At 69.2% G+C, this 41,140-nt stretch carries 32 protein-coding genes (1 of these 32 cut by a window edge); 18 read left to right on the top strand and 14 right to left on the bottom strand.

All coding sequences use genetic code 11. The features are described from left to right. Positions 1–146 precede the first annotated feature (146 nt). Together ACFTS5_RS31900 and ACFTS5_RS31895 are read right to left on the bottom strand one after the other, a co-directional pair. Complete coding sequence (locus tag ACFTS5_RS31900) at positions 147–1,076, bottom strand: TauD/TfdA dioxygenase family protein (RefSeq protein WP_378638422.1); 930 nt, start codon at positions 1,074–1,076, stop codon at positions 147–149. A 102-nt stretch (positions 1,077–1,178) separates the two neighbouring features. After that, on the bottom strand, positions 1,179–1,949 hold the full coding sequence (locus ACFTS5_RS31895; protein WP_378638420.1) for a deoxyribonuclease IV: 771 nt from the start codon (positions 1,947–1,949) through the stop codon (positions 1,179–1,181). 120 nt (positions 1,950–2,069) lie between these two features. On the opposite strand from ACFTS5_RS31895, the gene ACFTS5_RS31890 reads away from it, so the two are divergent. The 3 genes from ACFTS5_RS31890 (at position 2,070) to ACFTS5_RS31880 (ending at position 7,143) form a co-directional block, all read left to right on the top strand. Next, complete coding sequence (locus tag ACFTS5_RS31890; RefSeq protein WP_378638417.1) at positions 2,070–3,236, top strand: protein kinase; 1,167 nt, start codon at positions 2,070–2,072, stop codon at positions 3,234–3,236. 137 nt (positions 3,237–3,373) lie between these two features. Further along, positions 3,374–5,200: a serine/threonine protein kinase gene (locus tag ACFTS5_RS31885; RefSeq protein ID WP_378638415.1), complete on the top strand. Its 1,827-nt coding sequence runs from the start codon at positions 3,374–3,376 to the stop codon at positions 5,198–5,200. Then, positions 5,176–7,143 (top strand): protein kinase, encoded by a 1,968-nt coding sequence (locus ACFTS5_RS31880; protein ID WP_378638412.1) that lies wholly within the window; start codon positions 5,176–5,178, stop codon positions 7,141–7,143. The genes ACFTS5_RS31885 and ACFTS5_RS31880 overlap by 25 nt, the downstream gene beginning before the upstream one ends. Here ACFTS5_RS31880 and ACFTS5_RS31875 read toward each other — a convergent pair. Continuing rightward, a complete protein-coding gene (locus tag ACFTS5_RS31875; protein WP_378638410.1) occupies positions 7,140–7,967 on the bottom strand; it encodes a GNAT family N-acetyltransferase in 828 nt (275 codons plus the stop codon). The genes ACFTS5_RS31880 and ACFTS5_RS31875 overlap by 4 nt on opposite strands. A 53-nt stretch (positions 7,968–8,020) precedes the next feature. Next, on the bottom strand, positions 8,021–8,380 hold the full coding sequence (locus ACFTS5_RS31870; RefSeq protein WP_378638408.1) for a hypothetical protein: 360 nt from the start codon (positions 8,378–8,380) through the stop codon (positions 8,021–8,023). Positions 8,381–8,555: 175 nt separating this feature from the next. Between ACFTS5_RS31870 and ACFTS5_RS31865 the strand changes: the two genes are divergently transcribed. Further along, a complete protein-coding gene (locus ACFTS5_RS31865) occupies positions 8,556–9,185 on the top strand; it encodes a hypothetical protein (protein ID WP_378638405.1) in 630 nt (209 codons plus the stop codon). 51 nt (positions 9,186–9,236) lie between these two features. Here ACFTS5_RS31865 and ACFTS5_RS31860 read toward each other — a convergent pair whose 3' ends face one another. Further along, positions 9,237–10,364 (bottom strand): acyl-CoA dehydrogenase family protein, encoded by a 1,128-nt coding sequence (locus ACFTS5_RS31860; protein ID WP_378638404.1) that lies wholly within the window; start codon positions 10,362–10,364, stop codon positions 9,237–9,239. Between the two features lie 9 nt (positions 10,365–10,373). Next, a complete protein-coding gene (locus ACFTS5_RS31855; protein WP_378638401.1) occupies positions 10,374–11,546 on the bottom strand; it encodes an acyl-CoA dehydrogenase family protein in 1,173 nt (390 codons plus the stop codon). 198 nt (positions 11,547–11,744) lie between these two features. On the opposite strand from ACFTS5_RS31855, the gene ACFTS5_RS31850 reads away from it, so the two are divergent. Continuing rightward, on the top strand, positions 11,745–12,548 hold the full coding sequence (locus tag ACFTS5_RS31850; protein ID WP_378638399.1) for a hypothetical protein: 804 nt from the start codon (positions 11,745–11,747) through the stop codon (positions 12,546–12,548). Between the two features lie 93 nt (positions 12,549–12,641). Here ACFTS5_RS31850 and ACFTS5_RS31845 read toward each other — a convergent pair whose 3' ends face one another. Then, on the bottom strand, positions 12,642–13,505 hold the full coding sequence (locus tag ACFTS5_RS31845) for an SMP-30/gluconolactonase/LRE family protein (protein ID WP_378638396.1): 864 nt from the start codon (positions 13,503–13,505) through the stop codon (positions 12,642–12,644). A gap of 212 nt (positions 13,506–13,717) precedes the next feature. Between ACFTS5_RS31845 and ACFTS5_RS31840 the strand changes: the two genes are divergently transcribed. From ACFTS5_RS31840 to ACFTS5_RS31825, 4 genes are read left to right on the top strand one after another with little or no spacing between them, the layout of a single operon-like run. Continuing rightward, positions 13,718–14,323: an alpha/beta hydrolase gene (locus ACFTS5_RS31840; RefSeq protein ID WP_378638394.1), complete on the top strand. Its 606-nt coding sequence runs from the start codon at positions 13,718–13,720 to the stop codon at positions 14,321–14,323. Positions 14,324–14,341: 18 nt separating this feature from the next. Beyond that, positions 14,342–14,740, top strand: a complete 399-nt coding sequence (locus ACFTS5_RS31835; protein WP_378638391.1) for a hypothetical protein — start codon at positions 14,342–14,344, stop codon at positions 14,738–14,740. Further along, positions 14,733–16,088 carry a WXG100 family type VII secretion target gene (locus ACFTS5_RS31830; RefSeq protein WP_378638389.1) on the top strand — a complete coding sequence of 452 codons (1,356 nt, stop codon included), beginning with the start codon at positions 14,733–14,735 and terminating at the stop codon, positions 16,086–16,088. Before ACFTS5_RS31835 ends, ACFTS5_RS31830 begins: the two co-directional genes overlap by 8 nt. Beyond that, positions 16,070–16,789, top strand: coding sequence for an ESX secretion-associated protein EspG (locus ACFTS5_RS31825; RefSeq protein WP_378638386.1), 720 nt, complete (start codon positions 16,070–16,072; stop codon positions 16,787–16,789). The genes ACFTS5_RS31830 and ACFTS5_RS31825 overlap by 19 nt, the downstream gene beginning before the upstream one ends. A gap of 27 nt (positions 16,790–16,816) precedes the next feature. Here the strand turns inward: ACFTS5_RS31825 and ACFTS5_RS31820 are convergent, their stop codons facing one another. Then, the gene (locus ACFTS5_RS31820) at positions 16,817–20,620 is read right to left on the bottom strand and encodes an AAA domain-containing protein (protein ID WP_378638454.1); all 3,804 of its coding nucleotides are present in this window, start codon (positions 20,618–20,620) and stop codon (positions 16,817–16,819) included. 131 nt (positions 20,621–20,751) lie between these two features. Further along, positions 20,752–22,554, bottom strand: a complete 1,803-nt coding sequence (locus ACFTS5_RS31815; RefSeq protein ID WP_378638383.1) for a DEAD/DEAH box helicase — start codon at positions 22,552–22,554, stop codon at positions 20,752–20,754. A gap of 62 nt (positions 22,555–22,616) precedes the next feature. Here ACFTS5_RS31815 and ACFTS5_RS31810 point away from each other — a divergent pair, with 62 nt between their 5' ends. After that, positions 22,617–23,474, top strand: a complete 858-nt coding sequence (locus ACFTS5_RS31810) for a carbon-nitrogen hydrolase family protein (RefSeq protein WP_378638381.1) — start codon at positions 22,617–22,619, stop codon at positions 23,472–23,474. Positions 23,475–23,485: 11 nt separating this feature from the next. After that, positions 23,486–24,106: a phosphoribosyltransferase gene (locus ACFTS5_RS31805; protein ID WP_378638379.1), complete on the top strand. Its 621-nt coding sequence runs from the start codon at positions 23,486–23,488 to the stop codon at positions 24,104–24,106. Between the two features lie 14 nt (positions 24,107–24,120). On the opposite strand, the gene ACFTS5_RS31800 is transcribed toward ACFTS5_RS31805, so the two are convergent. Together ACFTS5_RS31800 and ACFTS5_RS31795 are read right to left on the bottom strand one after the other, a co-directional pair. After that, positions 24,121–25,299: an amino acid deaminase/aldolase gene (locus ACFTS5_RS31800; RefSeq protein WP_378638376.1), complete on the bottom strand. Its 1,179-nt coding sequence runs from the start codon at positions 25,297–25,299 to the stop codon at positions 24,121–24,123. Positions 25,300–25,344: 45 nt separating this feature from the next. Then, positions 25,345–25,914: a TetR family transcriptional regulator gene (locus ACFTS5_RS31795; protein WP_378638373.1), complete on the bottom strand. Its 570-nt coding sequence runs from the start codon at positions 25,912–25,914 to the stop codon at positions 25,345–25,347. A 303-nt stretch (positions 25,915–26,217) separates the two neighbouring features. Here ACFTS5_RS31795 and ACFTS5_RS31790 point away from each other — a divergent pair, with 303 nt between their 5' ends. After that, complete coding sequence (locus tag ACFTS5_RS31790) at positions 26,218–26,961, top strand: tyrosine-protein phosphatase (RefSeq protein ID WP_378638370.1); 744 nt, start codon at positions 26,218–26,220, stop codon at positions 26,959–26,961. 9 nt (positions 26,962–26,970) lie between these two features. On the opposite strand, the gene ACFTS5_RS31785 is transcribed toward ACFTS5_RS31790, so the two are convergent. After that, positions 26,971–28,215 carry a class I adenylate-forming enzyme family protein gene (locus tag ACFTS5_RS31785; RefSeq protein WP_378638367.1) on the bottom strand — a complete coding sequence of 415 codons (1,245 nt, stop codon included), beginning with the start codon at positions 28,213–28,215 and terminating at the stop codon, positions 26,971–26,973. A gap of 78 nt (positions 28,216–28,293) precedes the next feature. Then, entirely contained in the window at positions 28,294–29,088 is a 795-nt protein-coding gene (locus ACFTS5_RS31780) for an enoyl-CoA hydratase/isomerase family protein (protein WP_378638364.1), read from the bottom strand. A gap of 174 nt (positions 29,089–29,262) precedes the next feature. Between ACFTS5_RS31780 and ACFTS5_RS31775 the strand changes: the two genes are divergently transcribed. From ACFTS5_RS31775 to ACFTS5_RS31750, 6 genes are all read left to right on the top strand, one after another. Then, on the top strand, positions 29,263–29,982 hold the full coding sequence (locus ACFTS5_RS31775; protein WP_378638451.1) for a hypothetical protein: 720 nt from the start codon (positions 29,263–29,265) through the stop codon (positions 29,980–29,982). Continuing rightward, positions 29,979–30,941, top strand: a complete 963-nt coding sequence (locus ACFTS5_RS31770; RefSeq protein WP_378638361.1) for an ATP-binding cassette domain-containing protein — start codon at positions 29,979–29,981, stop codon at positions 30,939–30,941. The genes ACFTS5_RS31775 and ACFTS5_RS31770 overlap by 4 nt, the downstream gene beginning before the upstream one ends. Beyond that, the gene (locus tag ACFTS5_RS31765) at positions 30,938–31,723 is read left to right on the top strand and encodes an ABC transporter permease subunit (RefSeq protein ID WP_378638358.1); all 786 of its coding nucleotides are present in this window, start codon (positions 30,938–30,940) and stop codon (positions 31,721–31,723) included. The genes ACFTS5_RS31770 and ACFTS5_RS31765 overlap by 4 nt, the downstream gene beginning before the upstream one ends. Then, entirely contained in the window at positions 31,723–35,328 is a 3,606-nt protein-coding gene (locus ACFTS5_RS31760; RefSeq protein WP_378638356.1) for an ABC transporter ATP-binding protein, read from the top strand. Before ACFTS5_RS31765 ends, ACFTS5_RS31760 begins: the two co-directional genes overlap by 1 nt. 105 nt (positions 35,329–35,433) lie before the next feature. After that, positions 35,434–39,222, top strand: a complete 3,789-nt coding sequence (locus ACFTS5_RS31755; RefSeq protein ID WP_378638353.1) for a multifunctional oxoglutarate decarboxylase/oxoglutarate dehydrogenase thiamine pyrophosphate-binding subunit/dihydrolipoyllysine-residue succinyltransferase subunit — start codon at positions 35,434–35,436, stop codon at positions 39,220–39,222. A 285-nt stretch (positions 39,223–39,507) separates the two neighbouring features. After that, positions 39,508–40,674, top strand: a complete 1,167-nt coding sequence (locus ACFTS5_RS31750; protein ID WP_378638350.1) for a hypothetical protein — start codon at positions 39,508–39,510, stop codon at positions 40,672–40,674. Between the two features lie 11 nt (positions 40,675–40,685). Here the strand turns inward: ACFTS5_RS31750 and ACFTS5_RS31745 are convergent, their stop codons facing one another. Then, positions 40,686–41,140: the 3' portion of a hypothetical protein gene (locus tag ACFTS5_RS31745; protein WP_378638348.1), read on the bottom strand. Its footprint extends 19 nt past the window's final position; only the last 455 of its 474 coding nucleotides appear in the window; its start codon lies off the right edge, out of view; its stop codon occupies positions 40,686–40,688.

Genomic DNA, 41,140 nt, shown 5'->3' with positions numbered 1-41,140 from the left:
GTCAGGCGCCGTTGCGTACGCGACGAAGGAGCAAGCAACGGCGCCTGACCGGCGGCCCGTGGTGGCCGCGGACCCGCGCGCGCCAGCGCGCCAAAAACACAGCGTATACCGAACTGGACTACTAAACCCCAGGTCAGCACCATATTTCAGCTGGCGAGGAGCTCCACTTCCTCGATGATCGAGTAGTCCTCGGCGTTGCCCTTCAGGACGGTGCTGGTCTGTCCGTCGACGCCGACCGGGATGTCACCGGCGAGGGTGATGCGGGTGAGGCGACGCGGCTGGTCGTTGTAGTCGTCGATGGCGTAGTGCTGAGTGGCACGGTTGTCCCAGATCGCGACGTCGCCGTCGGACCAGTTCCAGCGGGTGGTGTTCTCCAGGCGGATGACCCGATCCTGGAGCAAACGGAACAGCTGGTCGGACTCGCGCGACGGAATTCCCACGAACTGCTTCACGAAATGGCCGAGCAGCAGCGCACGCTCGCCGGTCTCGGGATGCACCCGCACCACGGGGTGTTCGGTCTCGTACACATCGGACTGGAATTCCGCCGAGTACTCGACCTGGGACGGACGCACCTTGTCGACCGCTCCGGCGTAGTCGTAGAGATTGGTGTGCACCGCGCGCAGGTTCTCGGCCAGCGCCTTGAGCGGGGCGGGCAGCGAGTTGTAGGCCGCGACCGTGGACGCCCAGGTGGTCGAGCCGCCGTAGGTGGGCAGGTGCTCGGCGCGCAGGATCGACGCCTTCGGCACGCGGTCGACGAACGTCACATCGGTGTGCCAGGAGTTGGCGCGGCTGCGCTCGGAGTCGATGGCCAGGCTCTTCACCCCGGCCGACTTCACCGTGGGATGCGGGGTGGTCGGGCTCCCGAGCAACTCCGCGAACTCGTACTGGCCGTCCTCGGTGAGGTGGTTCTGACCACGGAAGAAGATCACCTTGTGCTCGTTGAGCGCGCGCCGGATCTTCGCCACGGTCGCCGCGTCCAGATCACCGCCGAGCCGGACACCATCGATCTGCGCGCCGATGTGGGCGCCGAGCTTGGTCACCGTCAGGGTGGCTGGGAGGGCGTGGTCGACCGTCATGGGGATCACCTTCACTGTCGTTCTCGATCGGTTGGTATGCATCAAGCACACCGTGAATCCCGTTCGACAGACAGGGTTTGCGTCGGAGTGATCCCAACGCCGTCAGCCGATGTGCTCCCGCAGGTAGGCCAGGTCCTCGGCGACCCCGTCGACCGGGGTTTCCAGGATGACGGGCGCACCGGCCGTGCGGCAGACCTCGGCCAGCAGTTGCGGGTCGATGGTGCCGTCGGCGAAATTGGCGTGCCGGTCGGCGCCGGAATCGAATTCGTCGCGCGAGGAGTTCAGGTGCACGAGATCGATGCGCCCGGTGATGGCCTTGATCCGCTCGACCACCCCGACCAGTTCCTCACCACCCGCCCACGCGTGACACGTGTCGAGGCAGAAGCCCGCGCCGTAGTCGCCGACCGCGTCCCACAATCGCGCGATCGAATCGAAATGCCGGGCCATCGCGTGATTGCCGCCCGCGGTGTTCTCGATCAGGATCGGCACGGCGAACCCGCCCTTGTCCTGCTGACGCTCGAACAGCTTGCGCCAGTTGTCGATTCCGGTATCGAGCTCGGCGTCGGAGCGCACGTGTCCCCCGTGCACCACCAGGCCGAACGCACCGAGGTCGGCCGCGGCCTTCGCCTGCTGGGCCACCGCGTTGCGCGAGGGCATCCGCAACCGATTGTTCAGACTCGCCACATTGATCTGATAGGACGAGTGCACGACCACATCGATCGGACTGGCCAGAATCTCGGCGGCCCTGGGATGCGGCTGGGGTTTGTCCCAGCTCTGCGGATCGACCACGAACATCTGCACGACCTCGGCACCGAGCTTCTCGCCGAAGCCGATCGGATCGCTCTCGTCGCGAACATGTGCTCCAATGCGCATAGCTGCCACCCTAATATCAGGCACCGACAACTTCGCTCGCGATGTTGCGCGGCGGTGGGTTCGGGAGATACATCGGTAGAATTTCAAACGGGTGCTCTGCCCTGGAGGGGGTGACTTCGCGTGTTGCGCAAAGGCGACGTGTTCGCCGGATACACGATCCGGCGCGTGCTGGGCCAGGGTGGAATGGGCGTGGTCTACCTGGCCAGGCACCCCCGGCTGCCCCGGCTCACCGCGCTGAAACTGCTCAGCCGTGAGCTGTCCGCCGACGAGGAGATCCGCCGCCGCTTCGAGCGCGAAGCCGATCTGGTCGCCCAGCTCGAGCACCCCAATATCGTCAACGTCTACGACCGTGGCACCGACGACGACCAGCTGTGGATCTCCATGCAGTTCGTGGCGGGCACCGATGTCGCGACCGCCGACGTGAACGTGCTGACACCCGGCCGGGCCGTGCAGATCGTCGCCGAGACCGCCACCGCGCTGGACTTCGCGCACGCGGGCGGCGTGCTGCACCGCGACGTGAAACCGGCGAACATCCTGCTCGCCAAGCCACCGATCGGGCGCCCGGAACGCGTGGTGCTCACCGACTTCGGCATCGCCGCGGTGCGCGACAGCGAAACCACGCTGTCCTCGGCGGGCACGATCACCGCCACCTTGGCCTATGCCGCGCCCGAGCATCTGGCGGGCGCGCCCCTGGATCATCGCGCCGATCAGTACTCGCTGGCCTGCACGCTGTTCTGGATGCTCACGGGCTCGGTGCCGTTCCCCGGACCCAGCCCGGGCGCGGTGATCCAGGCGCACCTGAGCAAGCCCCTTCCCCCGCTGCGCAGTCTGCGCCCCGACCTGCCCGCGACCCTGGACGCGGTGCTGGCCAGAGCCACCGCCAAGCGCGTCGAGTCCCGTTTCGCCAGCTGCGCCGAGTTCGCGCAGGCGGCCAAAGCGGCGCTGTTCGCGGTGCCGGGGCCGTGGCATCAGCAGCAGCAGTACACCGCGGCGGGTGTGGTTCTGCGCGCCCGCGAGTCCTACCCGCAGGCGCCGGGATATCCTCGGCCGCACACCCCGGCGCAGCCCTATCGCCACGCGCCCCCGCCGACCACCCCCGCGCAGCCGCACCCGCACGTGCAGCCGACCACTCCCGCGCAGCCGCATCCCCACGCGCCGCGGCCGTCGACGGGCGGTCCGGCCATCCCGCCGCGACGCGGAAGCGCACGCCCGGGCACCATCGATTTCCCTGGTGGCCGTAACCATCCCGGCTATATCGTGCCGCCTCAGCAGCGGCGTCCGCCGTGATCGTGGCAACCGTCGGCGTCGTCGCCGACTGATAAGGTTTCGTTGATTTTCCCGTGGCGGGCAACGTCGGCCGCGGCTTTTATGCTGTACGCGCGTGCGCTGGTGGGTCCCGGCGCGCGGCGGGAAGTGGAGCAGACATGCTGGCCAACGGAGATGTTTTCGCCGGCTACGTCATCGAACGGCAGCTCGGCCGCGGTGGCATGGGTTCGGTCTATCTGGCCAAGCACCCCCGCCTACCGCGGATGACGGCGCTGAAGTTGCTCAATCGCGAGATGTTCTTCGACGCCGAGGTGCGGGCACGGTTCGAGCGGGAGGCCGATCTCGTTTCGCGCCTCGATCATCCGAACATCGTCACCGTCTACGACCGCGGGCACGACGACGAACAGCTGTGGATCTCCATGCAGTTCATCGACGGCGTCGACGCGGCATCGGTGGATCCGCAGACGCTGCCGCCCGCCCGCGCGCTGCAGATCGTGAAGGAAACCGCCGACGCGCTGGACTACGCGCACGGTATGGGCGTGCTGCACCGCGACGTGAAGCCAGCCAATATCCTGCTCGCCCGCTCGGGCGCGGGCCGTGGCGAACGCGTCTACCTCACCGACTTCGGCATCGCCCGATTGCGCGACGACACCGGCCACCTCACCCAGACGGGCACCTTCACCGCGACGCTGGCCTACGCCTCCCCCGAACAGCTCACCGGCGCCGCGCTGGACCACCGGTCCGACCAGTACTCCCTTGCCTGCGCACTGTTCTGGCTGTTCACCGGTTCGGGACCGTTCGCGGCGACCAACCCGGCCGCGGTGATCCAGGGCCATCTCCAGCAGCCGCCGCCCACGCTGAGCAGCGTCCGGCCCGGCCTCTCCTACGCACTCGACGGCGTGCTCGCCAAGGCGATGGCCAAGCGGCCCGATGACCGGTTCGACTCCTGTTCGGACTTCGCCGAGGCCGCGATCGAGGCGTTGAACAGCCCGAGCGCACCCGCGTTGCCGATCGTCGGACCACGACCGGGCACCGGCGGTTCGCTGCCGATCGCCGGGCGGCCCACGACGGGCGGCGCGATTCCGCAGACCGGTCTGCCGTATCCCGTTGCCACGCAAGGCCCGATGACCGGCGGCCCGATGGGCACCGCGCAGGCCCCCATGACCGGCGGCCCGATGAGCACCGCCCAGGGCCCCATGACCGGCGGCCCGATGGGCACCGCGCAGGGCCCGATGACGGGTGGCCCGATGGGCGCCCAGCGTCCGATGAATCAGTCGCCCACCGGCGCTTCGCAGCCCTACACCCAGCAGTCGCGGCCGCAGTACCAGTCGGCGCCGCGGCCACAGGCCAGTGGTTTCGCCCAGTATCCGCAGGGGCAGCGTCCGCCGTCGAAGTCCAACACCGGGCTGATCATCGGCATCGTCGTCGCGGTGATCCTGGTGATCGTGCTGCTGATCGGCATCGGTATCGCGGCCAGCGGCGACGACGCGGGCGGCGGCGACCGCACGACCACCACGTCGGCGAGCACCTACATCACTCCGAGCGCCGACGCCATCAGCGCGGAGTTCGGCCGGATCGTGCCCGCCACGGTCGACGACTCCACCGGATACAACGGCGCCACCTGCTGGGAGACCGACAACAGCGATCCGCCCTCGCCCGCCGAAGGCGAGCCCGATTTCGGTGCCTGGGTGCACCTGTGGAGCTGCTTCGGCGGCGGCGACAGCGACGATCCGTTCTACCGGATCTATGCCTTCAACTCGGCCGCCGACGCCAAGTCGGTGCTCGACGGCCTGCCGGCCAACACCAAGTCCACCGACAGCAACGGCGGCAAGCAGTACACCAACTACAAGTTCACCGACAATGGGAACAAGATCATCACGCAGTTCACCGGCGATCCCGGCCGCGCCCAGTTCCTGATGTACACCGACGGCTACGGCACGGCCGACGAGGTGCTGCGCTGGTGGCGCTCGGCCCCGCTGAACTGACCGCGATGTATGACGAGGGCGGCGTTTTCGCCGGATACACCATCGAACGACTGCTGGGCCGCGGCGGCATGGGCTCGGTGTATCTGGCACGCCATCCGCGGCTGCCGCGGCGCACCGCGATGAAGCTGCTGAACCGGGAGTTGTTCTTCGACAACGAGATCAAGGCCAGGTTCGAACGCGAGGCCGATCTCGTGGCGCAACTCGAGCACCCGAATATCGTCACCGTGTACGACCGGGGCGTCGAGAACGACCAGCTGTGGATCTCCATGCGCTACATCGACGGCGCCGACGCGTCGTCGCTGCCCTCACCCGTCGACCCGGCGCGCGCGGTCCGAATCGTCGCCGAAACCGCCGCGGCACTGGACTTCGCGCACAGCCGCGGCGTGCTGCACCGCGACGTGAAACCCGCCAATATCCTGATCGAACCGGTCGACGGCACCGAACGTGTCTACCTCACCGACTTCGGCATCGCCCGCCTGCACGACGACAACGCCGCCAAGCTGACCCAGACCGGAACCTTCACCGCCACCCTGGCTTTCGCGTCTCCAGAACAGCTGTCCGGCATCACCCTCGACGGCCGTGCCGACCAGTATTCCCTGGCCTGCACGCTTTTCCGGCTCCTCACCGGAACCACCCCCTTCGACGCCACCAATCCCGTCGCGGTGATCCAGGGCCACCTTCAGCAACCCCCGCCCCGCGCGAGCACGCTCCGATCGGGCATCACCCCCGCACTCGACGCGGTCATCGCCCGGGGCATGGCCAAGCGCCCCGAAGAGCGCTTCGCCACCTGCGCCGAGTTCGCCGCCGCCGCGCTGCGAGCCCTCGCCGGTCACGCTCCCCCGCAGCAACTCCACGGCTCGGCGGCCACCAGAACCTACCCGCCGAACTCGCCGTATACCCCCGGCGCCGGTTATCCGATCGCCGGCCGTGCCGACCCGAATTCGCCTGGCGGACAGGCGCCGTGGCCGGGCTCGACCGGTCCCGATCAGCCGTGGGCCGTGAGCGGCCGACCCGCCGGTTCACAGTGGGCGGGCAACGCCGCCCCCGGCCTCGGTCAGCAGTGGCCGGCGGTGGGCGGCGGTTCCTCCTGGTCCGCGCAGCCGAGCCCGTCGTGGCCCAACGAATCCGCGAACCACGCGAGTGCGCCGAACGCGGGCGCGCAACGTCGCCGCGACGCCGGGAATTCCAGGGCGACGGGTAGGGGCGCGCGCCCTTCGGTCGCCGAGGAGTATCTCGGCAAGAAGCGGAAATCCCGCTGGGAGGGATCGCCGATCGGCTGGCTGGCGATGATCGCCGTCGTGATCTTCCTCGGCTGGATTCTGGTGACCACCTTCGGCGATGACGGCAACGCCGGTGCGTCGGGCGGGCAGGGTTCCGAAACCTCCGCGGTCGCTACACCGTCCGTCGACGCGACGACCTCCGCTCCCCAGCGGCTGACGTCGACCACCCCGCCGACGAGCGACCGACGGGTCATCGGCGCCAACGCGGCGAAGCTCAGCGACGAGTTCCCCCGCATGCTGCCCGCCACCTCGGCGAGCAACCTGGTCCATGCCGGTTCCGGTCTGGGGAACGCGGGCTGCTTCGCCTACGACCGCGCGACCGCCAGCCGCGATTCCGACGACGCCGATATGGGCGACTGGTCGGTGATGTGGCATTGCTTCGGCGGCGGCAACAAGGCCACCTACGAGTTCTTCCTCTACCCCTCCGCGGATCTTGCCGCGCAGGCGATCGCGGGCCTGCCCGCCAACGACGCCCGCCCCATGTCGCATACCGGCCGCACCTACACGAACTTCGTCTTGGACGGCAGCCAGCCGAAGTCGCCGCGCATGGTCACCCGCTTCGACGGCGATCAGGCCCGGGGCGCCATGCTCATGTACAGCCGCGGTTTCATCGCCGACGAGGCCCAGGTGCTGGATTGGTGGCACACCGCCCCGTTGGTCTAGTCGGCCAACGCGTAGTGCACGAAGTCGCGCACCGGCTCGAAGCCGATCCGCTGGTAGATCTTGTTCGAGGTGGGATTGGCCAGGTCGGTGAACAGGCAGGCATCGGCGCCCTCCGCGCGAATCCGGCCCGCGACCGTGGCGGTGAGCGCGCTCGCGAACCCGTTGCCCCGGAACCGCGGTGGGGTGTAGACCGGGCCGATCCTGGCCCAGCCGAGGACCGCCTCGTGCCGGGCGACCAGGGTGACGGGCTGACCGTCGTGCTCCCACAACCACGAGGATCCGGCCTCGATGCGCCTGCGCACCGCCGTCTCGTCGAGTCGATGTGGCACATCGGCTTCCACGCCGAATTCCTCGGTCATCGCGATGCAGACGGCCACGTCGTCGAGGCCGGCCTGCCGTGGTGCGCCAGGGGCATCCGGCATCTGGAGGGTGCCGAGGCGGAACAGTCGGACCGAGAACTTCTCGCGGTAGGTACCGCCGACGGCCTTCGACCAGTGCGCCGCGAACGCGACGGCGTCGGCATCGTCTCCCTCGACACTGCGCAGGGCGATGTCGTGTGCCCGAAAGGCATCGGCGACGGCCGAAATACTCTGTGCGGGCAGCGCACCGAGGTAGGCCGCGCCGTTTGTGCACTGCGCGAGGCCGACGACCGTCCCCGCGTCGTCGCGGACGCTCACGAATTGCGTGACCATCCCGCCGGACCTGCCGTTGATCCGGTTCACCAGAGCAGTCGCGATGACCGTGTGGCGCAGCGGATCGCCGTGCAGGAACGGTTGTACGTCGTCCAGGAACCGGGCCGCGTCAGCGGTGATGTCGATGCGCACCGTGTCGACGGTAAGCCGTCACACCCGCGACCGCATTCGAATTATGAGGTGTCTCAGGTTGTTTCGTGTACGTCCCGATCGGTACGCAGCTTCAATAGGATGAGACCTGCCGTACAGGCCAGGATCAGCCCGGCGACGGTGATCTCCACGTGCAGGCCCGCGATCCCGAGGCCGGCGCCGACGAGACCGCCGACGAAGAACAACCAGCCCATGATCCGCGCGACCACCGCGAGGGTGCGGTTGCCGGGCGGTGTCGACGAAAGATGCCCGACGGTGGCCGAATCAGTGTTCGCCGCCGCGGTTTCCAGCCGGGGTGTCGAGAGTGCTCCCATGAGATTCTCCTCGATGACGCCGATCAGATACTTGCGCCGCGCGACCTCGCGCGTCAGGGGTAACGTTGCCGGACGTCTCATGCGTAACTTTGCTCACACACGCTACGACTCGGCGACGTCGAACGCGCGCGACACGTCCCCACGACACGCTGAATTGATCAATCCGATATCTGGACCACTAGCGTTTAAAATGCGCTCTTTTGCCCGACCTGCACTACTGTGAGGCGATCTCGAAGCCGACGAGGAGTAACAGGCGATGGATAACAGCAGGGCCAAGTTCGTGGGTCCGGCAGTCGCTGTTGGCGCGGTATCGCTCGGACTGATCATCATCGGTGCGTGCGGTGTCGGGCAGCAGGATGTCTACGTGCCGGCACCGCCGTTGAGCGCGGATCTGGCCGCCGCCCCCGCGCGGTCGGCGGACGAGCCCACCTCGACCACGGTGCACATCCCGATCCCGCCGTCGCCCAGTTGGCGGATCGCACCGTACATGTCGCCGCGGAAACCGTTCAGCCTCAGTTCCACCGAGACCTCGCCGTCGGAGACGCCACCGCCCGAGGGGGAACCGGCGCCCGAATCCCGCCCGGCCGAGGCGACGACCGAATCCCGGCCCGCCGAGACGACGACGCGCCCGCCGGAGACCACCGAAGACGAGCCGACGACCACCCGGCCGCAGATCCCCACCCGGCAGAACCCGACCCGCACCGTCACCCCGCCCCGCGTGGGCGATGACGAAGCGTCCGAGGACTATCCGCCGACCCACGCCTTCGACCGCGCGACTCCGACCACTGTCGTCCCGGCCGACACCGGCGCCACACCGACCACGGTGACGACCACCGAGGCAGCCACGACCACCGAAACCCCGGCCCCCACTACCGCCGAGGGCTGACACGACGATGGTGCGCACCCGAACTCCGGGCACGCACCACCGTCGAAGAAGCTACAGCTCGACCAGGTCGTACTCGCCGATCCGATCGGCCAGCTCCCGCCGATGTTCCAGCGCCCCACCGAGTGTCTGCCCGATCGCGGTCAACCGGGCGACATAGTGGCTCACCGGGTACTCCGCGGTGACGCCGATGCCACCGTGCATCTGGATCGCCTCCTGGCCGATGTGCTCGGCCGACTTGCCCACCTGCAACCGCGCCCGTGACCCGACCACCGGATCGTTGCCGCCGTCGGCCAGCGCCGCCGTCGCGTACAGGCTCATGCTGCGGGCCAGTTCCAGCGAGACGTAGCAGTCCGCCGCGCGCTGGGTGAGCACCTGGAACTTCGACAGCGTGACCCCGAACTGCTTGCGGGTCTTGAGGTATTCGGTGGTGAGCGTGAGCGCCACCTCCATCGCCCCGACCGACTCCGCGCACAGCGCCGCCTGCGCGTAGCCCTGGGTCAGGGCGATCTGTTCGGCGGCGTCGACGGCGTCACCGAGCAGTTCGCCCGCCGCGTTGTCGAAGTCGAACTGGGCGGCGCGACGACCGTCGAAAGTGCGGTACGACCGTCGTTGCACGCCATCCTGATTCGGGTCGACCAGGAACAGCCCGGTCCCGCCGCCGGGCAGCAGCGCGCTGACGATCACCTCGTCGGCCACATCACCGCGCAGCACCGGATTCTTCACACCGGTCAGCGCGTATTTGCCGCCCTGCGCCACCGCGGTGGTGGTGAGCTCCGTCGACGGCCACCGCAGGCCGGGTTCGGTATGCGCGAAGGCGAGCAGGGTGGTTCCCTCGGCCAGCGCGGGCAGGAGCCGCTGACGCTGCTCGGCACTGCCTACCAGCCGCAGCAGTTCGGCCGGGATCACCACCGAATCGAGCACCGGCTCCGGGGCCAGCGCGCGACCGAGCTCCTCCTGCACCAGCATCGCCTCGACCGGGCCCGCGCCGACGCCACCGTCCTCCTCGGGAATGGTCAGCCCGAGCACCCCGAGGTCGGCGAGCTGCTTCCAGACCGTGCGATTCCAGCCGGGGTCGGTGTCGCCGCTCTTGGTAAGGGCCTCGCCGTCGTAGAACCGGTGCAGCAGTTCGCGCACGGTGTCACGCAGCATCGTCTGTTCTTCGGTCAGTGCGAGTTCCATGTCAGCGCCTCACAATCCGAGGATCGTGGAGGAAATGATCGAGCGCTGGACCTCGCTCGAGCCTCCGTAGATGGTCACCTTGCGGTAGTTCAGATAGCCGGGGCCGGTGTGCTGGGCCCACGCGGGCGAGGCGATGTCGTCGGCGTCGACCGGCAGCGCGTCGGCGCCCGCGACCTCCAGCAGCAGTTCGGTGGCGGCCTGCTGCAAATCCGTGCCCTTGAGTTTCAGCACCGACGACGCCGGATTCGGCTTGCCCTCGACAGAATTGGAGACCACTCGCAGCTGGGTCAGTTCCAGGGCGAGCAGTTCGTTCTCCAGCTCGGCCAGCCGCGCCGCGAACACCGGGTCGTCGAGCAGCGTGCCACGCCCGGTCCTGGTCGCGCGGGCGTAGTCCTTCGCGAGGCCGAGCTTGACCTTGGTCTTGCCGACGCCGGTGATGGAGGTGCGTTCGTTGCCGAGCAGATACTTGGCATAGGTCCAACCCTGGTTCTCCTCGCCGACGAGCTGATCGGCGGGCACCCGGACGTTCTCGAAGAACACCTCGTTGACCTCATAGCTGCCGTCGATCAGTTTGATCGGGCGCATGGTGACACCGGGCGACTTCACATCGAAGAGCAGGAAGGAGATGCCCGCCTGCTTCTTCGGCGCGTTCGGGTCGGTGCGCACGAGGCAGAAGATCCAGTCGGCGTACTGGCCGAGCGTGGTCCAGATCTTCTGGCCGTTCACGATGTAGGAGTCGCCGTCGCGCACCGCGGTGGTGCGCAGCGACGCGAGGTCCGAGCCCGCGTCGGGTTCGGAAAAGCCCTGGCACCACCAGATGTCGAGCGCGGCGGTGGGCGGCAGGAAGCGCTGCTTGAGTTCCTCGGACCCGAACTGGGCGATCACCGGGCCGACCATCGAGGCGTTGAACGTGAGCGGCTCCGGTACCGAGGCCAGCTGCATCTCGTCGAGCCAGATGTGGCGCTGCATCGGCGTCCAGTCCTTGCCGCCCCAGGCCACCGGCCAGTTCGGCACGCACAGGCCGTTGTCGTTGAGGATCTTGTTCGCGGTGACGATGTCCTCGCGGGACAGATCCTGGCCGTGCTTGACCCGATCGCGGATGTCGGCGGGGATCTCGGTCGCGTAGAAATGCCGGAGCTCGTCGCGGAAAGCGACCTCTTCCGGGGACAGGGCTAACTTCATACGGGTCTCCCAGTCACTCGTAGCCGTCGAAGAGAAACCTACCCTTCGGTAATCCTCGGTGTCGACTACATCACACGCGATGGGTGTCCCCAGCTGCCCCCACCGCACGGTCGGCGGCTCGGCGACCCGCGCGCCGACCTGGTACGTTGCCAGACGAACCGGACTATCCGGCGACGAGCATCCATCGAGGAGTCACGGGTGAACGGCAGATCCATCGCAGGTAGAGCAGCGGTCGTCACCGCGGCGAGCATCGGCGCGCTGGCCCTGCTGGCCCCGAGCGCGATCGCGTCGCCCACCGACGACGCGATCGGCCACCTCACCCACCTCGCCGGCGACGACACCACGGCGAAAGCCGGTGTCGGCGCGATCGCGAGCTTCACCGGCATCGTCGGCGTCGACGCCCTGCGTGACATCTCGACGCAGTTCACCCCCTTCACCTACGCGGCCCCCACCTTCGGCTGCGGCAGCAACGGCCCGATCACCACGATCATCGCCGCGGCGTCGTTCGAAGGGCCGGGCCCGCGCACCGCGACGAGCCTGACGCCGGGCGATATCCGTTTCAGCGCGAGCCCGCGCCACTCCGGCGTTCCGCTGGCCTCCGGCCTCAGTGTCGCGTGGGTCAACGTCAACAACGGTCAGAGCGGCATCGTCGGCCTCGACGACCAGACCGAGTTCAATCTGCCGTCACTGTCGAAGACGGTGCACAGCGGTGCGGGCACCGTGGTCGCCTCCATGTGGGGAACCATCGACTACGCGGGCGCCCGCTGCGTGATGACCCCGACCGTCGGCACGTTCGTCGTGCCCGATCTGCCGGTGGTGGTCCCCGAAGCTCCCGCGGCGCCGCCGACCCCCGAACCGCAGGCCGTGAGCCCGGGCTCGGGTGAATCCTCCTCGAGCGCACCGACATCGAAGGCCCCGGCGCCCGCTCCGGTCGAAACGCCTCAGCCCGCCCCGGTGCCCGCTCCCCCGGCCCCGCCCGCGGCGACCAACGTCGGCGGCTGAGCCGGCTTCCAGTAGGTCCCCTGGCCGGCGGATGAATTCGCCGACCGGGCAACGGCAGCCCGGATCCGCGCGCCGGTCACCTCGACGGTCGCGTCAGCCGATCGGGCGGATGCGCAGGACCGTGCCCTCCTCGGAGCCCGCGAGCAGAGCCGACGGGTCGGACGGGTCGGCGACGACGGCGGTGAGCGGCTGGGTGGCGACGACGGTGCACGCGGTGCCGGTGTTCGGGTTGACGCGGACCAGGTGCCCGGCCAGCGTCGTGACATACAGGGCACCGTCGCGGATGACCAGGTCGTCGACGAAATCGGGCAGTGTGCCGAACGAGGTCAGGTCGGCGACAGTGGTCGCCGCGCCCGGGTGGGTACGGGAGAGCCGCAGTACGCGACCGACGGGCCCACCCGCACCGACGAAGTTCGCGGTGACGTAGACCGAGTCACCCGACACCACAACACCGTTGGGTCCCTCGATGCTGACAGCCGACCACCAGTCCATGTCCTCGCTGCCGTCGCGGCGCAGGCGGTGTAGTCCGTTGCCGGTGGTCACATACAGATTGCCGTCGGCGTCGAAGGCGGCACCGTTGGGCTGCGGGAAGCCGGTGGCGAAGGCGACGGGGTTCGGGCGCGCGGCCGCCGGGTCGAAGCGGACGATGCCGCCCGAGCCGGCCAACGGCGAGTTGCCGGTGACCACGTACAGCAGTCCGTCGGGACCGAGCCGGACGGCACCGGGCGAGGGCACGGCCACCGTGGCGGTCAGGCGCCCGTCGCGGTCGTAGCGCTGTACCTCGCCGCGCATGACCCGCGAAACCCACAGGTCACCCTGGGCGTCGATGCCGAAGTTCTCCGACCAGTCCAGCAGCGGCACACTCGACCTGATCGCGACGTCCTGGCGCGCCTGTCCGCACAGGGACAGCGGGGCGGCGCCCGCGACGGCGCCGGAACCGAGCGAGGCGCTGGTCACGACAGCCGCACCGACCACAACACGGACGACGCAACGACGGAACGACAACATCTGTAACCCTCGACTCTGTTGACCCGGTTCGACGCGCGAAGTCTAACGGCTGCGGGCCCACCGTGTGCAGCCCACGTCACCTGCGGTTCCTATCACGGGGTACCACGTAGTAGTGCTGTCTCCCATAACAATTCGATCGGCCGAACAGCGATAATCGACAGGTGCCCTATTTCGACAGCGAGCGTGGCCGATTGCACTGCCGGTGCTGGTCCGTCGACCGACCGGCGGCGAGGCTGGCGCTGCTGCCGGGCACCGGTCAGCACAGCGGGCACTATCACCGCTTCGCCGCGGCGTTGCGTCCCGCCGGAATCGAGCTGTGGGCACTCGACACCTCGGGACAGGGACTGAGCGAGGGCGATCCCGACGCGCCGGGCACCATCGACGAGCTGACCGCCGACGCGCGGGGATTTCTCGCACTCGTCCGCGCCGATCATCCGGACCCGCCGGTGTTGATGGGGCACTCGCTCGGCGCGGTGACCGCCGTGAATCTCGCCCGCGACAACTCCACTGACCTGGCCGGACTCATCCTGTGTGGTACTCCGCGCCGCGTCGCCGACATCGCGCCGGAGCCCGGCCTCGCGCTGCTCGCGGTGCACGGCGTGGACGACCGGCGCGCACCCATCGATGTAATCCGGCTATGGACAGCACGGCACCGATCGGTAGATTTGCGCGAGTACGCCGACGCCGGACACGACCTGTTGCACGAACCGGTGCAGCACCGCGTGGCGGCCGATATCGCGGAGTGGGTACTCACCGCGGTGCGATGAACGACGAAGGGGGAACCGGTGCAACCGAATCGAACGGGGCTGCCGAATACGGCGGCTCTCGGCCAAGCCGTCGACGAGGGCGGGTTGTGGATCGACGGGGTGCTCGTGGCCGACGGCGCGCCCGAACGCTGCGCGCTGCGCTACGAACGGCTGGCCGATGAGGTCGAGGCCCAGGTGCGGGCGCTCAGCGCGACCGCTGTCATCCCCGGTTTCGGCGGCCTCCCCTCGGGCGGTGCCCTGCGCACCGGTTTCGAGTCCAAGGCCACCGAGGCACTCGACGAACTGCGCGCCTACGCGAGCACCGCGCGCGACCTGGCCGCCGTGTTCCGCGCCGCCGGGGCGAGCTTCCGCGAGGCCGATCAGGCATTGGCGGGCGCGGTTGCCGCGATCGAGGTTCCCGGTGATGGCGATGCGTAGTATTTCCGGCCGTACCGACCTGGACTACGTTTCCGTCGTCGAAGTCTTCGACAACCTCTCTCATGCCGAAATTCACAGTGCGGTAAGGCAACTCGACCCAGCCGCACTGGCAGGCGCGGGCGAGACGTTCCTCACCACCGCCACCGGCCTCGGCGACGGCGTCGAGATCGCGCACGGTGAGATCCGTGCCGCCATCGCCGACGGCTGGCGCGGCGCGGCGGCCCAGCAGGCCTCCGACGCGGTACGCGACTTCGAGCAGGCCGGTCGGCGCATCGCCGATGTCTTGACCGCGGTCGGTGTCCGGCTCAGCCAGGCCGGTGACGCCGCCGAGTCCCTGCGCGCCGCGGTCGCGGAACCCGATGGGGCACAGCCCGATCCGGCTGCCGCGCTGCTGGACTCCGAGCAGGCCGCGAACAACGCCACCATCACCCGCGAGGCCGAGAACGCCCGCCTCGACGCGGTGCGGGCGATGGAGACGATCTACGCCGGAGCCTTCCTGCCGACCGGATCCGGGGTACCAGCCTTCACCGGAATCGCCACGGAGACAGGAACTGTCACCGCCGGGGTGGCGCCGTCGGGTGCCGCTCCCTCGGCCGGAATTCCGCAGGTGAGCGCCGTCGTCGCGTCGGCGACGACACCGGCGGCCGTCACCGCCGCCACGATGCCCGCCGCATCCGCGCCGGTCGCCGGAACAGCGGGCACCCTCTCCACCGGCAACGGCGCGCTCCCGGCCAACGGAACCGCCGCGACCCCGGGTGTGGTCGCGAACGGGACGACTCCGGCGTCTACCTCCCCTGCCGCGACAACAGCCCCGAACCAGCCGCCTGCCGACTCCAGCAGGGCGAGCACCACCACCCCGGCGTCGACCACGGCCTCCCCCGGCACGATGTCCGTAGGTGCCCGAACCCGCCGCGCGGGAACCTCGACTACGTCCGCGCCCGTCGGCGCGACACCGCCGACCGGCGAATCGAACGACGAGACCCACTCGGCGAACACCGCGGCCGCCGGCGATGCGGCGGCAAGCGATACCGCCACCGAGGCGGCGAGCAAGGGCAGGCAGGAGCGCGATCCCTCGGTGTCCGGTGGCGAAGCCGCCACCGGGATGGGCGCGGGCGCGATCGGCGGAATGATGGGTGGGGCGATCGCCGCCGCGGATCAGACGCGGCCGTCCGGTGGTCCGCGTCCCGCTCAGGCGGCCGAGGAGGTCGAGGACGAGGAAGACGAGTTCCTGCGGTTCCTCGAGGAGGAGCCGACCTATCTCGAGCCCGCCGACGAAGTCAACGCGCTGATCGGGAAGATGGAGCCGACCAGTCCCGCTGTGCTCGGTGAGTGGACCGAACGGGAGTGAACTGGCACTTCACCCCGGACCAGTTCGCGCTGGGCTGGGCGCGCACCGACGGCGACCGGATCCCCTATCCGCTCGCCGTCCGTGCGTCCGCACGCGACACCGTCGAGCGGGCAGCCCAGCAACCCGCGCTCGACGCCTGGTGCGCTCGCACCCTCGACGCCGACCTCGCGGCTGCCCTGCGGGTGCTGGCGAAACCGGAGATCCGGGTCGAGGTCTGCGGCCACGCGCCCGCGCCGGTGCGGATGCTCGGCGCGGTCACCGCGGATGTCGCGGTTCTCGCGGTGCAGGATCCCGGTAGCGCTCCCGACCGTGGCGGTTCGGTGCACGTTCAGGTCGGCAGTACGAAACGTCTTGCTGCCCAGGTGTTCTCCCGGCTGCCCGCCCAACGCCCAGGCCTCACCCCGCGCATCACGGCACCGGCGACCCGGGTCGAGGAGGACAGCCGCGACCTGGTGACGGCCCCCGTCGCCGGCCCGTCCGACGCCGCGCGCATACGCCGGCTCCTCCAGCGCCCCCGCAGCGGCATCGGCCAGATCCTCGTCGCGGCAGGCACCGACCCCACACCCTCGGGCGTCCTCTCCTGGATCGACCTCACCGGCGACGGCCGCTACCTGGTCCACGCCAGCCGCCACATCGACATCACGCCCGCCACCCCCGACACCGCCGTCGAATGGCTACGCCGCCTACTCCGCAGCGTCTGATTCCCCCGGGCAAACCCCCGATGCGCACTACCCGAGCTGAAGAAACCCCACGAGATCAGCCAGCTCTTCCGGCGTGTCGGGAAGGTACTCGGTGAGCAGGGGTGACCGGATGACGATGGCCTTCCACATCGCCCGGCAGAGCGTGGCATGGATGACCGTGCGCGACAACAGCGGCCGCATCCCGAAGGGCGCGTCGGCGGGGGTCGACGTGGTCATCGACAACAGGACCACCGCCGCTTCCCGACCACGGAAGCGGTCGGGAGTGCCCACCAGCACATCCTCGATCTTGGCACGGGCCAGCAGCGTCCGGATCCGCGCCACCTGGGCGGCGTACGGCGCGACCACGAAGATGTCATGCGGGTGGAGTTTGCGGGTTCCGCCGTCGGAGGTCCACGTTTCGCCGAGCAGGATCCGGACCTGGCGCACCACTTCGCGTGCCTCGGCATCGGATTCGGTGGCACTGCCGCGGTGCTCGACGAGCACCGTGCTCACCCCGGGCGCGATCCCCGCCAGATCCCTTGTCAGCGTGATGGCCTCGTCCGCGCGCAGCCGGCCGTCGTAGCAGCAGGCCGACACGGGCTCGCAGATCGCGGGGTGCATGCGCCAGGTCCGGTCGAGGAAGTAGCCGCGTTCGACGGGCAGGGTCCCCGCGCCCTCACACAGCCATTCCAGGGCCGAGACCTGCACGGGCTCCGGATGTTTCGCCTGTGCCCTGGCCGGGACCGGATCGCCGATCAGCAGCAGGTTGCGCGCGCTCACCGCGACCGCGACGGTGTCGGCCAGCGAGCATTCGCCCGCGTCGGCGATCACCAGCAGGTCGAGCGCGCCGGGCGCGATCAGTCGTTCGTCGACGAAATCCGCCGTGGTACCACCGATCACGCACCCGTTGACAGCGTTGTCCAGGAAGCGCGGGTACCGGGTGGCATCGATCGCCGACCAATCCGGACCGACCGAGGCGACGTCCTTCTTCGCCACGAGTTCGGGCAGCAGGCCGGCTTCCACGACCGCGTCGAAGATCCGCTCGATCACCGCGTGCGACTGCGCCACCACGCCGATCCGCCATTTGTGGCGGGTGACGAGCCGCTCGAGCGCGCGCCCGGTGATGCCGGTCTTGCCGGTGCCGGGCGGCCCGTGCACGGCCAGGTACGACGCGTCCAGTGCGCCGACCGCGTGGGCGAGGACGGCGCCGAGGTCGTCGTGGGGCTGCGGCAGCGCCATCCCGTCGCGCAGCCGGGGCGCGCGACGCAGCAGCACATCGTAGACCGCGTTCTCCGGCACCCACGGCAGGCTCATCAGCAGATCCTGAGCCGTGTGCTCCAGTGCGGCCTCGATCTCGGCCTCCCCGTCGGGCGGGCCGGGAGCGATGGCGGCGGGCAGGTCGTCGTAGGGCGGGCAGCCCGCCGGGAGCAGCTCTTCCAGCCGGACGGTGTCGTCGAAATTCGGGTCGACGGCGCACCCGAGCACGGTGGCGGTGGCGGTGGCGCGGCGGCCGAGCGTCTGGGTCATGCCCGCCGCGGCGGCACCGTCGTAGATGGTGACCATCTGCGTGCCCGGGGTGAGCGTCGCGCCCGTGCCCAACCTGCCGGTGAGCGTCAGGTAGCGGCGCATCGTCGGGAGTTGCGGCGTGCGATGCCATTTGGTGTCGACGGTGCCCCATTCGACGACGAGCACACCCGGTGCGTCGGCCCAGTCGCCGACCGGATGGCCGAGCCGATCGATATGGGCCCACCAGCGCGGCTGCCGTTCACGCCGGTGATAGCCCAGGACCGCGGCCGTCAGGGCGGCGGCGCGCGCCGAATCCCCTTGCGCGTCCGCGGCGAACTCGCTCAGCGCCGCTTCCAGCGAGCCGGGGTGCAGCGAGGGCGGCACATCGGATTCCGCGACGGCGAACCGGGTGCCCGGCACCGCGATTCCTGCCTCGGCCGCGCGGTCGAGCAGCCAGTCGCGGATGCCGAGGACCGTCGCCGCCCGACCGGGCGTGTCCGGCAGCAACGCGGCGAGTCCCGTTGCGTCGTAGGACTGTTCGCCGATCAGCAGCGCGGTGCGCACGATCGGCGCCAGGTCGACCAGCGCGCCCTCGGCCAACAGCTCGTCCAGCAGATCGGCGCCGGTGCCGAGCCTGCCCGCCCAATCGAGCAGCGCCGTGCGAATATCCGAACCGTAGTGGTACACACGCACATCCGGATCGGCCGCGCGATGCTCGGCGATGATCTCCAGCAGCTCCTCGAGCACTCCCCCGTCCTGCGTCGACGGGCCCGCGTGTTCGAGGCCGAGAGGGCTGCGCGGCACCGCGTCGACACCGGTCCGGCGCGGATCGGTGGCAGGCGGCTCCGCCGCGTCGTCGCCGATGGCCGCATCGTCGCCGATGACTATGCGCCCGAACGAGATGGTGTCCGCGTCGGCCGGATCGGCGCTGGGGTAGCCCGCCGCGTTCGCGGGTTCGACACCGCCGGGCCCGAAGACCACGGCATTGGTGTCCGTCGGACCGACGGGCATACGCGGCCGGTAGCTGACGCTGTTCGGCTGTTCCACACCGGCGACGACCGGCCGGAAGACGATGGTGGTGGCGTCGGCGAGTTCGAGGCCGGTCATGGCGCCGTGCCGGTCCAGGTCGATGACCAGGGCGAGGTCACCGGGGCGCGGTGCGGGCAGGGCCCCGAGCGCGGTGGCGTCGCGCAGGGTGAAGGCCGGGCGGCCGGTGCGTTCGCGGACGAGTTGGATATCGGCTTGTTTACGCAGGGCGGCCAGCGTGCGCGGAGCCAGTCCTGGGACAGGTGTGCTGGTGGTGGCGAGACGATCGATCGTGAGCACGCCGGCTTCCCGCAGCCTGGCCCGCTGGGTGGGCCGGATCCCCGCGACCAGCAACAGGTCTCGCGCATTCGCCGCCGCGGCACGGCAGCTCGGACACCGCCCGCACGCCAGATAGCGCGGGTCACCCCACTGGACCGGCAGCAATTCCGCCAGCTTGTCCTCGATGATGTGCTCCACGCGAGCCCGCCGCGCCGAATACACCGGCGCCAGTTCCGCGCTCACCTCACGCCGCACGCCCTCGGCGGTCCACAGATAGGCCGACGGATCGACTGCGATCCCCGCGTCGGCGAGTGCCTGCGCGCACGCCGCGAATTCGAGGCGCGCACTCAGTAATTCGCGAGCCGGATCGACCTTGACCGCCTGCACCGAAGCGGCGACGCGCTCGAAAGGCGTCCGGCCCGCGGCCAATTCGCGGCGCAGCACCCGGCTGTCGGCAGGAGATACCGCGCCGGATCCGACGAAACTACTGAACTCTTCGTCCCCCGATGTCAGATCATCGTGTGCCAACGGTGGCGTTCCCGCCGGACCGGCCGACACCGCAGCGTCCTCGACGTGCGACCACGCCGACGGCGCGTTCCCGCGACCGTCGCTACGATGCGGCGCACCGGGAACGCCGACCGAATACTCACCGAGCGCGCTGTGCACGGTGTAACCAGCGCGGCCACGGACCAGAAGGTCGGCACCACAGGCGAATCGACCGTCGAAGAACACCGCGCCGGAGATCGCCTCGGCGCCGGAACTCAGCGCTCGCGCGGTGTGCTCCGCGGCGGAGGTCAGCGCCGCGATCCTGGCCGCCGCGTCGCCACCGACCACCTCGGGCGACGGGATCCGGACCAGCCGGTCACCGAAGTGGTCGACCAGTTCGGCGGACGGTTCGGCCGTGCGTACCAGCGAGGCCGTCGTGTCGGGAACCCCGGGCAGATTGCCGAGAGCGGCGTCGATTCCGCGCAACACCGCGAACTCACAGTTCGCCGCGCGCGCGAGATCGCCGACGGCACCGACCACCCGATCACCGGACACGAACAAGCGCGGCCCTCCTGTGTTCACGCACACCCGACGCCCATCACCTTAACCAGCGCTGCGAGCGACCAGGGCACTACCCACGGACAGGACGAACGCGCCTGACCTCGGCCCCGGTGCGCACGAGCGGACTAGGTGCGCGGCTTACGCCGTTCGGTGCGCGGACGTGCCTCGCGGTCGCGGCGCGGGCCACGAGCGTTCAAACGCTGCGCCGGTGCGCCCTGGTCGGGCGTCAGCTGGATCAGCACACCGCTGATCCTGGTGCGCCGCAAGGCTTCCAGCGTTTCGTTGGGCAGGTTGGCAGGCAGCTCGACGAGGCTGTAGTCGGGCCGGATGCTGATGTGACCGAAATCGCTGCGACGCAGGCCGCCCTCGTTGGCGATGGCGCCGACGATCGCGCCGGGCACCACGCGGTGCCGCTTGCCGACGCTGATCCGGTAGGTGGCGAGTTCTTCGCCGTTCTCCCGGTTGAACGACGGCGGACGCGGTGCGCGGTCCTCGTCGTCGTAGCGGCGCGGTGCGCGCTCACGGTCGCGGTCGTAGTCACGCTCGCGGCGCGGGGCGGGCTCCGGCTCGGGCGGCATGAAGAAGTTGTCGCCGTCGTAGCCGCCCACGGCCAGTGCCGCGGCGATGTCGGCGAGCGGGGTGTTGTGCTCGGCCTCGTAGTCCTCGATCAGCTTGCGGAACAGCGCGATGTTGTCCGAGGCCAGGTTCTCGGTGATCGAGTCACCGAACTTGGAGGCACGCGTCGCGTTCACGTCGTCGACGCTCGGCAACTGCATCTCGGTGAGCGCGCTCTTGGTGGCCCGCTCGATCGACTTGAGCAGGTGACGCTCGCGCGGGGCGACGAACAGCAGGGCCTCGCCCGAACGGCCTGCCCGGCCGGTGCGGCCGATGCGGTGCACGTAGGACTCGGTGTCGTGCGGGATGTCGTAGTTGACGACATGGGAGATGCGGTCCACGTCGAGACCACGCGCGGCGACATCGGTGGCGACCAGGATATCGATGCCACCCGACTTCAGCTGGCCGATGGTGCGTTCACGCTGGTTCTGGGCGATGTCACCGTTGATCGCGGCGGCGGAGAAACCACGCGAGCGCAGCTTCTCGGCCAGCTCTTCGGTGGCCTGCTTGGTGCGCACGAAGATGATCATCGCCTCGAAGGTCTCGACCTCGAGCACGCGAGTGAGCGCATCGAGCTTGCGCTGATGCGACACCTGCACATAACGCTGGGTGATGTTGGAGCTGGTCTGAGTCGTGGACTTGACCGTGATCTCGACCGGATCGTTGAGGTACTGCTTGGAGATCTTGCGGATCACGCCCGGCATGGTGGCCGAGAACAGCGCGACCTGCTTGTCCTTGGGGGTGTCGCGCAGGATGCGCTCGACGTCTTCCTGGAAGCCCATCTTGAGCATCTCGTCGGCCTCGTCGAGCACCAGGTAGCGCAGCTGCGAAAGGTCCAGCGTGCCCTTTTCCAGGTGATCGATCACCCGGCCGGGCGTGCCGACCACGACGTGCGCGCCACGGCGCAGACCCGACAGCTGTACGCCGTAGCTCTGCCCGCCGTAGATCGGCAGCACGTGCAGACCCGGGATGTGCGAGGAGTATTTCCCGAACGCCTCGGCGACCTGGATCGCGAGCTCACGAGTCGGCGCGAGCACCAGGGCGCTCGGCTTCTTCTGCGCGGTGTCCAGGTTCATCAGGATCGGGATCGCGAATGCCGCGGTTTTGCCGGTGCCCGTCTGCGCGAGGCCCACCACGTCGGCGCCGGAGAGCAGCGGGGGAATCGTCGCCGCCTGAATCGGGGACGGCGACTCGTAGCCCACATCGGCGATGGCCCGCAGCACGCGGTCATCGATCCCGAGATCGGCGAAAGTCGGGCCGGTGTCGTTCCTGTCGTTGTCGGCAGGAACGCTGTCGACCTCATTTGTACTCATTGACCACGAGTTTACTGCCTGGCGGTAGCTGCCCCAACCACCAGGTGAATACGGTGAGACCTATGCAACTGCGCGACGGGTCAGCACATCAGGAACTTCAGCCGGTGACAGTAGGGATCGCGGTGGTCCAATTCGCCCCTGGAACCGACCCCGAAACCAATCTGTCGACCCTGCGAGAACACGTGCGGACGGCGGCCGCAGCGGGTGCTCGCGTGGTGCTCGCGCCCGAATACTCGATGTTCGCTGTGACTCGTCTCGATGAGCGGGTGGTGGCGATCGCACAACCGCTCGACGGTCCGTTCACCAGTGGACTCGCGGCGCTCGCCGCCGAATTCGGCGTATTCCTGGTTGCCGGTGTGGTGGAGTTGCCGTCACCGGGGGCGACCCGGATCAGTAATACCCTTGTCGCGCACGGGCCCGATGGCGCGCGCGTCGCGGTGTATCGCAAGGTGCATCTCTACGACGCGTTCGGTCATCTGGAATCGGATGTGGTGGAAGCGGGTCCGCTCGTCGCGCCTGTGACTTTCGCTGTCGACGGTGTGGTATTCGGCATGCAGACCTGTTTCGATCTGCGATTTCCGGAGGGGTGTCGGCGTGTTGCGGCGGCGGGCGCACACGTGTTGCTGCTGCCCGCGCAGTGGATTCCGGGACCGGCCAAAGTCGACCAGTGGACGACGCTGCTGCGGGCACGCGCCATCGAGAACACGGTGTACGTGGCCGCGGCCGATCAGTGCGCGCCACGCGGCGCGGGTTCGTCGATGATCATCGACCCGGCGGGCACGGTGCTGGCCGAGCTGGGCGATGAACCGGGCGTGGCCTCGGCAACGGTCGACACGGCGCATCTGGCCAGGGTGCGCACCGCCAATCCCAGCCTGTCGCTGCGACGGTTCACCATTTCCGAGGCGTCCGGAGCGGAGTAGCGTTCGAGGCGATGGTGTACCCGGATCGGGCAGCGGCGGGCCGCGCCCTCGGCACGGCCCTCGAACACCTGCGGACCACCCGTCCGCTGGTGCTCGGGTTGCCACGCGGGGGTGTGCCGGTGGCGGCGGCGGTGAGCGTGGCGATCGGCGGGGAACTCGATGTACTGCTGGTCCGCAAGCTGGGGCTGCCATCGCAGCCGGAGCTGGCGATGGGGGCGCTCGGGGAGAGCGGACTGCTGGTCCTCAATCGTGACGTCGTCGACCACAGCCGGGTGAGCGCCGAGGCGTTCGACGAGGTGGAACTGGCCGAGCGGGCCGAACTACGCCGCCGGCAGGCGATCCTGCGGGTCGGCGACCCGATTCCCCTGGCGCGGCGCACGGTGGTGCTCGTCGATGACGGGATCGCGACCGGGGCCACGATGGTGGCCGCGTGCCGGGTGGCGCGAGCGCAGCGGCCGGACCTGCTGGTGGTGGCCGTGCCGGTGTCCGCACCCGAGGCCGCGCGGCGGGTCGAGCGCGAATGTGATGAGCTCGTCTGCCTGTGGACGCCCGCCGACCTGGGCGGAGTCGGCATGGCGTACAGCGACTTTCACCAGCTCGACGACGACGAGGTCGTCGCGCTCCTGCGCTGAGGCGCGTGTCGGCCTCAGCCGAAGCACTGACCTTCGCCGCGATAGGTGGGAACCGTCGTGCGGGTGCCCGCCTCGTCGACCAGATGGAGCTCGGCGAAGCGTTCGCACAGTTCGCCCGCCTTGGCATGGCGGAACCAGACGCGATCACCGATCTCGAGTTCGGCGCCACCGGCCAGGGGCGTCTGGACCTCGCCCGCGCCTTCGGAGCCGAGCAGCTTCAGCCCCGCGGGCCACACCGGGACCGGGACGCGGCTCGGACCCGCGGGGCCCGACGCGATGTAGCCGCCCGCGAAGACGGTCGCGATGGTCGGTGCGGGTTTGCGCAGGACCGGGGTGGCGAAGAACAGCGCGGGGCGGGGTGTGAACGAGCGGTAGTGGTCGAACAGGGTCGGCACGTAGAGGCCGGAACCGGCGGTCACCTCGGTGACATCGGGATCGGTGATCGAGACCTCGATCGAACCGGTGCCACCGCTGTTGACGATCTCCAGCGGGCCCGTCACCGCGCGGACAGCGTCGACCACCCGGGTACGTCGGCGCCCGATTTCGAGTGCGGACAGACGTTTCACCACGCGCACCGCGGGGTTGCTGTCGGGCAGTCCGGCGATCTGCGACTCGTAGGTCATCACACCGACCACATCGAACCCGCGTCGCAGCGCTTCGGCGGCCAGCTCGGCGGCGTCCTCGGGGCTGCGCACGGGCGATCGCCGGGCACCCAGGTGCAGCGGGCCGATCCGCAAGGCCGCGTCGACGTCGAGGCAGACGCGGGGGTGGACCAGGTCGGTGCCGAGCGCGGCCCGGGTGAGTTCGAGCTGGGCGACATCGTCGATCATCAGCGTGATCGCCTCGCGCAGGGCCGGGGCGGCGGCCAGTTCGGCCAGCGCTGCCCGGTCGAGAACCGGGTACCCGAGCAGCACGTCGCGGGCGCCGAGGCGGACCAGCCAGATGGCCTCACGCAACGAGTACGCCATGATCCCGGCGAAGCCGTCGCGGGCGGTCAGCCCGTCGCCGAGCACGCGCTCGAGCACCGCCCGGCAGCGCACGGACTTGCTCGCCACCCGCACCGCGATGCCGTTCGCGCGCCGGACCAGGTCGGCGGCGTTGCGGTCGAGCGCGGTCAGGTCGACGGCGGCCAGCGGCGGGTCGAGCTCCGCGGTCGCCGCGTGCAGGTGGTGCAGCGATGTCGTCGGTGTCACACGACTACTGAACCACCTATTTGGTCAGTCGTCCAGCATTGCGGGTCAGCTTTCGACCGCCTTGAGCGTCAGGCAGCCGACCAGGTCGTCGATCACCACGAGGATCGTCTCGTCGTTGCCGTCGGCCAGCCAGCGCAGCACCGCGCCGTGGAACACCGAGACGAGGTAGCCCGCCACCGAGTCGACCGGCTCCAGCCATTGCGTGCCGGACAGGCGCGCGCACATCCCGAGGAAGTCGGCGGCCTCGTCGTCCATCTCGCGGAACATCGCGACGGCGGTCGGGTCGCCGATAGTGTCACCGGTCGGCGCCCACCGCAGACGCAAGGTCTGCAACGCGGCTTCATAGGCGGCTATTCGCCGGGCAGGCGCGGCCTTCACCAACGGCCAGTAGGTGCTGAGCCCGGCATGTAAGAACACCCGCAGCGCCCGAACGCCGGTAGCGTCCGAACTGGCGGCGGCTTGTTCGACGGCATCACATACGGCGGGCCGTAGCGAAATTTCAGTTAGTTCACGGCTGGCGCTCAACGACGACTCCTCGGCAACAAATATCGCTGCCCGCGGCGATGCGAGCTTGGTGGTCACCGAGCTCGATCTTAGAAGGTTTTCAGGATTCACGAACTGGTTCAGCCATCCTTTTCAGACTGAAAGATTGTTTTGTTATCCGAATGCGACCTTTTGTAAAACCGACCATACGGCCTCAATTTGTCGCATTCCTGGATATCCGACACCCCCGCGCCGGAATCCGCGCACTTGGTCGATTGTACAAGTAGGCCCTGGTCAGCTCCGTGGGTGTGAGCGACGACGCTGCGGAGGTGTGTGCGACAGCACAGTGGCACCCACCGGAACGGACGCAACACATCCGGTGACCGATCCGCGAACTCGGCGCGGCGGCGGCGGAGTCGCCGATAACCTGGTCAGGTGACTCTCTCGCCTCCTGCCGACCAGTTCGCCCTCAGCGGCACCTTCAATTTCCGCGATGTGGGCGGCCTTCGCACCGCCGACGGCACCACCGTTCGCCCCGGCGTCCTGCTGCGGTCGGCCCAGCTGAGCGGTCTCGACAACAAGGGGCACGACACCCTGCGTGAATTGCGGGTCACCGATGTGCACGATCTGCGCGGCATCGTGGAGATCGACCACATCGGCCACGACACCCTGCCCGGCGACGTACGGCTGCACGTGACGCCGTTCGATTCGCGAATGGAAGAGGCGCCACCGCACGAGGCGAAGACCGTCTCGGCCTTCGCGCACATGATCGAGGTCTACCGCGCCTTCCCGACGCTGCCCGAGGCGCACACCGCGATCGCCGAACTGGCCGGCTCGGTCGTGCGCGGCGACGGCGCGGTGCTGGTGCACTGCGCGGCGGGCAAGGACCGCACCGGCTGGGCCGTGGCCACCCTGCTGCGCGCGGTCGGCGTCACCGAGGAGGACGTGTACACCGACTTCCTGGCCAGCAACGCGGCGGTCGAACCGCTGCGCAGGCTGCTGGAGCCGAAGATCGGCAACGGCGACGCGCTCTCGGACGACCTGCTCGGCGTCCGCGAGGAATACCTGCGCACCGCCGACGCCAGCGTCCGCGAGACCCACGGCGACATCGAGACCTACCTCACCACGGTCGGCCTCACCGGCGACCTACGCGATGCCCTGCGGGCGCGCCTGCTCTGACAGCCCGGATCAGAGCCCGCTGACGCGACGGGTCGGGTCCACCCGAACCAGGCCGTCGGCATCGATACTGACGAAATCGCCGGTGTGGAACCAGCTTCCGCTGAAGCGGGCGGCCGACGCGTCGGGGTTGTTCCAGTAGCGGCGGCTGACATTCGGTCCGCGACACAGCAATTCGCCGTGGCCGGTGTCGGCCTGCGGCCCGGCCAGGGCCAATTCGGTTCCGCCGAAGGCGAATCCGAGGGCAGATCCGGCGTCGGCGCGCTCGGTATCGTCGACCACCAGGCCGATTCCACTGGTCTCGGTGGCCCCCCAGACCGACCACTGCTTGGCCGCGGGGAACAGCCCGCGCAGCGTGGCAGTGAGGGTGGCGGGGGCCGCCGCGGCGGCGCGTTCGGAGCGGTGACAGGCCTTGCTGATCCGGCGTACACCGGCGCCGGTACGGCGGGCGACGAGTTCGGGTACCAGCCCGGCGAGGATCCGCGGCGTCCCCGAGACGGTGTCGATCCGCTCCCGCACCAGCACATCGGCGAGACTGCGCGCACCCGGCGCGAGCACGACCGTGCCACCCACCGCGAAGGTGGGCAGCAGCTGATCCACGCACCCACTGGCATGGGCCAGCGGCAGCAACACCAGGTTGCGCAACCCGTCGGCGGGCAGCCCGAGCGCGCCGACCACCGACGACACCGCCGACAGCAGGTTCTCGTTGGACAGCTCCACACCCGCGGGCATGGACCGACGAGTCCCGGTGTAGCAGAGCAGCGCCGGATCATCCAGGGCCGCACCGTCGTCGATGTAGGCGGTGCTGTCGGGCAGCGGTCCGTCGGGACCGAGGACGAAATCTGCTCTGCTGTCGGCGATCACGCGGTCGGCGATCGCGGCGGGCAGGGCGTCGGGCACCAGCACCGGCACCGCACCCGAGAGCAACGCACCGAGAAACGCCTGCACCCAGCGCGCACTGGTCGGCATGTGCACCGCGACCCGATCGCCGTAGCCGATGCCGTGGGCCTGCAGGCCGCCCGCGATCCGCGAGGCGCTGTGCCAGAGTTCGCGGTAGGTCAGCCGTGGCCCCCCGACCTCGACGACCGCTTCCCGATTCGTGAACGAGTGCACGCGCAGGTCCAGCAGTTCGGTGAGGGCCGGGCTGAGGTCGCCGTAGCGCAGCACGCCGTCGGAGCCCCGCCGCAGCTGCGTTGCCGCACTGGTGGCGGGGAACTCGAAGACGGCCGCGCCCGGTTCGTGCTCGCCATGACCCATCCGGACCTCCGTACGTCGATACAGCCGCACCTGTGACTATATGACGTGGATCACATCGCTGTCAGGCACTCGGCGCGCTCATTCGCCGCGATAGGTCGCCTTTCCCGGTCCGATATCGAGGAAGCTGCGGACCGCGCCGCGCAGGTCCGCGGTGCCGAACAGCTCGCCCGAGACCTCCGGCGTCACCGAATCAGCGTGTGCCACACCGTCGGAACGCCACGCCTCGATGATCTGCTTGGTCGCCGCGTGCGCGCGTGTCGGGCCGTCGGCGAGACGGGTGACCAGCGCGCGAGCCTCGGTCTCCAGGTCCTCGTGGACCGCGTTGACCACGCCCCACTCGGCCATCGTCGCGGCGGGGTAGAGGTCGCCGGTCATCACGAACTCGCGGGCGCGGCCCGAACCCGCCCGCTCGGCGAGCCGCTGCGGCCCGCCCATCGACGGCGTGAGCCCCACCACGGTCTCCACCAGCCCGAACTTCGCCTTCGGCGCGGCCAGGATGATGTCGCAGGCCAGCGAGATCTCGAAGGCGGCGGTCAGGGTCAGCCCGTGCGCGGCGAACACCACCGGGCACGGCAGCGCTTCCAGGGGGTGGATGATCTGCTCGAACAGCTCACGCCACAGCTGCGCGCCCTCCTCGACGGTTCGGCCGTCGAAGATGTTCACGTCGACCCCGCCCGAGACGACCTTGCCTTCGGCCCTGATCAGCAACGCCCGCGGCGGCAGCTTGCGCACCGCGGCGATATCGGCGATCAGCGACGCGATGAGTGTGCGATCGAACAGGTTCAGCGGCGGGTGGTCGAGGGTGATCGTCGCGAACTCGGCACCGGCCTCGGTGAAATCGCGGATGAGTCGGGTTGGCTGGTTTTCACTCATCGGGTCAGCGTAGAACCCGGGCCCGCGGCCGACAGAGCTAGTCGGACCGGCCGACCGGAATCGGTCGCGCACGTCACGGAACCGCGGGCTGTCGGTGGTCGTTGGCAAGATGAGCTCTGGGGTACGCAAGTGCCCTACAGTTCGACTCGTTGGGGCGAAGAGGAGGACGACGCCGTGTTCAAGAACGCGATCGAAAAAGCCGTGGTCGATGTGCTCGACACCGGGTCAAAGCTGCAGGCGCCGGCCGTACGCCGCTATGTCGAGTTCCTGCGTGAGCGTCATCCCGGGGAGAGTCCGGCCCAGATCGTGACACGGCTCGAGAAGCAGTATCTGCTTGCCGTCACCGGCAGTGGCGCCGCGGTCGGCGCCACCGCGGCGGTGCCCGGGGTCGGCACGATCGCCGCACTCGGGGCCGTGAGCGCCGAGACCGTGTTCTTCATGGAGGCGTCGGCGCTGTTCACCCTGGCCCAGGCCGCGGTGCACGGCATCGAGCCCGAGAACAAGGAAGCCCGGCGCGCGCTGGTGCTCGCGGTCGTGCTCGGCGACGCCGGAATAGCGATCGTGCAGAAGGGGCTGAGCACCCAGTCGAAGAACTGGGCGGGCGCGCTGGCAGGCAAAGTTCCCGGCCTCGGCGGGATCAACAGCAAACTGCTGCAACAGTTCATGAAGCGGTTCATCACCAAGCGCGTCGCGCTGATGGCGGGCAAAGTGCTGCCGGCGGGCATCGGCGCCGCCATCGGTGGTGCGGGCAACCGGGCGCTGGGCAAGGTCACCATCGAGAACGCGCACAAGGCCTTCGGTCCCGCGCCGACGATGTGGCCCACCCCGCTGCACAACGTGATCGATGCCGATCCGCTGCCCGCGATCGGCACCGGCAAGGTGAACAAGAAGTGAGCAGGAGCCGCGGCGGTAACGCTGTGCTGGTGCGTGGCGTCGGCAAACAGTTCGGTCCGGTGAGCGCGGTCCACGAGATCGACTTCGCCGTCCCGGCGGGGTCGGTCACCGCGCTCGTCGGTCCCGCGGGGGCGGGCAAGTCGACGGTGCTGCGGATGGTGCTGGGTCTCCAGCAGCCGACCACCGGCGATATCGAGGGCCCCGGCCATGGTCCCGCCGCGGTCGGGGCGGTACTGAGCCCCCGTGGGCTGCATCCGGCACGCACCGTGCGCGAGCAGCTGCGGTGCTACGCGCCGGTCGCGGGCGCTTCCCGTCGTCGGGCCGCCGCGGTGCTCGACGAGACCGGGCTCACCGCCGTCGCCGAAACCGCTGTGGCGCAGCTGCATCCGGGTCAGCAGACGCGTCTGGCCCTGGCCATGGCGTTGCTGGCCGATCCCCCGCTGCTGGTGCTCGACGATCTGTTCGCGGGTGCGAACAGCATCGAACGCGGCTGGCTGCACGAGCTGCTGCGCCGCCACGTGAACCGCGGCGGCACCGTGCTGGTGAGTTCGGACGCACTGGCCGATGTGGTGGCGAGCGCCGATCAACTCGTGGTGCTCAGCGAAGGCACTGTCGTCTGGCAGGGCGCACCGGCCAAGCTGCGCCGCGGCCACCCCGACCGGCTCGTCGTCGCCGCGTCCCCGTCCATCGCACTGGCGACCGCACTGGCGGGCCGGGGCTTCACCGACGCGGTGATGCGCCCCGACGGCCGGCTGGCCGTGGCGGAGGCGGACGAGGCCACCATCCGTGCCGTCGCGGAGCTCGCGCAGGTCCGGATCGGCAGCATCGTGGCCGATCCCATCCACCCCGACCGGGTGCTCGCCTCGCTCACCAAACCCCGCCGTCACCGGCACACCGTGCCCACGCCGAATCCCGCCGCGTACGCCCCGGCGCCGACCTCGTATGGGATGCCCCGATGACCACCTCCGTGCTGCCCGCCGATCTCGTTCCCGGTATCGACACCGAGGCGCGCAAGGTCGTCGCGCTGCGGCAGACCCGATTGCTGCTGGCCGCGCCGATCGCGCTGGCGCTGGTCGCGACGTTGATCACCGCGATCATGTCCGGGCCCGCCGATCCGAAGGGTCAGCCCGCGACCGGCGCCGCCACGGTCGGGCTCTACCTCGGGATGATCGCGGCGTTCGTGGTCGCCGCACTGCTCGGCATCGCCTCCACCGGAGGTGAGTACCGGCACAAGACCATGGCGCTGAGCGTGCTGTTCGCGCCCGATCGCGACCGGCTGGTCACCGTGAAGTATCTCGCCACCGCCGCGTTCGCCTTCGCTGTCGCGCTGGCCGCCGAACTGGTGAGCTTCCTCGTCCTGCTCGTCGCGGCGCGCGGCAAGTTCGAACTGGGCTGGCAATTGATCGAGGTGCTCGCCGCCGGGCTGCTGGTCGCCATGTGCTGGGCGGTGCTGGGCGCCGGAATCGGGCTGCTGCTGCGCACCTTCAGCGGCGCGGTGTGGCTGGTGCTCGGCTGGGCGTTCGCGCTCGAACCGCTGATCTGGGTGGTGGCCAAGGGTTTCGGCGCGGGCTGGTTGGCCGCGCTGCTGCCCGTCTCGGCCACGGTGGCCGGAGTGAGCGCGGGCTCGTTCGACGAGGCCGAGGTCTTCGCACCGACACCGGCGGCCCTGGTGGTACTGCTGCTGTGGACCGCAGCGGTCGGCGCCGCGGGGTGGTGGGACCTGCGCAACCGAGACCTGTAGTGCCCGCGACCGCGGGTTCGCCGGGCTGGATCCGCAGGCTCTGGCGCCTGTGCCTGGAACATCCCCGGCTGCTGGCGGGCATCGTGGTCTCGGTGCTGGCGGGTGCGGCCGTGGCGATCGCCGCACCGCTGGCCACCAAACGCGCGGTCGACGCCGCGCAGGTGGGCGACACCGCGGTGATCGGTACTGCCGCCGCCCTGCTCGCCGGGCTGGCCGTGACCCGGTTCGTCGTCACGTTCGCGCGCAGGCTCTGGGCGGGCAAACTGTCGCTGGAAGTGCAACACAGCCTGCGGATTTCGCTGCTCGCCGCCCTCCAGCGGCTCGACGGCGCGGGTCAGGACGCGATCCGCACCGGACAGGTGGTGTCGCGGTCCATCACCGATCTGCAACTGGTGCAGGGACTGCTGGCGATGGTGCCGTGGTCGGGACTGGCCGTGTTGCAGTTCGTGCTGTCGGCGGTGGTGATGGTGTGGCTGAGTCCGCCGCTGGCGCTGGCCGCGCTGCTGGTCGCGCCCGCGATGGCGCTGATCGTGTTGCGGATGCGGCCCCGGCTCTACGCGGCGACCTGGTCGGCCCAGCAGCGCGCGGCCGACCTCGCCGAACACGTCGAGCAGACGGTGACCGGAGTCCGGGTGGTGAAGGGATTCGGGCAGGAATCCCGGATGGTCGACATCCTCGAAGACCACGGCCGGCTGCTGTTCGCCGAGCGGATGCGCGCCGCGCGGATCAACGCCAGGTTCGCGCCGGTGGTGTCGGCGCTGCCGCAGGCCGGGCTGGTCGCGGTGATCATCGTGGGCGGGGTGCTCGCCTCGCACGGCGCGATCGGCATCGGCACCTTCCTCGCGTTCACCGCCTACCTCGCCACCATGACCTCCTCGGCCCGCACGATCACCTCGGTGGTGATCATGGGTCAGCTCACCAAGGCCGCCGTCGACCGGGTCTTCGGGGTGATCGACGCGGCGCCGATACTCGTCGATCCAGAAGACCCCACCGAGCTGCCGCCGGGACCACTCGGGATCGAATTCGATGCTGTGAGCTTCGGTTTCGAACCGGATCAACCGGTGTTGCAGGAACTCGATCTCACCGTGCGCCCCGGCGAGACGGTGGCGGTGATCGGCCCGGCGGGCTCGGGCAAGTCCACGCTCTCCCTGCTGCTCCCCCGCTTCTACGCACCCGATACGGGCCGGATCAACCTCGTCGGCGCCGACGGCACCCGCGTCGACCTGGCCGAGCTGCGCGCCGACGAGCTGCGCGGCGCGGTCGGTGTCGTCTTCGACGATCCTTTCCTGTTCTCCGACACCATCGCCGCCAACATCGCGCTCGGCAGGCCCGACGCCACCGACGCGGAGATCGTGGCCGCCGCGAGGGCCGCTGCCGCGGACGAATTCATCGCCGCACTGCCGGAGGGCTACGACACCGTCATCGGCGAACGCGGGCTGACGCTCTCGGGCGGTCAACGCCAGCGCATCGCCCTGGCCAGGGTGCTGCTCACCCGTCCCCGCGTGCTGGTGCTCGACGATGCCACCTCCGCGGTGGACGCCGTCACCGAAGCCGAGATCTTCCGCCGGCTGCCCGATCCGGGCGGGCGGACCACGCTGATCCTGGCGCACCGCGAATCGACGCTGGCCCAGGCCGACCGTGTCATCCGGCTGCCCGCACCCACCGGTTCGGTGGTGCCGACGGCCACCGACCCGACCACCCCTCGCGACGACGCGGGCAAACCCCGATCCATGTCGTCGGCGTCGACCGACCTCAGCGAAACGCCGGAACTGCGCGCCGCGGTCGACGCACTGCCACCGGCCACCGAAGACCCCGCCCTGCCCGGCGACCTGCGCGCACCCCAACCCGATTTCGGCCTGCGCGCGCTGCTGCGCCCGGTTCGCGGCCTGGTGTGTGTGGTCGTGTTGCTGCTCGTCGTCGACGCGCTGGTCGGGATCGCCTTCCCGCCGCTGGTCCGCTATGCCATCGACACCGGTGTCACCGCGGGCGACGACACCGCGCTGCTCGTCTCGGCGGTGATCGGGATCGGTCTGGTGCTGACCGGCCTGGTGGTCGGCGCCGTGGTCACCGTTCTCACCGCGCGCACGGGCGAGCGCGTGCTGTTCGGTCTGCGGGTGCGCAGTTACGCCCAGTTGCAGCGGCTCGGCCTCGACTTCTACGAGCGCGAACTGTCCGGCCGCATCATGACCAGGATGACCACCGACGTCGACGCGCTGTCGACGTTCCTGCAGACCGGGGTCGCCACCGGGCTGGTCGCGCTGATCACCCTGATCGGCGTCGCCCTCGGGCTGTTCTTCATCGATGCCGGGCTGGCCGTGGTGGTCCTGATCGCCGTCGCGCCGATGCTGCTGGCCACCCTCGCCTTCCGGCGGGTGTCCTCGGTCGCCTACACCGTCTCGCGTGAACGGGTCTCGGTGGTCAACGCCGGATTCCAGGAGAACATCGCGGGCCTGCGCGCCGTGCAGGCCGCCCGCTACGAGCCTGCCGCCGCGCGGCGTTTCGCCGAATACTCCCACCGCTATCGCGATGCCAGGATCCGCGCCCAGCGCGCGATCGCGGCCTATTTCTCCTTCGGCCTGGCCTGGGCCGACGTGGCCTTGGCCGTGGTGGTCTATCTGGGCGCCAACGCTGTCGCCGACGGGCGCACGTCCACCGGAACGCTCGTCGCGTTCGTGCTCTACCTCGGTCTGCTGTTCAGTCCCATCCAGGATCTGTCCCAGGTCTTCGACGGCTACCAGCAGGCCAGGGTCGGACTTCGGCGCATCGGCGACCTGCTGCGCACCACGTCGTCGATCGCCGCCGACCCACCCGATGCGATATCCGTCGATCGCCTGCGCGGTGAGATCACCTTCGACGACGTTCACTTCCGCTACCCCGGTGCGAGCGCCCCCGCCCTCGACGGCGTCACCTTCACCGTCGCGCCCGGCGCGACGCTGGCACTGGTGGGCCCGACCGGCGCGGGCAAGTCGACGATCGTGAAGCTGCTGGCCCGTCTCTACGACCTCCCACCCGACCCGGCGGCGGGCGCGATCCGGGTCGACGGTGTGGATCTTCGTAAATATGTCCTCACCGAGTACCGGACGCGGCTGGGAATTGTGCCCCAGGAAGTTCACTTGTTCACCGGCGACGTGGCGAGCAACATTGCATTCGGGCAAACATTTGCCACATCGGTGGACATCGCGATCGCGGCCGACACCGTCGGGGCTTCGGAAATGATCAATGGTTTACCTCGGAAAATGCGTCATCCGGTCGGTGAACGCGGCCGCGGGCTGTCCGCCGGACAGCGCCAGCTGATCGCCTTGGCCAGGGCCGAACTGGTCGATCCCGACCTGCTGCTCCTCGACGAGGCCACCTCCACCCTCGACCCGGAAACCGAGGCATCGGTGCTGGTAGCGAGCCGATCGCTGACACGGGGCCGGACCACCGTGGTGGTCGCGCATCGACTCGCGACCGCGGCGCGCGCCGATCTGGTTGCGGTGGTCGAACACGGCCGTATCGTGGAATTCGGCGCACCGTCAGACCTACTCGCCAGTAACGGCCGGTACTCCCGACTCTGGGCGGCGGGGCTGGAGGCAGAGGGCATAGTGTCGACCCAAGACCGGTAGCGACGCCTGTCAACCGCTGGGCATATGCTCGGTGAGGGCGCATCGGCAGCCATCCGCTGATTCCCCTGCCGGGCACGTCACAAACGTCGCAGCGCGAAGAACGAAATGAGGCGAACACCAGCTGTGAGCAGCTCAACTTCCCAGTTCGGACAGAACCAGTGGCTAGTCGACGAGATGTATCAGAAGTTCAAACAGGACCCGTCCTCGGTCGACGCGAGTTGGCACGAGTTTCTCGCGGATTACACGCCGGAAGCCACCGAATCCGCTAACAGCCAGGCACCGGTCGCCTCCTCCGCTCCCTCAGCAGCCGCAGCCCCCAAGGCGGCCGCTGCGCAGACCCCGGCTCCCAAAGCCGTGGTAGCGACGGCACCGCCCAAGCCCCCCGCGGCTTCGGCTCCGCCCGCCGCTCCGGCTCCGGCTCCGGCTCCGGCCGCCAAGACCGTGCGTGCGCCGCAGACCACACCTGCACCGGTGTCGAACGCACCGGCCACCACCGCACCCAAGGCTGCCGCCGCCGGTCCGGAGAACAAGGTGCTGCGCGGCCCCGCCGCCGCGATCGCCAAGAACATGTCGGCCTCGCTGACGATCCCCACCGCGACGTCGGTGCGCGCGATCCCGGCCAAGCTGATGATCGACAACCGTCTGGTGATCAACAACCACCTCGCCCGCACCCGCGGCGGCAAGATCTCGTTCACCCACCTGCTGGGTTACGCGATCGTGCAGGCGATCAAGACGTTCCCGAACCTGAACCGCCACTTCGCCGAGATCGACGGCAAGCCGAACTCGGTCACCCCGGCCCACACCAACCTGGGCCTGGCGATCGACCTCCAGGGCAAGGACGGCAACCGATCGCTGGCCGTGGCCGCCATCAAGGAAACCGAAGACATGAGCTTCGGTCAGTTCCACGCGGCCTACGAGGACGTCGTGCGCCGGGCACGCGAGGGCAAGCTCGGTAACGACGACTTCTCCGGCGTCACCATCTCGCTGACCAACCCCGGCACCATCGGCACCGTCCACTCGGTGCCGCGCCTCATGCCGGGCCAGGGCGCGATCATCGGCGCCGGTGCGATGGAGTACCCCGCCGAGTTCCAGGGCATGAGCGACGAGCGGATCGCCGACATCGGCGTCGGCAAGCTGATGACGCTGACCTCGACCTACGACCACCGCATCATCCAGGGCGCCGAGTCGGGCGACTTCCTGCGCACCATCCACAACCTGCTGATCTCCGACGAGTTCTACGACGAGATCTTCCACGGCCTCGGCGTGCCGTACGAGCCGATCCGCTGGCGCAAGGACATCAGCGCGCGCGGCGTCGACAAGAGCGCGCGGGTGCTCGAGATGATCGCGGCCTACCGCAACCGCGGCCACCTGATGGCCGACACCGATCCGCTGCGCCTGGTCAAGGACAAGTTCCGCAGCCACCCCGACCTCGACGTCACCGAGCACGGCCTCACCCTGTGGGACCTGGACCGCACCTTCGACGTGGGCGGTTTCCACGGCCAGGAGCGGATGAAGCTGCGCGACGTGCTGTCGATCCTGCGTGACGCGTACTGCCGCCACGTCGGCGTGGAGTACACCCACATCCTCGAGACCGATCAGCTCAAGTGGATGCAGGATCGGGTCGAGCAGAAGCACGTCAAACCGACTGTCGCGCAGCAGAAGTACATCCTGAACCGGCTCAACGCGGCCGAGGCGTTCGAGACCTTCCTGCAGACCAAGTACGTCGGCCAGAAGCGTTTCTCGCTCGAAGGCGCCGAAGCCGTCATTCCGATGATGGACGCCACCATCGACCAGTGCGCCGAATACGGCATGGACGAGGTCGTCATCGGCATGCCGCACCGCGGTCGCCTCAACGTGCTCGCCAACATCGTCGGCAAGCCGTACTCGAAGATCTTCACCGAGTTCGAGGGCAACATGAACCCGGCGGCCACCCACGGCTCCGGCGACGTGAAGTACCACCTCGGTGCGCACGGCCAGTACCTGCAGATGTTCGGCGACAACGAGATCGAGGTCTCGCTCACCGCGAACCCCTCGCACCTGGAGGCGGTCGACCCCGTCCTCGAGGGCCTGGTGCGCGCCAAGCAGGACCTGCTCGACAAGGGCGACGGCCCCGACGGCTTCTCGGTGATGCCGCTGATGCTGCACGGCGACGCCGCGTTCGCCGGTCAGGGCGTGGTCGCCGAGACGCTGAACCTGTCGGGTCTGCGTGGTTACCGCGTGGGCGGCACCATCCACATCGTGGTGAACAACCAGATCGGCTTCACCACGGCGCCGGAGAACAGCCGCTCCACCGAGTACTCCACCGACATCGCGAAGTTCATCGGCGCGCCGATCTTCCACGTCAACGGTGACGACCCGGAGGCCTGCGACTGGGTCGCACGCCTCGCGGTCGACTTCCGGCAGAAGTTCCGCAAGGACGTCGTCATCGACCTCGTCTGCTACCGCCGTCGCGGGCACAACGAGGGTGACGATCCCTCGATGACCCAGCCGGAGATGTACGACATCATCGACACCAAGCGTTCGGTGCGTAAGGCGTACACCGAATCGCTGATCGGCCGTGGCGACATCTCCATGAAAGAGGCCGAGGACGCGCTGCGCGACTACCAGGGTCAGCTGGAGCGTGTGTTCAACGAGGTCCGCGAGCTGGAGAAGTACGTTCCGGAGCCGTCGGAGTCCGTCGAGGACGACCAGAAGGTGCCCGCCACCGTGGTCACCGCGGTCGACAAGTCGGTGCTGCAGCGCATCGGTGACGCGTTCCTGAACACTCCCGACGGTTTCAACGTGCACCCGCGCGTGAAGCCGGTGCTGGAGAAGCGTCGCGAGATGGCCTACGAGGGCAAGGTGGACTGGGCTTTCGCCGAGCTGCTCGCCTTCGGTTCGCTGATCGACCAGGGCCACGATGTGCGCCTGACCGGTCAGGATTCGCGGCGCGGCACGTTCACCCAGCGTCACTCGGTGATCATCGACCGGATCAACGCCGTCGAGTACACCCCGCTGCACAACATCGGTTCGGAGAAGCCGGGTTGGTTCGCGGTGCACGACTCGGCGCTGAGCGAGTACGCCGCTGTCGGTTTCGAATACGGCTACTCCCTGGGCAACCCCAACGCACTCGTGTTGTGGGAGGCGCAGTTCGGTGACTTCGTCAACGGCGCCCAGTCGATCATCGACGAGTTCATCTCCTCCGGTGAGGCCAAGTGGGGCCAGCTCTCCGACGTGGTGCTGCTGCTGCCGCACGGCCACGAGGGTCAGGGTCCCGACCACACCTCCGGTCGCATCGAGCGGTTCCTGCAGCTGTGCGCTGAGGGCTCGATGACCGTGGCGGTGCCGTCCACCCCGGCGAACTACTTCCACCTGCTGCGCAGGCACGCGCTCGACGGGATCCGTCGTCCGCTGATCGTCTTCACGCCGAAGTCGATGCTGCGCAACAAGGCCGTGGTGTCCGATGTCAAGGACTTCACCGAGTCGAAGTTCCGTTCGGTGTTCGACGAGCCCACCTACGAACAGGGCATCGGCGACACCGCCAAGGTCAAGCGCATCCTGCTGACCTCGGGCAAGCTCTACTACGAGCTGGCCGCGGAGAAGGCCAAGCACAAGCGCGAAGACGTGGCGATCGTCCGGATCGAACAGCTCTACCCGATCCCGACGTACCGCCTCAACGAGGCGCTGGCCAAGTACCCGAACGCGACCGACATCGCCTGGGTCCAGGAAGAACCGGCCAACCAGGGCGCATGGCCCTTCTTCGGCCTCAACCTCCCCGAGGTGCTGCCCGAGCGCCTGGGCCGTCTGCGCCGCATCTCGCGTCGTGCCATGTCGGCGCCGTCCTCGGGTTCGTCGAAGGTGCACGCCGTGGAGCAGGCCGAGATCATCGGCGAGGCTTTCGAGCCGACCACGTAAGTTCTTCTCGCACAACGGCGAACGCCGGGTGGATCATCGCGATCCGCCCGGCGTTCGCCGTTTCCGGACACTGCGGCGAGACATCGGTCACAGAGTTCTCTTATCCGGGTGGCAACGGTGCCACAGTGTGCCCCGGTAATGTCCGGCGCGAACTACCCCAAGGGGCCCGCCCTGATCTGGACTGAGTGGAGGGTGCGACGAAGGAGTGCCCGGAGGGAGGGAAGATCAGGGGCCCGAAGGGCCCCGCTCGAGCGCGCCAGCGCTCAGAAAACACAGGAGCGTGGCATGGCGAACGGACGTAACGGATACCTGCTGTTGGGCGGGATCGCGTCGGTGGGAGCGGGCGCCGTGCATTTCATGGCGGCGGGCATGCACACCGAACACGCCACCCTGGCGCGGTTGATGGTGGTGCTCGCCGCGATCCAGTGCGCGACCGGGCTGGCGGTCTTGCTGAGCGAGCGCAAGGTGGTTGTGAGTTCGATGCTCGCGGTGAATGCCTTCGCCGCCGCGGTGTGGGCGTTCACCCGGTTCGCCGATGTGGGGTGGATCGCCGGGTTGACCGCGGAGTCACCGCAGGTGGCCGACACCGTGTGCGCGGTGTTGGGTGCGCTGGCCGCCGTCGCCGCGGGCATCGGCCTGCTCCGTCCCACCGCGACCCTGCCGCCGATGCGGTCCGGGATCGCGGCCGCGGCCGTGGGGGTGCTGGCGCTGGCGGCGATGCTCAACGGTGTCGGGCACGTCCACAGTCACGGCGACACCGGCGATCACGCGCATGCCGGGGGCGACGACCACGCACACGGCGCGGGCGACGACCACGGCACCGAGGCGAACTGGCCGCGACCGTGGGATCCCACGAAGCCGATCGACCTGTCGGGTGTCGCCGGTGTGACGTCCGACCAGCAGTCGCGCGCGACCAACCTGGTGCGCAGCACGCTCGACGGCCTGCCCGCCTTCTCGGATGTGAACACCGTTGGCGCCCTGGGCTTCCGCTCGATCGGCGACGCGGCCACCGGGTACGAGCACTACATCAACATGAGCTACATCCGCGACAACAACTTCCTCGACCCCGCCCACCCGGAGTCGCTGGTCTATCGGGTCGACGGAACCAACCGCACCCTCGTGTCGGCGATGTACATCGCCAACGGCAAGAAGATCGACGACCCGGGCCTGGTGGACTTCGGCGGTTCCCTGATGCAGTGGCACGTCCACGACAATCTCTGCTGGAAGGCGGGCGACAACGGCCCCGTGGTCGCCGGTGTCCTCGACGCCCAGGGCAATTGCCCGCCCAACTCCATCAACCCCGGCGCGGGCAATCCGATGGTGCACGTCTGGATCGCCCCGCATCAGTGCGGTCCGTTCGCGGCGCTCGAAGGTCATGGTGCGGGCCAGGCGAGCGCCGACGGCCGGCGCACCGACACTTGCGGCCACGACCACGGCGGCGGCCACAAGTAAGCGAATACCTCTCAGCCGGGCTGGACCCAGCGGCGCAGGGCGTCGATCGTGGATTCCGGAGACGTGTTGAAACAGAAGCGGATTCCGGGCGCGAGGTCGGACGCGACATTGATCAAGCGCTCGAACAGCAGAGTGTGTTCGGGCGCCATCCGTACGCCCGCACCGATCATCGCGACCCGGAACTCCCCGCCCGCCGCGCATTCGCGCAGGACCGCTTCGGCCGCGTCGGGGTCGGCCGGGACCTGGCAGGAGACGATGTCGAAACCTGCTTCGCGCAACGCGGTTTCGCCTGCGGCGATGCGCGCGGTCAGGGTGGCTTCGTCGATCTGCGGGTAGCGCGTGTAGTCGACGGCGCTGGGGTGCAGACCGATCGACAGCACCGTGCTCGTCTTCGGTTGTGCCACTGGGCTCTCCGTTCTCATCAGATAGGTGGTGATGCCGAGGCCGGCGAGCACCGCCACGAGCA

The sequence above is a fragment of the Nocardia sp. NPDC056952 genome, from assembly GCF_042674185.1.
Lineage (GTDB): Bacteria > Actinomycetota > Actinomycetes > Mycobacteriales > Mycobacteriaceae > Nocardia.
The sequence above is the reverse complement of the archived record's forward strand: the minus strand, read 5'-3'. Positions and strand labels throughout refer to the sequence as shown.

What these genes read in the sequence shown, in the direction of transcription:
- ACFTS5_RS31900 (WP_378638422.1), bottom strand. Translation starts at nt 1,076, where the DNA reads ATGACGGTCGACCACGCCCTCCCAGCCACCCTGACGGTGACCAAGCTC.
- ACFTS5_RS31895 (WP_378638420.1), bottom strand. Translation starts at nt 1,949, where the DNA reads ATGCGCATTGGAGCACATGTTCGCGACGAGAGCGATCCGATCGGCTTC.
- ACFTS5_RS31885 (WP_378638415.1), top strand. Translation starts at nt 3,374, where the DNA reads ATGCTGGCCAACGGAGATGTTTTCGCCGGCTACGTCATCGAACGGCAG.
- ACFTS5_RS31870 (WP_378638408.1), bottom strand. Translation starts at nt 8,380, where the DNA reads ATGAGACGTCCGGCAACGTTACCCCTGACGCGCGAGGTCGCGCGGCGC.
- ACFTS5_RS31865 (WP_378638405.1), top strand. Translation starts at nt 8,556, where the DNA reads ATGGATAACAGCAGGGCCAAGTTCGTGGGTCCGGCAGTCGCTGTTGGC.
- ACFTS5_RS31860 (WP_378638404.1), bottom strand. Translation starts at nt 10,364, where the DNA reads ATGGAACTCGCACTGACCGAAGAACAGACGATGCTGCGTGACACCGTG.
- ACFTS5_RS31855 (WP_378638401.1), bottom strand. Translation starts at nt 11,546, where the DNA reads ATGAAGTTAGCCCTGTCCCCGGAAGAGGTCGCTTTCCGCGACGAGCTC.
- ACFTS5_RS31830 (WP_378638389.1), top strand. Translation starts at nt 14,733, where the DNA reads ATGCGTAGTATTTCCGGCCGTACCGACCTGGACTACGTTTCCGTCGTC.
- ACFTS5_RS31815 (WP_378638383.1), bottom strand. Translation starts at nt 22,554, where the DNA reads ATGAGTACAAATGAGGTCGACAGCGTTCCTGCCGACAACGACAGGAAC.
- ACFTS5_RS31810 (WP_378638381.1), top strand. Translation starts at nt 22,617, where the DNA reads ATGCAACTGCGCGACGGGTCAGCACATCAGGAACTTCAGCCGGTGACA.
- ACFTS5_RS31805 (WP_378638379.1), top strand. Translation starts at nt 23,486, where the DNA reads ATGGTGTACCCGGATCGGGCAGCGGCGGGCCGCGCCCTCGGCACGGCC.
- ACFTS5_RS31785 (WP_378638367.1), bottom strand. Translation starts at nt 28,215, where the DNA reads ATGGGTCATGGCGAGCACGAACCGGGCGCGGCCGTCTTCGAGTTCCCC.
- ACFTS5_RS31780 (WP_378638364.1), bottom strand. Translation starts at nt 29,088, where the DNA reads ATGAGTGAAAACCAGCCAACCCGACTCATCCGCGATTTCACCGAGGCC.
- ACFTS5_RS31765 (WP_378638358.1), top strand. Translation starts at nt 30,938, where the DNA reads ATGACCACCTCCGTGCTGCCCGCCGATCTCGTTCCCGGTATCGACACC.
- ACFTS5_RS31755 (WP_378638353.1), top strand. Translation starts at nt 35,434, where the DNA reads ATGAGGCGAACACCAGCTGTGAGCAGCTCAACTTCCCAGTTCGGACAG.
- ACFTS5_RS31750 (WP_378638350.1), top strand. Translation starts at nt 39,508, where the DNA reads ATGGCGAACGGACGTAACGGATACCTGCTGTTGGGCGGGATCGCGTCG.